At 62.8% G+C, this 55138-nt stretch carries 54 protein-coding genes and 1 riboswitch (1 of these 55 cut by a window edge); of the genes, 27 read left to right on the forward strand and 27 right to left on the reverse strand.

Annotated elements, in window-relative coordinates; translation table 11 throughout:
* Positions 1–412: the 3' portion of a heme biosynthesis HemY N-terminal domain-containing protein gene (locus tag ACB032_RS17760; RefSeq protein WP_371138448.1), read on the forward strand. The gene continues 752 nt to the left of window position 1, outside the view; the window shows 412 of its 1164 coding nt (coding positions 753–1164); its start codon lies beyond the left edge, outside the window; its stop codon occupies positions 410–412.
* Positions 413–577: 165 nt separating this feature from the next.
* Here the strand turns inward: ACB032_RS17760 and ACB032_RS17765 are convergent, their stop codons facing one another.
* A complete protein-coding gene (locus ACB032_RS17765) occupies positions 578–829 on the reverse strand; it encodes a YkgJ family cysteine cluster protein (protein WP_016349241.1) in 252 nt (83 codons plus the stop codon).
* 168 nt (positions 830–997) lie between these two features.
* On the reverse strand, positions 998–2008 hold the full coding sequence (gene glpX, locus ACB032_RS17770) for a class II fructose-bisphosphatase (protein WP_016349240.1): 1011 nt from the start codon (positions 2006–2008) through the stop codon (positions 998–1000).
* A gap of 220 nt (positions 2009–2228) precedes the next feature.
* Here glpX and ACB032_RS17775 point away from each other — a divergent pair, with 220 nt between their 5' ends.
* The 7 genes from ACB032_RS17775 to ACB032_RS17805 all read left to right on the forward strand — a co-directional run bounded on the left by ACB032_RS17775 (position 2229) and on the right by ACB032_RS17805 (position 9761).
* Positions 2229–3293, forward strand: coding sequence for a porin (locus tag ACB032_RS17775; protein ID WP_016349239.1), 1065 nt, complete (start codon positions 2229–2231; stop codon positions 3291–3293).
* A 117-nt stretch (positions 3294–3410) separates the two neighbouring features.
* Entirely contained in the window at positions 3411–4322 is a 912-nt protein-coding gene (locus ACB032_RS17780; protein ID WP_371138449.1) for an ABC transporter substrate-binding protein, read from the forward strand.
* 227 nt (positions 4323–4549) lie between these two features.
* Entirely contained in the window at positions 4550–6592 is a 2043-nt protein-coding gene (locus ACB032_RS17785) for a TonB-dependent receptor (RefSeq protein WP_371138450.1), read from the forward strand.
* A gap of 65 nt (positions 6593–6657) precedes the next feature.
* Positions 6658–7278, forward strand: a complete 621-nt coding sequence (locus ACB032_RS17790; RefSeq protein ID WP_371138451.1) for a PepSY-associated TM helix domain-containing protein — start codon at positions 6658–6660, stop codon at positions 7276–7278.
* Between the two features lie 176 nt (positions 7279–7454).
* Positions 7455–8492, forward strand: a complete 1038-nt coding sequence (locus tag ACB032_RS17795; RefSeq protein ID WP_371138452.1) for an acyltransferase family protein — start codon at positions 7455–7457, stop codon at positions 8490–8492.
* A gap of 129 nt (positions 8493–8621) precedes the next feature.
* On the forward strand, positions 8622–9194 hold the full coding sequence (locus ACB032_RS17800) for a hypothetical protein (RefSeq protein ID WP_171282012.1): 573 nt from the start codon (positions 8622–8624) through the stop codon (positions 9192–9194).
* Positions 9195–9326: 132 nt separating this feature from the next.
* Positions 9327–9761 (forward strand): N-acetyltransferase, encoded by a 435-nt coding sequence (locus ACB032_RS17805; RefSeq protein WP_041217688.1) that lies wholly within the window; start codon positions 9327–9329, stop codon positions 9759–9761.
* Here the strand turns inward: ACB032_RS17805 and ACB032_RS17810 are convergent.
* Entirely contained in the window at positions 9758–10123 is a 366-nt protein-coding gene (locus tag ACB032_RS17810; protein ID WP_371138453.1) for a winged helix-turn-helix transcriptional regulator, read from the reverse strand. The genes ACB032_RS17805 and ACB032_RS17810 overlap by 4 nt on opposite strands.
* A gap of 121 nt (positions 10124–10244) precedes the next feature.
* Between ACB032_RS17810 and ACB032_RS17815 the strand changes: the two genes are divergently transcribed.
* Positions 10245–10550 (forward strand): monooxygenase, encoded by a 306-nt coding sequence (locus ACB032_RS17815; protein WP_371138454.1) that lies wholly within the window; start codon positions 10245–10247, stop codon positions 10548–10550.
* On the opposite strand, the gene ACB032_RS17820 is transcribed toward ACB032_RS17815, so the two are convergent.
* Positions 10531–11073 (reverse strand): GNAT family N-acetyltransferase, encoded by a 543-nt coding sequence (locus ACB032_RS17820; protein ID WP_371138503.1) that lies wholly within the window; start codon positions 11071–11073, stop codon positions 10531–10533. The genes ACB032_RS17815 and ACB032_RS17820 overlap by 20 nt on opposite strands.
* Positions 11074–11078: 5 nt before the next feature.
* Positions 11079–11699: a porin family protein gene (locus tag ACB032_RS17825; RefSeq protein ID WP_257689690.1), complete on the reverse strand. Its 621-nt coding sequence runs from the start codon at positions 11697–11699 to the stop codon at positions 11079–11081.
* 251 nt (positions 11700–11950) lie between these two features.
* Between ACB032_RS17825 and ACB032_RS17830 the strand changes: the two genes are divergently transcribed.
* Positions 11951–12589, forward strand: coding sequence for an exopolysaccharide biosynthesis protein (locus ACB032_RS17830; protein WP_043167020.1), 639 nt, complete (start codon positions 11951–11953; stop codon positions 12587–12589).
* Positions 12590–12652: 63 nt separating this feature from the next.
* Here ACB032_RS17830 and ACB032_RS17835 read toward each other — a convergent pair whose 3' ends face one another.
* A complete protein-coding gene (locus tag ACB032_RS17835; protein ID WP_371138455.1) occupies positions 12653–13927 on the reverse strand; it encodes an amino acid permease in 1275 nt (424 codons plus the stop codon).
* 458 nt (positions 13928–14385) lie between these two features.
* Positions 14386–15291, reverse strand: coding sequence for a sensor domain-containing diguanylate cyclase (locus tag ACB032_RS17840; protein ID WP_043125689.1), 906 nt, complete (start codon positions 15289–15291; stop codon positions 14386–14388).
* Between the two features lie 334 nt (positions 15292–15625).
* Between ACB032_RS17840 and ACB032_RS17845 the strand changes: the two genes are divergently transcribed.
* The 3 genes from ACB032_RS17845 to ACB032_RS17855 all read left to right on the forward strand — a co-directional run bounded on the left by ACB032_RS17845 (position 15626) and on the right by ACB032_RS17855 (position 17328).
* Positions 15626–15943: a hypothetical protein gene (locus ACB032_RS17845; protein WP_113994656.1), complete on the forward strand. Its 318-nt coding sequence runs from the start codon at positions 15626–15628 to the stop codon at positions 15941–15943.
* Positions 15944–16055: 112 nt separating this feature from the next.
* A complete protein-coding gene (locus ACB032_RS17850) occupies positions 16056–16469 on the forward strand; it encodes a GNAT family N-acetyltransferase (protein WP_371138456.1) in 414 nt (137 codons plus the stop codon).
* Positions 16470–16725: 256 nt separating this feature from the next.
* The gene (locus tag ACB032_RS17855; protein ID WP_371138457.1) at positions 16726–17328 is read left to right on the forward strand and encodes a DUF642 domain-containing protein; all 603 of its coding nucleotides are present in this window, start codon (positions 16726–16728) and stop codon (positions 17326–17328) included.
* Between the two features lie 98 nt (positions 17329–17426).
* On the opposite strand, the gene ACB032_RS17860 is transcribed toward ACB032_RS17855, so the two are convergent.
* Positions 17427–18008 carry a hypothetical protein gene (locus ACB032_RS17860; RefSeq protein ID WP_010635332.1) on the reverse strand — a complete coding sequence of 194 codons (582 nt, stop codon included), beginning with the start codon at positions 18006–18008 and terminating at the stop codon, positions 17427–17429.
* A 337-nt stretch (positions 18009–18345) separates the two neighbouring features.
* Between ACB032_RS17860 and ACB032_RS17865 the strand changes: the two genes are divergently transcribed.
* Entirely contained in the window at positions 18346–18888 is a 543-nt protein-coding gene (locus ACB032_RS17865) for a GNAT family N-acetyltransferase (protein WP_371138458.1), read from the forward strand.
* 155 nt (positions 18889–19043) lie between these two features.
* Here the strand turns inward: ACB032_RS17865 and ACB032_RS17870 are convergent, their stop codons facing one another.
* From ACB032_RS17870 to ACB032_RS17920, 11 genes are all read right to left on the reverse strand, one after another.
* Positions 19044–19529 (reverse strand): PIN domain-containing protein, encoded by a 486-nt coding sequence (locus ACB032_RS17870; RefSeq protein ID WP_371138459.1) that lies wholly within the window; start codon positions 19527–19529, stop codon positions 19044–19046.
* Between the two features lie 5 nt (positions 19530–19534).
* A complete protein-coding gene (locus ACB032_RS17875) occupies positions 19535–19783 on the reverse strand; it encodes a hypothetical protein (RefSeq protein ID WP_371138460.1) in 249 nt (82 codons plus the stop codon).
* A gap of 624 nt (positions 19784–20407) precedes the next feature.
* Positions 20408–21544: a 2-iminoacetate synthase ThiH gene (gene thiH / locus ACB032_RS17880; protein WP_371138461.1), complete on the reverse strand. Its 1137-nt coding sequence runs from the start codon at positions 21542–21544 to the stop codon at positions 20408–20410.
* Positions 21545–21660: 116 nt separating this feature from the next.
* Positions 21661–22428 (reverse strand): thiazole synthase, encoded by a 768-nt coding sequence (locus ACB032_RS17885; RefSeq protein WP_371138462.1) that lies wholly within the window; start codon positions 22426–22428, stop codon positions 21661–21663.
* An 85-nt stretch (positions 22429–22513) separates the two neighbouring features.
* On the reverse strand, positions 22514–22720 hold the full coding sequence (thiS, locus tag ACB032_RS17890; protein ID WP_005308183.1) for a sulfur carrier protein ThiS: 207 nt from the start codon (positions 22718–22720) through the stop codon (positions 22514–22516).
* Complete coding sequence (locus ACB032_RS17895; RefSeq protein WP_371138463.1) at positions 22717–23493, reverse strand: ThiF family adenylyltransferase; 777 nt, start codon at positions 23491–23493, stop codon at positions 22717–22719. Before ACB032_RS17895 ends, thiS begins: the two co-directional genes overlap by 4 nt.
* Positions 23483–25090 carry a thiamine phosphate synthase gene (thiE, locus tag ACB032_RS17900; RefSeq protein WP_371138464.1) on the reverse strand — a complete coding sequence of 536 codons (1608 nt, stop codon included), beginning with the start codon at positions 25088–25090 and terminating at the stop codon, positions 23483–23485. Before thiE ends, ACB032_RS17895 begins: the two co-directional genes overlap by 11 nt.
* Positions 25087–27078 (reverse strand): phosphomethylpyrimidine synthase ThiC, encoded by a 1992-nt coding sequence (gene thiC, locus ACB032_RS17905; protein ID WP_371138465.1) that lies wholly within the window; start codon positions 27076–27078, stop codon positions 25087–25089. The genes thiE and thiC overlap by 4 nt, the downstream gene beginning before the upstream one ends.
* Positions 27079–27356: 278 nt before the next feature.
* Positions 27357–27470, reverse strand: a riboswitch (TPP riboswitch).
* Between the two features lie 105 nt (positions 27471–27575).
* Positions 27576–29057 carry a beta-barrel pore-forming toxin aerolysin gene (aerA, locus tag ACB032_RS17910; protein WP_024945663.1) on the reverse strand — a complete coding sequence of 494 codons (1482 nt, stop codon included), beginning with the start codon at positions 29055–29057 and terminating at the stop codon, positions 27576–27578.
* A 296-nt stretch (positions 29058–29353) separates the two neighbouring features.
* The gene (locus tag ACB032_RS17915) at positions 29354–29833 is read right to left on the reverse strand and encodes a hypothetical protein (protein WP_219255011.1); all 480 of its coding nucleotides are present in this window, start codon (positions 29831–29833) and stop codon (positions 29354–29356) included.
* Positions 29834–29918: 85 nt separating this feature from the next.
* Entirely contained in the window at positions 29919–30335 is a 417-nt protein-coding gene (locus tag ACB032_RS17920; RefSeq protein WP_010635345.1) for a hypothetical protein, read from the reverse strand.
* 90 nt (positions 30336–30425) lie between these two features.
* Here ACB032_RS17920 and ACB032_RS17925 point away from each other — a divergent pair, with 90 nt between their 5' ends.
* Positions 30426–31094, forward strand: coding sequence for a response regulator transcription factor (locus ACB032_RS17925; RefSeq protein ID WP_016349215.1), 669 nt, complete (start codon positions 30426–30428; stop codon positions 31092–31094).
* 43 nt (positions 31095–31137) lie between these two features.
* A complete protein-coding gene (locus ACB032_RS17930; protein ID WP_227290257.1) occupies positions 31138–32349 on the forward strand; it encodes a HAMP domain-containing sensor histidine kinase in 1212 nt (403 codons plus the stop codon).
* A gap of 74 nt (positions 32350–32423) precedes the next feature.
* On the opposite strand, the gene brnQ is transcribed toward ACB032_RS17930, so the two are convergent.
* The 3 genes from brnQ to metH all read right to left on the reverse strand — a co-directional run bounded on the left by brnQ (position 32424) and on the right by metH (position 38966).
* Complete coding sequence (gene brnQ, locus ACB032_RS17935) at positions 32424–33758, reverse strand: branched-chain amino acid transport system II carrier protein (RefSeq protein ID WP_011704408.1); 1335 nt, start codon at positions 33756–33758, stop codon at positions 32424–32426.
* Positions 33759–34146: 388 nt separating this feature from the next.
* Complete coding sequence (gene rimK / locus ACB032_RS17940) at positions 34147–35043, reverse strand: 30S ribosomal protein S6--L-glutamate ligase (RefSeq protein WP_016349212.1); 897 nt, start codon at positions 35041–35043, stop codon at positions 34147–34149.
* Positions 35044–35282: 239 nt separating this feature from the next.
* Positions 35283–38966 carry a methionine synthase gene (gene metH / locus ACB032_RS17945; RefSeq protein ID WP_371138466.1) on the reverse strand — a complete coding sequence of 1228 codons (3684 nt, stop codon included), beginning with the start codon at positions 38964–38966 and terminating at the stop codon, positions 35283–35285.
* Positions 38967–39169: 203 nt separating this feature from the next.
* Here metH and ACB032_RS17950 point away from each other — a divergent pair, with 203 nt between their 5' ends.
* Both ACB032_RS17950 and ACB032_RS17955 read left to right on the forward strand, forming a co-directional pair.
* Positions 39170–40447, forward strand: coding sequence for a sodium:proton antiporter (locus ACB032_RS17950; protein WP_024945658.1), 1278 nt, complete (start codon positions 39170–39172; stop codon positions 40445–40447).
* A gap of 472 nt (positions 40448–40919) precedes the next feature.
* Positions 40920–41096, forward strand: a complete 177-nt coding sequence (locus ACB032_RS17955; RefSeq protein ID WP_371138467.1) for a hypothetical protein — start codon at positions 40920–40922, stop codon at positions 41094–41096.
* A 127-nt stretch (positions 41097–41223) separates the two neighbouring features.
* Here ACB032_RS17955 and ACB032_RS17960 read toward each other — a convergent pair whose 3' ends face one another.
* Both ACB032_RS17960 and ACB032_RS17965 read right to left on the reverse strand, forming a co-directional pair.
* On the reverse strand, positions 41224–41745 hold the full coding sequence (locus ACB032_RS17960) for a GNAT family N-acetyltransferase (RefSeq protein ID WP_323965677.1): 522 nt from the start codon (positions 41743–41745) through the stop codon (positions 41224–41226).
* Between the two features lie 117 nt (positions 41746–41862).
* Positions 41863–42684 (reverse strand): HDOD domain-containing protein, encoded by an 822-nt coding sequence (locus tag ACB032_RS17965; RefSeq protein ID WP_016349190.1) that lies wholly within the window; start codon positions 42682–42684, stop codon positions 41863–41865.
* 173 nt (positions 42685–42857) lie between these two features.
* Between ACB032_RS17965 and ACB032_RS17970 the strand changes: the two genes are divergently transcribed.
* Positions 42858–43121 (forward strand): hypothetical protein, encoded by a 264-nt coding sequence (locus tag ACB032_RS17970; protein ID WP_005308154.1) that lies wholly within the window; start codon positions 42858–42860, stop codon positions 43119–43121.
* 107 nt (positions 43122–43228) lie between these two features.
* Positions 43229–44074 carry a neutral zinc metallopeptidase gene (locus tag ACB032_RS17975; protein ID WP_371138468.1) on the forward strand — a complete coding sequence of 282 codons (846 nt, stop codon included), beginning with the start codon at positions 43229–43231 and terminating at the stop codon, positions 44072–44074.
* 62 nt (positions 44075–44136) lie between these two features.
* On the opposite strand, the gene aphA is transcribed toward ACB032_RS17975, so the two are convergent.
* The gene (aphA, locus tag ACB032_RS17980) at positions 44137–44847 is read right to left on the reverse strand and encodes an acid phosphatase AphA (protein WP_371138469.1); all 711 of its coding nucleotides are present in this window, start codon (positions 44845–44847) and stop codon (positions 44137–44139) included.
* A 215-nt stretch (positions 44848–45062) separates the two neighbouring features.
* Here aphA and ACB032_RS17985 point away from each other — a divergent pair, with 215 nt between their 5' ends.
* A complete protein-coding gene (locus tag ACB032_RS17985) occupies positions 45063–45482 on the forward strand; it encodes a hypothetical protein (RefSeq protein ID WP_045790815.1) in 420 nt (139 codons plus the stop codon).
* Here ACB032_RS17985 and ACB032_RS17990 read toward each other — a convergent pair.
* On the reverse strand, positions 45448–46140 hold the full coding sequence (locus ACB032_RS17990; protein ID WP_371138470.1) for a helix-turn-helix domain-containing protein: 693 nt from the start codon (positions 46138–46140) through the stop codon (positions 45448–45450). The genes ACB032_RS17985 and ACB032_RS17990 overlap by 35 nt on opposite strands.
* 148 nt (positions 46141–46288) lie before the next feature.
* On the opposite strand from ACB032_RS17990, the gene ACB032_RS17995 reads away from it, so the two are divergent.
* Genes ACB032_RS17995 through ACB032_RS18015 form a run of 5 tightly spaced genes read left to right on the forward strand, consistent with a single transcriptional unit; the run spans position 46289 to position 52778 of the window.
* Complete coding sequence (locus tag ACB032_RS17995) at positions 46289–47509, forward strand: PAS domain S-box protein (protein WP_371138471.1); 1221 nt, start codon at positions 46289–46291, stop codon at positions 47507–47509.
* Positions 47510–47518: 9 nt separating this feature from the next.
* Positions 47519–47893, forward strand: coding sequence for a sigma-B regulator RsbS (locus tag ACB032_RS18000; protein ID WP_011704395.1), 375 nt, complete (start codon positions 47519–47521; stop codon positions 47891–47893).
* Positions 47894–47899: 6 nt separating this feature from the next.
* Entirely contained in the window at positions 47900–48970 is a 1071-nt protein-coding gene (locus ACB032_RS18005; protein ID WP_371138472.1) for a SpoIIE family protein phosphatase, read from the forward strand.
* Positions 48971–51637 (forward strand): response regulator, encoded by a 2667-nt coding sequence (locus ACB032_RS18010; protein WP_371138473.1) that lies wholly within the window; start codon positions 48971–48973, stop codon positions 51635–51637.
* The gene (locus ACB032_RS18015; RefSeq protein ID WP_080938285.1) at positions 51576–52778 is read left to right on the forward strand and encodes an HD-GYP domain-containing protein; all 1203 of its coding nucleotides are present in this window, start codon (positions 51576–51578) and stop codon (positions 52776–52778) included. Before ACB032_RS18010 ends, ACB032_RS18015 begins: the two co-directional genes overlap by 62 nt.
* Here the strand turns inward: ACB032_RS18015 and ACB032_RS18020 are convergent.
* The gene (locus tag ACB032_RS18020; protein WP_185423395.1) at positions 52775–53449 is read right to left on the reverse strand and encodes an adenine nucleotide alpha hydrolase; all 675 of its coding nucleotides are present in this window, start codon (positions 53447–53449) and stop codon (positions 52775–52777) included. The two genes, ACB032_RS18015 and ACB032_RS18020, sit on opposite strands and share 4 nt — an antisense overlap.
* 245 nt (positions 53450–53694) lie before the next feature.
* Between ACB032_RS18020 and ACB032_RS18025 the strand changes: the two genes are divergently transcribed.
* On the forward strand, positions 53695–55011 hold the full coding sequence (locus ACB032_RS18025; RefSeq protein ID WP_371138474.1) for an MFS transporter: 1317 nt from the start codon (positions 53695–53697) through the stop codon (positions 55009–55011).
* Positions 55012–55138 lie beyond the last annotated feature (127 nt).

Consider the following 55138-nt stretch of genomic DNA (forward strand, 5'->3'; position numbering starts at 1 on the left):
GGAGCTGCCGCGCAAGCTGCGCCAGGATCCAGATCTGCTGGCCGCCTATGGCGATCGCCTGCGCCAGCTGGGGGCCGACAATGAAGCCGCCGAGCTGTGGCTGGATGCACTGCGCAAGCAGGTCTCGCCCCAGCTGCTGGCCCGTCTGCCCAAGCTCAAGCTCGACAGCTACCAGCCGATGCTGACCCTGCTGCAGAAGATCCAGGATCAGCCTGGCGTCGACGCGGCGCTGGCCCAGGTCTACCTGCTGGCCGGTCAGCTGGACGACGCCCAGCACCTGCTGGAGCAGGAGGTCGCGAAAGCGCCGAACGCCGCCGTCTACCACGCCCTCGGTCAGGTAATGGACAAGCGCCGCCTCACCAACAAGGCAAACGAGTACTACCGCCAGGCATTGCAGCTGGCCGACGTCTAATACCAGTTCGTCGCGAAATAAAAAGAGGCCGCAGTTGCGGCCTCTTTTTATTGGGATTGTTCCGAATGGCTGCTCTCCCTGCTCCCCTCGCGGGAGAAGGGTCGGGGATGAGGGGGAACCAGCAACCCCCCTCACCCACCTTCATCCCGAGGGAGAGGGTCAGCCTCAGGCCGTCATTCGCTCCAGTTCACCGATGAGCCAGATAGCCTCCTCCCGGTGATAGCCGCACACGTCCTGCATGGGACGAAAGCCGCCGCACACCGCCGGCCGCTCGGGCTGGCCGAAAATCTTGCAGCCCAGCCGCGCATCGAGCTGCACGCAGGGCACGCCGGCCGGTTTGCCGTCGGGCATGCCGGGAATGGCACTGCTGATACTGGGGGCGATGCAGCAGGCACCGCAACCTTGACGACATTCCATGTAATGCTTTCCTCGGCAGGGCGAACCAGTTTAGCAAAGGGCGGGGATTTTCTTCACTGTTATCCCGGCCCCGCCATGAAATAGTGTCCTTGCAAGCAGACAACAAAAAGCCCGACAGCGTCGGGCTTTTCAGGCGGTACCATGGGGGTTGCCCCGCGTGCATCCTGATTAGAGGATGATGTCTCGTACCACGCTGTCTTTGCGATCCAGGAAGTGGATCGACTTGATGCGGCGGATGGTCCGCGATTTGCCACGGATCAGCAGGGTCTCGGTGGTCGCCATGACGCCGTCACTGGTGATGCCGTCCAGCAGATCACCCTTGGTGATGCCGGTGGCCGAGAAGATGACGTTGTCATTCTTGGCCAGGTCTTCCAGCTTGAGCACCTTGCTCACGTCGATGCCGAGCGCCTCGCAGCGGGCAATTTCCTGCTCGCCCAGCGCACGCACTTCCGGGCTGTCACCCTTGACCTGGTGACGGGGCACCAGGCGGGCCTGCATGTCACCGTCCAGCGCACGGATCACTGCCGCCGAGATCACCCCTTCCGGCGCGCCGCCGATGCCATACAGCATGTCCACTTCGCTGTCCGGCAGACAGGTGAGGATGGAGGCAGCCACGTCGCCGTCGGGAATGGCGAACACCCGCACACCCAGCCCCTGCATCTCCTTGATCGCCTTGTCGTGACGCGGCTTGGCCAGGGTGATCACGGTCAGGCGGGAGAGCGGCTTGCCGAGCGCCTTGGCTACGGCCTTGAGGTTCAGCTCCAGCGCCTGATCGAGGTCGATGGCACCCTTGGCCTTGGGACCCACGATCAGCTTCTCCATGTACATGTCGGGGGCCTTGAGGAAGGAACCCTTGTCGCCGACGGCCAGCACGGCCAGGGCATTAGCCTGACCCATGGCGGTCATGCGGGTACCCTCGATGGGATCGACCGCGATGTCCACCGCGTCGCCCAGACCCGTGCCCACCTTCTCGCCGATGTAGAGCATAGGGGCTTCGTCAATTTCACCCTCGCCGATCACAATCTCACCATCGATCTGGATCTGATTGAGGATATGGCGCATGGCCGCAACGGCCGCCCCATCGGCGATATTCTTGTCACCACGTCCGAGCCACTTGTAGCCAGCCAGTGCAGCCGCTTCCGTCACTCGGGAAAACTCGATTGCCAGTTCACGTCTCATCGCATATCCAACCTTTGGAGCTCGAAAACGGGCGGCATTCTACCACAAGGGCAAACCTTTGCGCGCAAAAGTGGCGGTTCGTCACACAAAACACGGCCCTTTCACCAATTTGACATCAAACCGCCACCGACACTTCACGAGAGTGTCACCCCGCTGTCATCCCCCCTGCCTAGCATGGCCCCCGTCTTTTACAACAAAGCTTGCAACACAAGGGATTAAGATGAAAAAGCTGACTGTAGTGGCACTGGCTCTCACCGCGGCCTTCCAGGCTCACGCCGTTGAAGTTTACAAGAATGACACCACCACCCTGGATCTGTACGGCCGCATCTACGCCGGCCAGTTCTTCGGTGACAAGAAGGAAGGGGTCGACAGCACCCATCCGAACGGGACTCAGGAGTACAGCGACAAGCAGGGCGCCAACCAGTTCGTCCGCTTCGGCGCCAAGGTCGACAGCCAGATCAACAGCCAACTGAAGGCGCTGGCCCAGTACGAAGTGCAGATGTACATCAACGACAGCGAGAAGACCATCAGCGAGAACTCCGACAACCTGCGTACCCGTCTGGCGTTCGCCGGTGTTGGCGCCGACTGGGGCAACATCACCTTCGGTCGCCAGAAAGGGGCTCCGGGTTTCCTGGCTGACTGGACCGACGTTTCTCTCTCCGACGGTTACGGCAACGACGCGCTGGGTGCCAAGACCGACACCTTCGCCACCAACCGTGCCGGTTCCGTGCTGAAGTACTCCGGTCTGTTCAACGGCTTCCAGGTAGACACCAGCTACAAGTTCGACGGCGGTGACACCGAAGAGACCACCAGCAAGGACAGCGATGCAGCCTACGGCGCCGCCGTGGCCTACACCTTCCCGTTCAACCTGGCGCTGGGCACCGCCTACAACGTGGGGATCCGCGACAAGAACGGGGAAGAAGATGCCAAGCTGTGGCTGCTCTCCGCCAAGTACGACAACAAGGCCGTCTACGCCGCCCTGAGCTATGCGGACGGCACCGACTTCCTGGCCACCGGCAAGGATCACACCGGCTGGGAAGGGGCGCTGGGCTACAACTTCGAGAACGGCTTCGGCCTGATGGCGCTGTGGAACAAGCAGAAGGTAGAGCAGGACGGCAAGGCCGACTATGACTCCATCGACTACTACACCCTGGGCGCCCAGTACAAGTTCAACAAGAACCTGCGCGTCATCGGCGAGTACCGCATCAACAACCTCGACAGCAAAGAGAGCGGCAAGCTCAACGTCAAGGATGACTTCCAGCTGGCGGCCCGCTACGACTTCTAAGTCGGGCCCCTCTGCACTGCGCGCGCCGGCTGATGCCGGCGCGCTCTTTTGCATCCGCGTCGGCGTGCCCTGCTCCCCATGATCTAGGCTCAACAGAACCACGACGAGGAGATCATCATGCCGCTACGCCTGCTCATCTGCTGCTGTCTGCTCTGCGCCCTGCCCGTCCAGGCGCTGACCATCGCCATGGTGCTGTGGCGCGGCGAAACGGACGCCGAACGCGGCTTTCGCGACGAGCTGAACCGGCTCGATCATCACCCCACCTTCGTCACCTTCAACGCCAATCAGGACAGAACCGCGCTGGCCACCCTGCTGCGCCAGCAACTGCTGCCCTCCCTCGCCGACTACGACTACATCTACTGCTTCGGCACCACCGCCACGGCCATGGTCAAGAGCCTGGTGGGCAACCGCAAACCGCTGATTTTCAGCATAGTGTCCGACCCCGTCGGGGCCGGATTCCTGTCCGACGACAAGACGGAAAACCAGATGGTGGCCGGCACCAGCAACATGGTGCCGATGGCGCTGCAGCTCGCCAACGCCCGCCGCTATCTGCCCGCTGGCAAGGGGCTGCTGCTGCCATTCAACCCGCGCGAGCAGAACACCCTGTTGACCGGCGAGCTGCTGCTGCGCGAAGCCCGTCGCTACCAGTGGGAGCTCACCACCTGGCGCATCGCGCCGGACAAGCGGCGGCTGGCCAGCGAACTCAAGCGACTGCAGCACGACGCCAAAGAGAGCATCGTGTTTCTCGCCGCCGACAGCTACCTGCTCTCCATCGCCCCCGAGCTGCTGGCCGCCCTCAACGAGGCAGGCATTCCCACCATCTGCAGCGCCGAGCTCTATGTCGAGCACGGCTGCACCGTCGGCACCATCAGCAGCTATCGGGCCCTCGGCCAGATGGCGGCCAACATCATCCACCGCAACCTGCAGGGCACCTCGCTGCAGGATATCCCGCTGCAGACCGACCCGGCTCCGCGGCTGGTACTGGGCAAGCAGCTGGCCAAGGTCGCCCCCTCTGCCGCCGACCACTGAGCCCTCATCCCCCTTCTTCCCTCCTCCCGTCACCTTGCCGACAGGGCGCCCTGTCGGCGGTGGCGAGCCATCCGATACCCAGTCCCATCGCCAAAACATGTTTCTATTGCACAGCTAATGAAAATCAATATCATTAGCATCCTCCAAAATGGGAGAAAACAAAATAATTACAAATAAATCAATAAGTTCAGACCATCAGGTCGCTTCTTCAAGAGTCAACACGCAACATGCACACACCTCACCACCCGCGCACTCTGCTGAGTGTCGCCCTGCTGGCCCTGAGCGCCGGCGCACACGCCGAAGACGAGACCATGACAGTGGTCGGCAAGCGCAGCCAACATGAAGAGGTCGCCACCGCGACCCGCACCAACACCCCGGCCAAGCTGGTGCCGCAGGCCATCGACAGCGTCAAGGCCAGCGAGCTGACCGCCTTTGGCCAGCCCACCCTGAGCGAGGCGCTGACCGGCATCCCCGGCGTCAACGCCAGCGGTGACACCCGCTTCGATGGCGTAAACATCCGCGGCTTCAGCGCCAGCAACGACTTCTATCTGGACGGCTTTCGCGACGACATGCAGTACACCCGCGACCTTGGCAACACCGAGCGGGTCGAAGTGCTCAAGGGACCGGCGGCGGTGCTCTATGGCCGTGGCAGCACCGGCGGCATCGTCAACCGGGTCAGCAAGAAGCCGCAGAAGGGGCTGGAGTCCAGCGTCAGCGCCCAGGTTGGCAGCTTCGACAGTCGCCGGCTGGCCGCCGACCTCAACGGCGAAGCGGGTGAACAGGTGCAGGTGCGCCTCAACCTGGCTCAGGAAGACAAAGAGAGCTTTCGCAACGGCGTGACCAGCAAGCGCACCTTGCTGGCCCCCTCCGTCAACTGGGAGATCAGCGACAAGCTGAACTGGCTGCTGCAGTACGAGCGCAACGAGCACGACCGCACCCCGGATCGCGGCATCCCCGGCGTCAACGGCCGGCCGGCCGACGTGCCGAAGGAGTATGTCTACAGCGACACCCGCCGCGACTTCATCGACGATGTGGCCCAGTCCACCCGCTCACGCTTTACCTGGGACATCAACGATCAGTGGCAACTGCGCCAGCAGCTGGGCTACACCAGCCTCGACAGCCAGTTCGACAACACCTATGTCACCAGCGTGAAGGGGGATCAGGTGACCCGCTCCCGCTGGCAACAGGATCTCAAGGCCAACAGCCTGATCAGCAACACCGAGGCCGAAGGCCAGCTGCAGACCGGCCCTGTCGAGCACCGTCTGCTGGTGGGCTTCGAGCAAAACTGGCAGGAGCGCACCCCCAAGCTCTACCAGAACGCCACCGCGATCCCGGCCGGCAACCTCTATGATCCGGGCTCCTTGCCCACCTACGACGGCGCCATGAAGCTCTCCAGCGACGCCAACCACAAGGTGCGTGGCTACGGCCTCTATGTGCAGGATCAGCTCAGCCTGGGCGACTGGCACCTGCTGGCGGGTCTGCGCCGCGATGACTTCACCGTCACCAGCCGCCGCAACGACCTCAACAAGGAGGAGACCGTCTCGGTCACCAGCCTGAGCCCGCGTCTGGGTCTGGTGTGGAACCCGATCGAGGAGCACGCCTTCTACGCCTCCTACAGCAAGACCTTCACCCCGGTGGGCGGCGAGCTGATCGGCATCACCCCAGGCGACAAGAACAACAATCTGGATCCCCAGCACACCCGGCTGTACGAAGGCGGCGTGAAGAGCGACTGGCTGGATGGCCGCCTGGCGACCACCCTCTCCCTCTACCGGCTGGAGATGTACAACAAGCGCAGCAAGGATCCGCTGGATCCCACCAAGGTGATCCTCACCGGTCTGCAGCGCACCGAGGGGATCGAGCTGAGCGCCCGCGCCCAGCTGACCGACGAGCTCTACCTGCGCGGCGGCATCGCCATCCAGGATGCCGAGCAGGTCAAGGCGGACGCCGATCTGCAAGGCAAGCGGCCGATGAACGTCTCCCGCCAGAACGGCGAGCTGTTCGCCGGCTATCAGAGTGGCAAGCAGGGCTGGTTCGGCGAGACCGGGGTGACCGCGGTGGGCGATCGCTTCGCCGACAACGCCAACACCACCACCCTGCCCGGTTACGCCCGCTTCGACGCCCGTGCCGGCTACCGCTGGCAGCAGTGGGAAACCCAGCTGAGCGTGGAGAACCTGACCGATCACGACTACTTCGTCAGCGCCACCAGCGCCTCCCAGATCATGCCGGGCACACCCCGTCAGCTGCATCTGAGCGCCGCCTACCGCTTCTGATCCCCGCCTTGTCCCGATCCCTCTGGCCAGCTTCCGCTGGCCAGATTTTTATGAAGCACCGAGCGATGAAACGCAGAAAACTCCCCCTGCACAACAACAAATGGGTGCGCCGCATCCACGCCTGGGCCGGCTTTGCCACCCTCACCCTGATGCTGCTCTACGGCCTCACCGGCCTTTGGCTGCAACACAGGGCCGTGCTGCCGCTGCCCGGCCCCCACACCGAAAAGTCCAGCGAAGAGATAGTGCTGAGCGCGCCGCTGACCAGCCCGGACGAGCTGAAAAGCCTGCTGCAACAACGCTATCCAGCAGGATTCGAGGAGGGGCGCGTCCAGCTCACCCCGCCCCAGACCCTGCCCACCCCCGACGGCCCGCTCACCCTGCCGGCCCGCTGGGAGATGCGCGGCGTCACCCTGAGCGAAAGCGTGGCCGCCAGCTATGTGGCGGGCACATTGCTGGTGCGCACCGAACTGCAGCAGGCCAACTTTGCCGCCAGCCTCAACCGGCTGCACCGTGGCATGGGCACCGGCCTGCCGTGGCAGCTGGTGGGGGATCTGGCGGCGCTGGCCATGCTGCTGCTGGCCCTCACCAGCCTGCTGATGTGGAACAAGCTGCACGGCCCGGCCGCGCGCGGCATCGCCCTGCTGCTGCTGGGCGCCCTGGTTACCGTGCTGGTGGCCCTGCTCTAGCGCCTTTACCGACGGCAAAACGGGATCTGTCTCTCGGCGGCGGTAACCTTGCCCGTACCTCGGGTAACAAAGGGTAACCGGCCGCCGATGGGGGTCACAGTTGCCGGCCTGGCGGCTGGATGAGGATCGCCTGCGGCTGCTAGGGTGCGCCCTCAACCCAAGCGGCAAGAGGCAGCATGCGCATCTCCAGCATCGAATGCGGACGGGTGGTGGCCATCATGGCGGTGATGGCCATTCACCTCTCCCCCTTCAGCAACCCCTTCGACCCCACCCTGTGGGACGGCACCCTCTACTTCTGGCTCGGGGGCGTCATCAACCAGCTCTGCCGCTTCGCGGTGCCGCTGTTCTTCCTCTGCGCCGGCTACTTTCTGCAGCCCGCTCTCGCCGCAGGCCACTCCCTGACGGTGGCGCTGCGCTACTGCCGTCCGCTGCTGGGGCTCTGGCTGGCGTGGAGCCTGCTCTACGTGCTGCTCCCCTTCAACCCGCTCGCGGCGGTGAGCGAGGGCTATCTGCCGGCCATGGCAAGCCAGTGGCAGATGCAGCTGGGGGATCCGCTCAACGTCTGGTGGGTGGGCGGCATGATCCACCTCTGGTTCCTGCCCGCCCTGATACTGGCGGTGCTGATCCTGGCGCTCTGCCAGCAGGCCCGTCTGCCCCGGCTGGCCCTGCTGCTGGGCGCTCTGCTCTACGGGCTGGCCCTGCTCGGCGGCTCCTATGGCCCGCCGCTGCTGGGGGGCGAGTGGGCCCTGCTGACCCGCAATGGCCCCTTCTTCTCACTGCTGTTCGTGGCCCTCGGCGCCGAGCTGCGCCTGCGCGCCTGGCAGCCGGATGCCAGGCGCTGCGCCCTGCTGATGATGGCGGGGATGGGGCTCTACGCTCTGGAGGCCGCAGGGCTGCTGCGCTTTGCCGCCGTGCCCCTCAACCGCCACGACTTTCTGCTCGGCTCCCTGCCCTGGGCGCTGGGGCTGTTCGGCCTGCTGCTGGCCAACCCGGGCTGGGGCCGGGGCAGCTGGCTCGAACGCCAGGCCCCCAAGGTGCTGGGCCTCTACTGCCTGCACATGATGCTGGTGGTGTGGCTGATGATCTTCGGCCCGCAGGGCAAGCAGGTGTGGTGGGAGCTGCTGAAGGTGCCGGCGCTGCTGGCGCTCTCCCTGCTCGGCTACCGGTTGCTGGCGCTGGGGGCGGCCAGCCGCTGGCTGCTGCGGGCCCGCTGAGGGGAACAGGGGATGGGAGGGAGGCCGATCCCTCCCCACTCAAGCCTGAATGGAGGGTTCAATTTTTATTCATCGCAGATAGATAAACTCCGGGTCTCCTTAAACGCAACACCCAGGAGTCACGACCGTATGAAGTTGCTCACCAAGATGCTGTTCACCAAGCAATCCGGCCTTGTCCTCGTTCTGCTCGCCGCCAGCGGCTCCCTCAGCGCCGCCCAGATCGCCAACAACAACATCACCGAAGCCGAGATCAAGGCCGCGCAGGATGCCTGGGGCAAGGCCCTGATCCAGATCAGCGACGACTACCGCAGCGGCGGCATCGACAAGGCCAGCGCCACCGCCACCGCCGTGCTCGACGGCGCCTACGGCTACCACCATGGCCCCGTGCTGTTCAAGCCGACCCTGGCCGGCGGCGAACAGACCTTCCGCATCAATCAGGAAGGGGCGCTGGCCTACTTCGTCGGCAACAATCAGGCCTATCCCGCCGACACCGGCTTCGCCCTCAAGAACTGGCAGAGCTACAACTACGACAACGCCGCCGTCTACATCAACGGCGACATGGCCCTCACCATGGGCAAGGTGCACCTGACCGACCGAGACAACAAGCAGACCACGGTCGACAAGACCTGGGGCTTCAAGAAGGGCGACGACGGCAAGGTACGCATCGTGCTGCACCACTCCTCCCTCCCCTACGCCGGCTAAAGGCAACAGGCAACAGGCGACCTGCGGGTCGCCTGTTTTGTTATGGGGGTAGCACTTTGGCCACTCGCCGGGTGACGACCGGGCCTATGCTGCTACCATGCCTCCCTTGTGATGATTCCAGACGAGACACCCATGCAGATCCGCCCCTTCACCCCGGCCGACACCGAGGCCGTCCTCGCCATCTGGCTGGAGGCCTCCCTGCAGGCCCACCACTTCATCGAGCCTGCCTACTGGCACGCCAACCTGGCGCCGATGCGGGAGATCTATCTGCCCGCCGCCGACAGCCAGCTGATCTGCCTGGGTGAGCAGGTGCTGGGCTTCTACTCCCTGCACGAGGGCTCCCTGGCCGCCCTCTTCGTGGCCCCCGCACGGCAAGGGCAAGGGCTGGGCAAGGCCCTGCTCGAGCACGCCAAACAGCAGTTGCCGACTCTGCGGCTGCAGGTCTATCAGCAGAACCGGACCGCATGCGACTTCTATCGCGCGCAAGGGTTTCAGGTGGCGGCCGAGGGCGTAGATCCTCACACCGGCTGCGCCGAGTGGGTGATGATCTGGCCGGCGCGGGATTAACCGGGCTCGCCGAGATGGGATTCGTCGCGGGCCGCCCCCGTTTCGCTCTGCGCCAGCAGGTCGCCGTGGCTCAGCGCGAAGTCGTGCATCTGCTGAAGCAGGGGGAGCAGGGCGATGCCAAGCGGGCTCAGGCTGTACTCCACCCGGGGCGGCACGTCGGGGTAGAGAGTGCGGATGACAACGCCGTCGCTCTCCAGCTCCTTGAGCTGGGCGGTGAGCACCTTCTGGCTCACCTCGGGCAGGCTGCGGCGCAGGTCGCCAAAGCGCAGGGTCTGCGCACGCAGATGAAACAGGATGGCCGGTTTCCATTTGCCGGCCAGCAGGCGCAGCACCCGGTAGGCGGGACAGGGCAGTGAGGACAAGGGATGGCTCGCAAGTGGTTACTTTGCGGTAACTATGCCACGAAAATGTGCCTTCTTGCAGCCAAGATGCCGGCTTCCTATGATGCGGGCTCCGTCATTCAACGCCCACGAGAGGTTCACCATGCCCAGCCTGCTGCAGATCCATTTCAACTTCCCCACCGAGCTGATGGGGCTGGCCCTCACCGCTGCGGCCATGCCGCTGGCCGAGTCCATCACCCAGGAGGCGGGCTTCATCTCCAAGATCTGGACCGAAAACCCGCGCACCGGCGAGGCGGGCGGCATCTATATGTTCGAGGATGAGGCCAGCGCCCTCGCCTACGCCACCATGCACGAGCAGCGGGTGCTCGCCATGGGCGCCAGCGCGGTGCAGTTCAAGCTGTTCGACGTCAACGAACCGCTCAGCCGCCTCACCCGCGGTCTGGTGTGATCCCCTCAAGCAACAAGCGGTAGCAACTATCCTGCTGCCAGACAAAGCCCAGCCGCCGAAACAGCCGCTGGCTGGGCAGATTGTCCGGCTCGATATCCGCCACTAGGGTGGCGATGCCGAGCTGGCGGGCATAGGCGATCAGGGCCGTCAACGCCTCTGCCATCCATCCCTCTCCCCAGTGGCTGCGAGCCAGCATGCAGCCCACCTCTGCCTGGCGCAAACCAGCCTCCCCCGCAAAGCTGTGCAGACCGCAGGTGCCGATCAGGCGCTCGCTGTCGCGCGCCACCAGCCCCCACTCCAGCGACTCGCCGGCGGCCAGCAACCGCTCGACGCTTGCCAGCATCTGCGCCACGGTGGCGAGGGAGGGAAACGGCGGCTCGCCGACGAAACGCATGACCTCGGAGTCCCCATAGATGGCGAACAGATCGGCACTGTCTTCAGCATCAAACGCCCGCAGCAGCAGCCGCGGGGTCGACAGCGAGGGCAGTGTACGAGGCAGGGGCAGCAAGTCGCTGCGGTGCAAGGAGCTCAAAACCGCAGGGTCAGGCCGATATTGGCCTGCCACTGGGTCACCAGCTCGCCGCGCACCTTGAACACGCACTGGTCCGGGTTGCAGAGAAACTGGCTGTTGTCGTTGACCAGCGAGCCGTAGCCGCGCACCTCGGCCCGCAGCGCCAGATGTTCGGTCAGGCGCGGCTGCACCCCGAGCGCCAGCGACATGGAGGGGGCCACCTCGCTGTCGTAGGCGGCAAAGCGGGTCGCGCCGATCCCGGCGCCGATGTAGGGGGCCATCAGGTTGTCCGACAGGGTGAGTGCCCCGGCGAAGTGGAGGGTGTCCACCGTCAACCGATCCGGCTGATCGGGGGAGAGGCGGGTGGACTGGTGGCTGTAGAGCAGCTCTATCATGCCGGGGTCATCCACCTCCTTGCTGATGAACAGGCCCCAGCTGCCGGAGCGCTCCCCCTGCAAGGACTCCAGCCGGGTGGCGACAGGCGTCGGTTTGGGGTCGTCATTGGCCTCGAAGTCGATAGCCGAGCTGTAGCCGAAGAACGGCGTCACCTGCCAGCCGAGGGCGGCCTCCCCCTCGGTGCTCCAGGCCTGCCCCAGCGGCAACAACAGCCCCATCATCATGATCCCTGCTCGTTTCATCACGGCTCCTCCGTGCGCTGCATCAGTGCCCGTCAAGCATATCAGAGCCCACTGGCCCCCATCCTAAACCCGGCCTGTATCAAGCGATTTTCAGCGGGGAGATCACACTCTGTCGCCATCACCGGCAGCCTGCCGGTCAGACGGCACATCCGCGCCTGCGGTTATTCATCCCGGATTAACCTGTGCCACGTATGCTGGCGCGCAATCGGCTCATGGTGAGCCGGTTCAACTCACCAGAAGGACATCAGGGAATGGTTGCCGCGCAACTCAACGACCCCCAGAACAAGCTTTCCGATACCCTGCGGGCTACCGCCCACGCCATCGAGGATAGCCATATCAGCCTGCGCCAGATGCTGGCCCTGGTCGGCGAACAGGGCATGCTGCTGTTTTGCGTGCTGCTCACCGTGCCCTTCCTGCTGCCGGTCTCCATCCCCGGCGTCAGCACTCCGTTTGGCCTGTTGATCCTGTTCATCGGCATCGGCATCACCCTCAACCGGGTGCCCTGGCTGCCCGCCATCCTGATGGAGCGCCGCTTCGCCGCCGAGCAGCTCAAGCCGACCCTGCACAAGGGGGCGGATCTGCTGGCCCGCATCGATCGCTTCATCCGCCCGCGCCTGCTGCTGTTGACCGGCAGCAGTACCATCAACCGCTGCAACGGCCTGCTGATCATGCTGGCGGCCCTGCTGCTGATGCTGCCGCTCGGGGCCATCCCCTTCACCAACGCCATGCCGGCCTGGGCCATCCTGCTGCTGGCCATCGGCATGCTGCAGCGCGACGGCCTGTTCGTCGCCAGCGGCTACCTGCTGGTGAGCGCCACCCTGGTCTGGTTCAGCGCCCTGGCCATCGGCCTGCTGATGGCCGGCCAGAGCGTCTCCACCCTGCTCGGTTAACGGCAACACCAAGAAAAAGGGCGACCCATGGGTCGCCCTTTTTGACTTGTGCGGGATCCGCCGTCACAGCAGATCGTAGATAAGGGCCGAGATGGCCAGCAGCCCGATCACCAGCACGAAGAGGGTACTCGCCCCGCGATAACGCTTGAGGGCGGGCAGACGATAGATGGAGCAGGCCGGCAGCAGGAACAGGATCACCGCGATGAGCGGCCCGCTCACCTTCTCGATGATCTCCAGCACGTTCGGGTTGAGGTAGGTAATCACCCCGGTCACCACGAACAGGATGACCGACGAGACCCGTGCTATGGTCGCTTCACGCAGCGACAGCCCCAGCCCCTGACAAGCACCATTTACCATGCTCACCGTCCCCTCGCTCACCCCCATGGAGGTACCGAGGAAGGATTTGGACATGGCCAGAATGGCGATGAGCGGCCCCACGTAGGCGATCAGCGGATTGGAGAACTTGTTCGCCAGCGCCGACAGCACCGAAATATTGTCGATGCGGGCCTGCGCCATCTCGACCTGACTCAGGCTCATCACGCAGCTCACCACGAAGAACAGCACGCTGCCGCAAATCAGCAGGCTGCTGCACTTGATGATCCGCTTGGCGCGCTGGTCGGCGCTCGCCTGACAGCGCTTCTTCTGCGCCGCACTGAAGGAGGAGATGATGGGCGCGTGGCTGAACGAGAACACCATCACCGGCACGATCAGCCAGAGGGATTTCCAGAACGCCGGGTCGCGCCAGTCCACCCCCTGACTCTCGCTGAAGTAGGAGAGGCTCCACTGGGGCAGCAGATAGATGGAGAGGCCGATGAGGAAGGCAACCATCGGCAGGGCCAGCACGCTGATGGCCGACACCACGATCTGCTTGCCCGCCAGCAGCACCAGGTGCAGACCCAGCATCACCCCCAGCACCAGCAGGCCGCGCGGGATCTCGGCATTGCCCAGCTGGTGCACCACAAAGCTCTGGATCGCGTTGGTGATGGAGATGCTGTAGACCAGAATGATGGGGTAGAAGGCCATCAGATAGACCAGCATCAGCAGCTTGCCTGCCCGCGCACCGAAGTGCTCTTCCACCACGTGGGTAATATCCCCTTCCCGGTGGGAGCTGGATAATACAAAACGACTCAATGCCCGATGGGAATAATAAGAAAGCGGAAATGCCATCAATAATATAAATAGCAAAATAACCGGCGAATTACTGCCAACGGTAATTGGGAGAAACAATGTACCGGCACCGACCGCAGTGGCATATAAGCCCATGGTCCATACCGAATCACTTTTCTCCCATTTCAACTTTGATGCGGGATTACTCTTTTCAGCAATAGCAACACTCATTGCGATATACACCTTATTAATCTGTCATCTTTTATTTTATTGGCCCGTGTAATTAGGCTGGTGATATGCAGCGGCATATCGACCGGATCGTAGAAAAAACAAGCCCGCCTGCGATCAACATGATCACCAAGAGAAAACGGGGATGCCACGCTACCATCGTTGAAATCGCCATAAAGGTCAAGGTTAATAATTCATGACTGTTTGAATCGGATTGTTTCAAAAGGAAATAAGATGTGTCATTTCGGCCTCAAGATAATCAATTCAGCTCCGTCTGGTAACATAACGACAAAACCTCGATGAGTTGTTCAACAGCTTGAATAAGGCCAGAGAGTGGCCCGTTAATATTAACAGCATCAGCCTATAAATATCAGTTAATTATGCAGCGAACTGTGCCCGCAGCGCCTGATATATCCATGCCGGGCTGGCCGCCATATATAAGAGGGTCGCCGGCCCCGGTTTTACCCCTGATCGCCGGTTGCCACCGGGCAGTGGGCGACCCGGTTGCGCCCCGCCCGCTTGGCCCGATAGAGCCACTCGTCGGCGCGGGCCAGCGCTTGATTGATCTCCTCCCCCGGCCGCACCAGGGTGGTGCCCAGGCTGACGGTAAAGGCCGCCGGATCTGCCGGCAACGCCGCCACGGCCGCCCGGATCCGCTCCGCCAGCGCCAGCAGATCCGGCTCGCTCATGCCGGGCAGCAGGATCAGGAACTCCTCGCCGCCGCTGCGCACGAACAGATCGTCCGCCCGCAGCTGGGCGGCCACGCAAGCGCAGAAGCGCTGCAGCGCCCGATCACCCTGCTGATGGCCGAAGCGATCGTTGATCTGCTTGAAGTGGTCGATATCCAGCATCACCAGCGCGCAGGGAGCTTCCCCCGCCCGCCGCTGCCGGCAGTGCTCGAAGAAATAGCGGCGGTTGTAGAGGCCGGTCAGCTGGTCGGTTTCGCTCTGCAGCTTGAGCCGCTGCTGCAACTCGTACTGGCGGGTGATGTTGCGGGTCACCCAAGCCACCGCCCGCTTGCCGTCGTAGCGGGAGGGCAGCGGCGCAATCTTGCCCTCGAAGTGCTGCATCCCCTGCGGCCCGACCGAGGCGTCGATCCCCTCCACCTCCACCGCCGCCAGTTCGTACTCCACCACCTGCACCTGGCCCGAATCCAGCGCCAGGGTCACCTGCTCCATCACCCAGCGGGTCATGGCGGCGGGCAGTACATCGGCCAGCCGCTTGCCCGTCAGCGGGTTGCCATCCTGGTAGGATTGCTGCTCCACCCCGCCGATGTATTCGATGTAGTAGCCATCCTCGCTCAGGATGAAAACGGGGTCGGGCAGCTGGGCCATCACTTCATATAGTTGCTTGACCGAAAGAGCCATGCGGTTTCCTTGGATCCGGAGGACGAGAGGCGCACACCGGGCTGGCGCCTGCCCCAATTATCGTGCCGGGAATGGCGCCGAGCCAGCGAGGGATCCCGCCATTCATGGATGCGCATCAAGCAATGCGGGAAAATAGCGCTTGCCCCGCCCCTCTTCGCTCAAAAGAGCAGCGGCGCCCGGATATTCACCCTGCCTCACAGACCGTCGCTGCGCCCGTTGTCTGCGGCGCCCGCATCCATTAGGCTGACCTTCCTGAGTCTGCCACTGATGGCCGACTCACCGACCATCAGCCCCCGGCCAGACAGGCGCCGGCCCCCGGAAAAGGATCGTCCAGATGAAGAGAGTCATAGTGAAAGCCCGCTTCGATGCCATCAGCATCGAGGGAGAACAGCTGACCGTGAAGATAGCCATCCGCGCCCCCGAGCCGGACCCCAAGTCCGCCGGCGGTGACTGGCGCTGCAAGGTGAAGCTGGACGGCCTTGGCAACAAAACCTTCATCTATGGCGTCGATGCCCTGCAGGCCCTCAGCCTCGCCCTCAAGTTCGTGGAGAGCGAGCTGCGCGCCTTCACCGATGCGGGCTGGCACTTCTACCTGCCCGGCTGCCCCGATCACCCGATCGACATGGCCGCCTGCTACTTCCCGCAGTTGTGATGCCGGGTTGCCCGCCCGGCAGGCTGATCGCCATTGAGGTCGGGCAACCACTTGACCGCATTGAGTCTTAACGGTTATGGATAGAGGCCCTTTACCCGGCTCTGGAGAGACCATGCACCTGACCCCACCCCAACCCCCTGCCGAGCAGGATGTCGACGCACTGCGCATCGGCCTGTCTGGCTACAACACCGGCAAGGCCGGCACCCACCTGCGCGAGCACATCGCCAGTTTTATCAAGGATGACGCGGGCAAGGTGCACGGCGGCATCACCGCCGACCTCAAGTGGGGTTGGCTGCACGTGGACTGGCTCTGGATTGACGAGCGCATCCGCCAGGATGGCTGGGGCGGCCGCCTACTCGCCACCATAGAGCAGTACGCCCGCAGCAAGGGCATCAGCAACTTTCATCTGGAAACCACCAGCTTCCAGGCGCTGCCCTTCTACCAGAAGCAGGGTTACCAGGTCTTTGGCGAGCTGCCGGACATGCCGCCCGGGCATACCACCTATTTTCTGAGGAAGATGGAATAAGCCAGAGCACCTCGGCATAGATCTGCGCACAATATATTTTAAAATCACTGAATACGTCGCATGAAAATTGCGGCGTTACTATATGCCAAATTATTAATGACAGTCGTGATTAAAACGAATGTTGACACAACACCCTACAATGAATTTCATTGTATGCAGCCACTTAATGGCCTCCCCTTATCAAGCCCCATATGGGCACATGACATATGTATTGCCCGTTTTAAAATGACCTTTTTAAAACAAAGAGGATTTATCTATGAAAAATTACCTGTTAATATTTGCCATAACTTTTAGCAATATTATTTATGCCAACGAATGTGACCAATTGCTAGTCAACGGCAGTTTTGAAAACTCACCAGCCAGACCTTCCATTTGGGAAACCTTGCCTGGGAATGACGAGACCAGCCTCCCTGGGTGGAAAACCTTGGGTGAGGGCGTTGAGTGGTCTTCTCACGTATCCGCGTCGGGTGGCAGCAAGATCTACACCCCAGATGGCGATTATGTGATTGATCTAAATAACTATTATTCAAAAAACGGGGGCGGCATCGAACAATCATTTCCAACCAAGATTGGAGCCAAGTATCTAGTTAAATTTTATGCTGGCACCCAGAAAAACTATAACCGGAATGGGACGGCCAAACTGAACGTCATGATCGGTGATGAGCACTATATTTATAACTTGAAGACAGAGCGCAGCGATGCCATTGACTGGACTTATTTCTCATTCTCTTTTATCGCAAGCCAAGCAAGTACAACCATAAAATTCACCACAGATACCAACTCATTGGAACACTTTACCGTCCTTGATGATGTCAATGTTGTTCCACTCAACAAACCTCGCGCCATTCTCGTCAACTAATATGCCTTGGCATTCACATAGCCGAGTAATCAAGTTTCCTTAAGACAGGGAAGGCAGGAGCAATCATGCAAGTTTGCTCCTGCAACCCTTTCTAGCTATCAGTGGCTGGCAGAGCGACTGCCGCTCCAGAGCAGCTCGCCGCTGCGCAGCTCCATCAGGGTCATCGACAGCCGATAACGGCTACCCTCGGCCACCAGATCCCCGTACAGCATGTAGCCGGCGCCGGTCTGACGACCGAGCCGCACCAGGGAGGCCGGGTTCATCCTGCCCTGCTGATACTCCAGCTGGCCGGTGATAGCCGCCACCTGACCCGGGTCGACAAAGCGAAAACCGCTCTTGCTCTGGATGCGCTTGCTCATGGCCGCCGCCATGGCGCGGGTATCCACCGGCTCGCCGGTGCCGTTCTGGGGCGGAGTGAGCAGCAGCACCGGCTGACCGGTTTGCGCCAGCTCCCGCACCTCGGGGGCCTGCACAAAGGCATCGGCCATGGCCAGCGCCAGCCCGGTCGGCGCCACCGGTTTGGGCAGCGGCGCCCCGGCATCCGGCTTGGTCACCGGCTTGTCCGGCTGGCTCACTGGCTGGTCCGGTTCACTGACAGGAGCCTGAGTGCCACCGTAGGGATTGACCGCACAACCGCCCAGCAGCAGGGCACCCACCATCAACAAGGAACGCAGCTTCATCTTTTCTCTCCGCCAAAAGTCCGTAAACGGGCATCAACCACCGCCCGCATGGCGGAGCCCCTGCCCCGCATCCTCCTTATGCTAGAGACAAACCCCGGCGGGGTCGATGCACCCACCACCACCGGGCGACAGAGACTGGCGAAGCAGAGGGCACAAAAGGGTGGCACGGCTCCACCCGATTCCGTTAGGGTAGGTTTGCTCAAGGTTCAACAGGATCGTGTTGCCCACCAGCTCCCAAGGTGGCCTGCCGCTTTTCTCAAGACGGCACCCGGTTTGGCCAGTCGCCAAACAGCCCCTCGGGAGGGCGCCGTTACTCTCTGACAACGCAGGACAGCCAATGACATTCCAGCCCCTTGCCAACGCCACACTCGTTATTCGCCCCTTCGAACCGGGCGATGCCGACGAGTTTGTCCGCGCGGCCCACGAATCGATCGAGACGGTCGGCAAATGGATGAGCTGGTGCTCCCGTTCATTTACTCGGGAGAGCGCGCTGGAGTGGTTTGCCAGCTGCGATCAGGATCGCGCGGTGGAACGCGCCTTTGACATGGGCATTTTCTGCGCCACCACCGGCCAGCTCTTGGGTGGCGCCGGTATCAACCAGCTGTCGCCCCATCATCGCTACGGCAATATCGGCTATTGGGTGCGCCAGTCCCGCCAAGGCTGCGGCATCGCCCGGCAGGCGGTCGCCCTACTACGTGAATTTGGCTTTGAACGGTTGGGGCTATTTCGGCTGGAAATCGTGATGGGGGTTGGCAACAACGCCAGCGAAACCGTCGCTATTGCCACAGGGGCAACCTTTGAGTGCCGGGCAAGGAACCGCATCTTTCTCCATGACCAGCCTCTTGATGCGCATATCTATGTCCTTATTCCCGCAGAATGACTCATTTAGTAGGGTATATACTACCGGTTTTCATTATTTGAAAATATCTCCCCCCCCCCCCCGAACTAGGCAATCTGCTGCCGTTCTATCTAAACGCCAGAGGGAATAAAAAACATGGATGAAACTTTTATTTCAAAGGGTTGCTAACATTATAATTAAACCATTCTAAGATGATTAATGTTAATCGTTTCTACTCCATGTTCGAAGAACTGCACGTAAGCTCTCAAATCGTCAGTAATTACGAGGCATGATTTTGACTTGGCCGCCTTAATTACAGCCATATCAGTAACACCTATATAACTAAACCCATTCGACGAGATTATTGAACCCTTATCAACATATTCCTCTTCAAATATTTCTAAACAAGGGATAGCTTTAGCTAAAAACGCCTCGTACTCATGTTTTGGTATTTTTTCTACAAAATTCCATGTTTCCGCCAAAACATGGGGAGTAACTATTAGTTTATCAAAGCTCCCTACATAAAACTCAAGAAACTCAAAGTCATCAACAGTATATTTTTCAGTTCTCTTAAATTGAGGGACTAATTCTTTTTTATAGATACCTATGAGATACATAACCAATAGATTAGTGTCCAGCATAACTCCTGCCGTTCGATATCTACGATGCAGTTCATCTAACATAGACATTATTTAAGGGTACGAATCTTCATCGATAATACTTCACCTGAATTCAAATCAACTTTAAACTGTTTGTATTCTTTTGCTGCCGGATTTGTTATAGAAAATGATTTAGGTGCAAAACTTAATGTAATTAGCCAGTAATCAGTTTCTCTTTCAACTTCCTCTACAGAGATGTTAAAATTAAAATAATCTTGAGTGAATGCACGAAAATAATCTGCTGCGTTGCGTGCTGCGTCTTGTGCTGAAATAGCCATTATATCTCCTAGGAAAAACTATATGCTTTACGGATTATAAACTGTATGTTGTATTTTATTCCAGCTGAAATTGCTTTGAATAAAACAGCCGGTTTTTTTATAGAATGTAAGGACTTACTATACCTCCCACTTTTCGGATAGCCACACTGATGCGTGGGGGCATATGTCTGATACGGAAATGCTTGGTGAATACGGTCTTGGCTCCCTCTCCAATCCACCGAGGCAGAGTCAGGAGCGCAGACGCAGCTGGCACAGGGATGTGCCGTCTGCGGCGGTCCGTCCGACCTTGCACCTGATACGAGGGAAACCGCGTAGCGGTCGGATTGGCGGGGGTGGCCGCTCGATTGGTGACTTTTCTTTGGCCACGCAAAGAAAAGTTACTCGCCCCAGCCCGAAGGGCGGGCGAAACCCCTTCGAGGCCAGCGGCCTCGCGTCCTGCACGGCGAAGCCGTGCCACCACACAAAGGCCCCTGCCGCCAACGCCATACCTCGGAACGGACGATTACGCCTGACGGCTAATCGACCCTACGATTGCACGGCGCAGCCGTGCCTGCTTGCCACAGGCACGGAGTCTAGTCTGACTGGACGACGGGATGCTAGCGGCAAAGAGGGGCGTGGCCGCCCCTATCGGCCCAAGAAGGGTTCCCAGTCCTTGAACACCGGCTGCAACCCGGCCTGCCGCACGGCGGCCGCCACTTCGCCCACCGGACGGTCGTCGTGGATGGCGAACTGCTCCAGCTCCTCTGCATCCCCCTCGGCATAGCCACCCGGCTGGGTGCGCGACTCGGCCGACATCTGGGTAATGCCAAGGCGCACCGCACCGTTGCGAAAGGTGGCGGACTCGCGGGTGGAGAGCGACAAATCCAGCGTGGGCGAGAAGAGGCGCCAGGCGCAGATCAGCTGGGCCAGCTGACGATCCGACATGACCACGGCAGGCTCCAGCCCGCCGGTGCAGGGGCGCAGGCGCGGGAACGAGAGCGAGTAGCGGCTCTGCCAGTGGTGGCGCTCAAGCCAGCTCAGGTGCTCGGCGACAAAGTAGCTGTCGGCGCGCCAGTCCGCAGAGAGACCGATGAGCGCCCCCAGCCCTATCTTGTCGATACCGGCGCGGCCGAGCCGATCCGGCGTGGCGAGGCGCCATGCGATCTCCCGCTTGTTGCCGCGCAGGTGGTGGCGGGCATAGGTGGGGGCGTGGTAGGTCTCCTGATAGACCATGACCGAATCGAGGCCGAGGCTCTTCAGCTCGGCGTATTCGTCTTGCGAGAGGGGCTGCACCTCCATCCCCACCGTGCTGAAGTGGCGGCGGATGATGGGCATCACCTCGCGAAAATAGGCGAGCCCCACCTTGTGCTCGTGCTCGCCGGTCACCAGCAGCACGCTGTCGAAACCGCGCGCCTTGATGGCGAGACACTCGCGCTCTATCTCCTCTGCATTCAAGGTCTTGCGCTTGAGGCGGTTGCTCATGGAGAAGCCGCAGTAGGTGCAGTCGTTGGCGCACAGATTCGACAGATAGAGCGGCACATAGAAGCCGATGGTGTTGCCAAAGCGCTGGCGGGTGAGCCGCTCGGCCTCGGCCGCCATCTGTGGCAGGTACGCCTCGGCGGCTGGGGAGATCAGCGCCATAAAATCGGTCAGAGTGCGGCGGGGTGAACCCAGCGCCCGCGCTACATCGGCGGCGGTCTTGGCGCGGATCTGCATGCCGATATCGTCCCACTCCAGCTCCTGCCAACGGTCGAGAAAGGAGGGGGCTGTGTCTGATTCCATTTCCCCCGACGCCCTCACCCCCGGCCCCTCTCCCAAAGGGAGAGGGGGGCTATTACTCGGGCGCACTTGGGGGTGTGCAAAAGGCTCGAAGTCACTCATCGCACCAGCATCATGACTCATAACGCCCCCAGAAAATCGGTCAGCGGGCTGGAGGCTTGCGCCTGCAGGGCGCGGGCGCCAAGGCCCGCCTCATAGGCGCTGCGCCCGGCAGTACAAGCCAGCGCAAAGGCGCGCCCCATGGCGACCGGGTCGCCGCTGACGGCGATGGCGGTGTTGACCAGCACGGCATCGGCCCCCAGCTCAAAGGCGGCGGCCGCATGGCTTGGCGCACCGATGCCTGCATCCACCACCACCGGCACATTGGCCTGCTCGACGATGATGGCGAGAAACTCCCGGGTCACCAGCCCCTGATTGGAACCGATGGGCGCGCCGAGTGGCATCACGGCGGCGCAGCCCACCTCTTCCAGCCGTTTGCAGAGCACGGGGTCGGCGCCGCAGTAGGGCAGCACCACAAACCCCTCTTTCACCAGCTGCTCGGCGGCTTTCAGCGTCTCGACGGGATCGGGCAGCAGATAGCGGGGATCGGGGTGGATCTCCAGCTTCAGCCAGTTCGTCCCCAGCGCCTCGCGGGCGAGATGGGCGGCAAACACCGCCTCGGCGGCGGTCTTGGCGCCGGAGGTGTTGGGCAGCAGCTTGACCCCGAGTTGCAGCAAGGGGCTCAGGATATCGTCGTGGGCCTTGCCCGGTTCGAGCCGCTTGATGGCCATGGTGACCAGCTGGGAGCCGCTCGCCGCTATGGCGGCGGCCATCAGATCCGGGCGGGCAAACTTGCCGGTGCCGGTAAAGAGGCGCGAAGAGAAGGTGTGATCGGCAATTTTGAGCATGTCAGCCTCCGGCCACTGCGATAAGAAGAGATGAGGCTCCGCCGCAAGGCAGAGCACGCGAAAATGGGACTGCGAGCATCATGGGTCAGCCTCCCGCTATGGCGGTGAAGAGATGGAGTTCGTCTCCGTCATTGAGACGGGTCTCGGCCCAGCGGCCACGGGGCAGCACGGCGCCGTTAAGGGCCACCGCCACCCCCTGTGGATTAACGTCTTGCGCCGCCAGCAGGTCGGCCACGCTCTGCCCTGCCGCCAGCGACTGGGCTTTATCGTTGAGTCGAATGGTGAGGGTCATGGGGTGATCTCCTTATCGTGTGTCGGGCATCGGCGCTGCCCGCAAACCGGGCAATCGGGATCGGGGGCCAGAGTGAGGGTCTGCCACTGATGAGTCAACGCATCGAAGCGACGCAATGTGCCGGCGACCGGGCTCGGCATCCCGAGCAGCAGTTTCAGCGCCTCCAGCGCCTGCAAAGAGCCCATCACGCCGACCAGCGGGCCGGTGACGCCGCTGGTCTCGCAGCTCTCCTTGATCTTGGTATCCAGCGGATAGAGGCAGGCGTAGCAGGCGTGATCCGTGCTGGTGCGCGCCATCAGCTGCCCCTGCCAACCCACTGCGGCAGCGGAGATCCAGGGCTTGCCCTGAGCCACGCAGGCGGCGTTGATGGCCTGACGGGTGGCGAGGTTGTCGCAGCAGTCGATCACCAGATCTACCTCGGCCACAAACTCCGGCAGGCTGGCAGCATCGAGCCGCTGGTTGATGGCGATCAGCTCCACCAGCGGGTTGTGGGCAACCAAGCGCTCGCGGGCCAGCTCCGCCTTGGAGTGGTTGACTGCCTCGGAGTCGAACAGGATCTGGCGCGGCAAGTTGCTGGAATCGACCGTATCGCCATCGGCCAGCCACAAGGTGCCCACCCCGGCCCCGGCCAGATAGAGGGCGAGCGGCGAGCCGAGCCCGCCCAAGCCCACGATCAACACGGATTTATCCTTGAGCCGTGCCTGACCGGCCTCACCCACTTCCGCCAGCATCAGCTGGCGGCCGTATCTGAGGTATTCCGCATCAGAGAGCATGTTCAGCCTCCCGTATAATGGTGGCCGAACGCGGCTCATCCCCCGTCCCCACGGCCGCGAGCAACCGCTCGGTCGCCCCCTGCCAGTCGTCGCTGGCAGTGATGGCCGAGACCAGCGCGATACTGCCGACCCCGCTTGCCTTGACCGCCGCCACCCGCTCCTCGCTGATGCCGCCGATGGCCACTGTCGGCCAATCGCACATCAGGGCGCGGTAGCGATGCAGCCGCTCCAGCCCCTGCGGGCGCGAAGGCATCGCCTTGGTGTTGGTCGGGAAGATATGGCCCAGCGCGATATAGGAGGGGGCCAGCTCGCGGGCCCGCATCAACTCGAAGTAGCCGTGGGTGGAGATGCCAAGGCGCAGCCCGGCCGCCTGAATGGCGGCGAGATCGGCGGTCTCCATATCCTCCTGCCCCAGATGCACGCCCCAGGCGCCCGCCTCGATGGCCTGCTGCCAGTAGTCGTTGATAAAGAGCCGCGCCCCATGGCGGCGACCGAGCGCTACCGCATCGCGAATGGCCGGTGCCACCTCTGCGGCAGGCAGATTCTTGATCCGCAGCTGGATGGTCTTGACCCCTGACCCCAGCAGGCGGCGCAGCCACTTGACCGAGTCCACCACCGGATAGAGGCCGAGGTTGGGTTCGGTCGGCGCAAAGGGGCCATCCGGCAGGCGGGCGCTGCTTGTCTCATAAAGTCCGAAACGACGGTCGAGGGCAGACCCTGCCAGCACGGCACGGGGGAAGTGAGCAAGATCGGCTGGCCAGCCAAGATGGGCTATGGGGCCCGGGCCTGCCCCCACCCCTTGCGCCGCCGCCAAGCCCTGTTGCAGGTAGGCACGCGCCAGGGTGATGGCGTCCTCCAGCGGACAATCCTGCGCCACCACGGCGGCGATGGCGCTGGCGTAGCAGCAGCCGGTGCCGTGGCCGTGGCGGGTATTCAGGCGCGGCGCCGCCAGCCAGAATTCGCGGGTCTCGTCCTGGTAGTAGTCGAGGCAGAGATCGCCACTCCACTCCAGATGGCCACCCTTGACCAGCACGGCGCGGGCGCCGAGTTCGCGCAGGCGGCGGGCGGCGAGGCGCACCAACTCGGGGCTGCTGACCGGCAGCCCGGTCAGGGCCTCCAGCTCGGGGCCGTTGGGGGTGATCAAGGAGAGGCGCGGCAACAGCTGCTCGCGCACCGCCGCCAGCATATTGGGCTCCGCCATCGGGGTGCCGGTGCTGGCGATGGCCACCGGATCGTAGACCACGAAAGGGGGCTCGATGGCTGCCAGCCGGCGGGCCAGCACCTCCACATGGAGCCGGGTCGGCAATAGGCCAATCTTGATGGCGGCGGGCGGCAGATCGACGCTAAGAGCATCGATCTGGGCGGTGAAGGTCTGCATCAGCACAGGGTCGACCATCTTCACCGCCACCGAGTTCTGGGCGGTGATGGCGGAGATGACCGAACAGCCGTGCACACCGAGATCGTGCAATGTGTGCAAGTCGGCCTGAATGCCGGCGCCGCCGCCGGAATCTGAACCCGCTATGGTCCAGACCACAGGACGCGAGTCCATCACGGGCGACTGGTCGGCGGGGCTGACAGCCCCGCTTGCGCTGCTCACGCCTCCTCCCCTGCGGCCTGTTTCAGCGCCGCCGCCTGATGGTAGATCTCGCCGCCGGTCTCCTTGAAGGTCTCTGCCATGCGGGCCATGCCGCTCTCCACCTGAGCCACTACCTGCTCCTGCTGGCCATCCATACCGACCAGCTTGATCTCCACGGCCTCCAGCTTGGCGGCGTAGTCGCGCACGTCCTGGGTGATCTTCATGGAGCAGAACTTGGGCCCGCACATGGAGCAGAAGTGGGCCACCTTGCCGGACTCCTGCGGCAGGGTTTCATCGTGGTAGGCGCGGGCGGTGTTGGGATCCAGCGCCAGATTGAACTGATCCTCCCAACGAAACTCGAAGCGCGCCTTGGACATGGCGTTGTCGCGGATCTGGGCGCCCGGGTGGCCCTTGGCAAGGTCAGCGGCGTGGGCGGCGATCTTGTAAGTGATCAGCCCCTGCTTCACGTCCTCCTTGTTGGGCAGGCCCAGGTGCTCCTTGGGGGTCACGTAGCAGAGCATGGCGCAGCCGTACCAGCCGATAAGCGCCGCGCCGATACCGGAGGTGAAGTGATCGTAACCCGGGGCGATGTCGGTGGTGAGCGGACCCAGGGTGTAAAAGGGCGCCTCATGGCAGTGCTCCAACTGCTCGGTCATGTTGCGCTCGATCATATGCATCGGCACGTGGCCCGGCCCCTCGATCATCACCTGTACGTCGAACTCCCAGGCAATTTTGGTGAGCTCGCCCAGGGTGCGCAGCTCGGCGAACTGGGCCTCGTCGTTGGCGTCATAGACGGAGCCCGGGCGCAGACCGTCGCCCAGCGACAGGGCCACGTCATAGGCGGCGCAGATCTCGCAGATTTCGCGAAAGTGCTGGTAGAGGAAGTTCTCCTTGTGGTGGGAGAGGCACCACTTGGCCATGATGCTGCCGCCACGGGAGACGATGCCGGTGAGGCGCTTGGCGGTCATCGGCACGAAGCGCAGCAGGACGCCGGCGTGGATGGTGAAGTAGTCCACCCCCTGCTCGGCCTGCTCCAGCAGGGTGTCGCGGAACAGCTCCCAGGTGAGGTCTTCGGCGATGCCGTTGGTCTTCTCCAGCGCCTGATAGATGGGCACGGTACCGATGGGCACCGGGCTGTTGCGCAGGATCCACTCGCGGGTCTCGTGGATGTAGCGACCGGTGGAGAGATCCATCACGGTGTCGGCGCCCCAACGGGTCGACCAGACCAGCTTCTCCACTTCCTCTTCGATGCTGGAGGTGACCGCCGAGTTGCCGATGTTGGCGTTGATCTTCACCAGGAAATTGCGGCCGATGATCATCGGCTCCGCTTCCGGGTGGTTGATGTTGCTGGGGATGATGGCGCGGCCGGCCGCCACCTCATCGCGCACAAATTCGGGGGTGATGTTCTGGGGCAAACGGGCACCGAAATCGCGGCCCGGATGCTGGGTGCGCAACAGCTCGGAGCGCACCCGCTCGCGGCCCATGTTCTCGCGAATGGCGATAAATTCCATCTCGGGGGTGACGATGCCGGCGCGGGCGTAGTGGAGCTGGGTGACCCGGCGACCCGGCTTGGCGCGGCGCGGTTTCGGCAGGTGCTCGAAGCGCAGGTGATCCAGCCCCTCGTCGGCCAGACGCTCCTGAGTGAAGGTGGAGCTGAGCCCCCGCAGGGCGTCGGTGTCATCGCGCTCCAGCACCCAGTTTTCCCGCAGGCGCGGCAGGCCCCGGCGCACGTCGATGGCGACCCCCTCCTCCCCGTAACGGCCCGAGGTGTCGTAGACCGGCACCGGCTCGTTGGGCTCGAACCGGGGGTCTTCTTTGGTGCCGCCGACCAAGGTATCGGCCAGCTGGATCTCCCGCAGCGGGACACGAATATCGGCGCGGGAGCCTTCGATAAAGATGCGGCGGGAGTTGGGATGAGCCATCCCCTTGAGGCTGTCGATAAAGGCCTGGGCGCTGGAGCGCTGCTCGCGGCGGCTGGATTTGGTGGTATCAGAAACATTGGTAGACATAGCAAAACTCACATTAACTGGTTGAAGTTATGGGTGTTTGCTTGTCTGGAGTTCGAGGAGAAGATGAACTTGCGGCGGGGTGTGCTCGGGGGAGTGAGTCGGGCATGGAGTCTTCCCGGCTCTGCCATCCCGGTGTTTCCCTCGTCTGGAAACCCGGCGCCCTATGGACAACCGGACGGGACAGCCTCCCCCTCTGTGCGCCTGAGCCATCGCAGGCGGTGCCCTTGATGGGTGGGGCCCTGCTCCTGCTGAGCGAGGGTTTGCCCCGGCGCGGTAACCCGCAAGTTACCCTTGTTTCCCTTCGCAGGTCTTAACCTGATCAGGTTCCACGGATCCCGAATTAACGGTCTCAGCTTAGCATCGTTCGACGGTCAGCACTCCGACAAGATGGCGCCAGTATAAGTGGGGAAATGGAAAGTACAAGCCTTTAACAAGCCTGACCAGTACAAACAACAACCGGGCCAGAGGCCCGGTTCTATTACCACAACACGCAGTCGTTATTGATTGGCAGCTGGCGTCACACTCAGGCTGACGTTGCTGAAGCCAAGCCCGGAGAGCTCTTGCGCATCGAGCGGAATCTCCAGCCTCAGACCCTGCCCAGCGCCATCCACGCTGCGGGTACGACGCACCTTGCTGTCTGCCGCGAGCGGCACCGGAGCACCGATTTCGATGTTGCCGGCAAACTGGCTCTCGGCACTGAAATCGCCGGTGATCCCCGCCCGCACCGGGCGCAGCACTCTGGCCAGGTTGTTCTGCATGGTAGACAGGCCGTTCTGCTGGATGGTCCAGTTCCAGTCCCACCACTTCACTTCACCCGGGATGTAACGCTTGTCCCACTGGTAGCGAATGCTGCTCGCCTTGTCCTTGTACGGCCCGATGACAAAGGTGTGATTCCAGTTCGGGCGGTTGTCCGGATGGGTATACCAGGCATTACCGCCCCAGCGCAGGAAGCCGCTCAGGGTCAGGTCATAGCTGACATCAGCTTTGAATTCATAGGGATAGGAGATGTCAGCCTTGTAGAGCTCGATCTTCACCGGGATCTTGGAACGGGCCGGCACCGTCGGCCGCACGGATTGCGACAGGGAGGTGGTGGTAGAGCCCCCGTTCTGGGATGCCCAAGACTGGTTGGCCGCAATCTCGATGGAGAGTTCGGTTTCCCCTACCAGTGGCCACTTGAACTTGTTCTTGGTGGTCACCTTCTCGCTCAGGCCATAGGTATTGGTCTTGGACCAGTTGGTGGCGGTATCGTAACGCAGGGTGACATCATACCCGGATTGCGGGGTGTCGCTGTCGTTGATCGCCCAGCCCACCACCGTCTTGACCAGCTGACGATCAGACTGGGTCACGTCACCATGTTTGAAACTGTCAGGGTCCAGGTTGTATGCAAAGTTGCTGACCTTGATGGCCGTCTTCTCGCCACAACGATACCCCTCGCAACCGCCGTCATTGTTGCCACGGATCACCCAGCCATCGCCATCACGGGTCACGTCCATGTCTTCACCGACATATTGGCTGTGATTGCCACCCACCCAAGCATAACCGAGATAATGCGCCAGATAGCTGGTTGGCTTGATGAAATTCGCACTGTCGTGTACCAGTCGCCACTGCACGTCCACCTCGTCACCGTCTGGAATATCCAGGGCTGACAAGGTTGGTATTTCTCCGGTGACAGGATTGACCGGGTAACACCAGGTATTGGACGCCGAGCCCGGTTTAATTTCACCATTATAACCCGGCCCCATTATTACCCAGCCGTTGGCCAGACCGCTTATTTGCCACTGCCCCATCATATTGACAATATTGCTTTTAACACTCTGGGCTTCTTCTCTAGTAATAGGGCGATACTTGTCGCCACATACCTCCTGGCCCAGTGAAAACAGGCGCAGCTGGTCTGGATAGACGGGCTCTGCCGCGTGAGCCTGTGCCATCAGCAGGCCGGATATGATCAATGACAAGCCAGTTATTTTTAGTTTTTGCATAGCAACCCCAATATATTGAACATTGACATACATTCACCAGCACTTATATATCAGCAGGTGACATGTGAGTACGACAATATCAGTCACATTGGCTGCAATATGCGATCCAGACCACATTTCAATGCATGTATAATATTAATAAAATAATAAATTGAGGGCTTTCAATATTAACGATAATAACATCAGAGCGTTTACTTTATTATTTTATTCATCACTTAATCATTTTTTGAATATAGATGAAAAGATATTTCTAATTTAGCAAAATATATATATCAAGTCATGGGATGACACGGTTCTTATTCTGGTTCATCTTCCGGATTGGCAATCAGGATCTCGGTCAGGCGGCCCTGTTCGTTACGAGTGAGCACCAGCTTGCGGCCCGGTTGCAGATCGGCCGGGCTGCCGTTCAGCCAGCGGGTGTCGTCATCGAAGGCCAGCACGCCGAGCCCCTGCAGCCGCAGGGCGCGGCCCGTAACCGCCAGCAGCGAGGCTTCGGCCCGGCGCCACTGGCTGGTCGGCAAGAATCCGGCGATGGCGTCGGCCATGCCGATCCGCTCGGCCACTCCGTCACGGCTAAGGATGGCCAGACGCATGCCGGGTCTGAGCTCATCGTTGCCTGCCACCCCGCTCAGTGCGGCGTTGCCGAGTTCGAGTTCGGCGCCCTGAAACTGCAGGCGCAGGCCATCGTTGTGTTCCAGCTCCACCAGCCAGAGCTCGCCATCGGCGGCCAGAGCGCAGAGCGGCAGTGTCAGCAGCAGCAGGGAAGTACGTGTCATAGCAAAAGGCCCATGGTCAAACCGTGCGAGGTTTAACTATGGACCCAGCTGTACCATTTTTCCGCCAGCGCCACGCCGGCCTGGCTCAGTCATCCTCACGGCAGCGACTCAGGCGCATGCCGTCAAACTTGCACTCCAACTCCAGCCAGCGTCCTTCGAACGGGGCCAGGCTGTCGTCCGAGGTGACATAGCCCCAGATCCGCCCCTGCTCCACCGGCCCTTCCAGATCCATCTCGTCATCTTCCTCCAGCTTCTCGACCTCCCGAATAAGCCGTAGCTCACCCTCGACCACCCCTTCCAGATCGACCCAGGTACCGCCGAGATCGTCCTCTCTCAGCCCGTCCTTGAAGCGGGTCTGCTCGTCGAGCACAAAGGGGATGCCGTTAACCATCAGCTGGCCCAGCTGCCAGGTGGTGCGGCCGGTCAATTTGAACTCCGCCGACTGCGCAGCGCCGAAGGGCAGCAAGATCAGCAGCAGGAGAGTGCAGAGAGACTTCTTCATCGGGGATCCTCGGGGTTACACTGCCACACAGGATGCCTCATCCGGTGTGAGATGACCGTGAAATGCCGGTCAAGACCAGGAGATCAAAGCATGAAAATACTGGTGGTGGAAGACAATCCCCAGGTCGCGGAAACCATCATGGATTATCTGGAGCTGGCGGGCCACCGGCTGGACTGCGCCTATCACGGCCAGGCAGCCCTGCAGTTGCTGGCCGAGCAGCGCTTCGACGTCATCATCATGGACGTCATGATGCCGCGCCTCGACGGTCTCAGCACGGTGGCCCGCCTGCGGGAACAGGGGATCCCGACCCCAGTGCTGTTTCTCACCGCCCGCGACAGCCTGGACGACAAGCTGGCGGGCTTCAAGGCGGGCGGTGACGACTATCTGGTCAAACCGTTCGCCATGGAGGAGCTGGAAGTGCGGCTGCAGGCGCTGGCCCTGCGCGGTCCCCGCAGCGACATGGGAGCGCTGTGCGTGGGCGAGCTGACCCTGGATCCCGCCAGCGGCCGCGCCACCCGGGCCGGGGTCGAGCTAAAACTCGGCAAGATCCCGTTCCAGATCCTCACCCTGCTGGCCCGCCGGGCCCCCGCCCTGGTTACCCGCCAGGAGGTGCTCGACACCGTCTGGGGCGACGAGGAGCCTGACTCCGACGCCCTGCGCAGCCACATCTATGCCCTGCGCAACGCCCTCGACAAGCCCTTCCCTACCCCCATGCTGGAAACCCTGCACGGCCAGGGCTATCGGTTGGTGACCCCATGATGAACCGCCAGCGCTGCCTGACTCAGCCCGCAGGGAGGCCATCATGAGCCTGCCCAGCCTGCGCCATCGCCTGATCCTCACCCTGAGCGGCGCCGGCCTGCTGCTGCTGGTCATCATCAGCCTGCTGATGGTGGTAGCCGAGGACAAGATGGAGGAGCTCAGCCTGCGCCACTGGCTGGAGGCCGAGGTGACCCGCTACAGCGACGACTGGCTGCGGCTCGGCATGGCGGCCCCCGCCCCCAGCCCGCGCCAGTTCTCCAGCTACTGGACCGAGGCCGGCCGCCTGCCGGTCTGGCTCAAGCCCTACCAGAGCCCGGGCTTCTACGAACACGTGCTGGGGGACGAGGACAAGCACTTCCTGGTGCGGCCCCATCCGTCCGGCGAGGGGCTGCTCTATCTGGTGTTCAACGACGATGCCGATGACTACCTGGATCCTTACGAGGATCAGCTGCACCTGGCGACCCGGCTGATCGGGCTGGCCCTGCTGCTCGGTTGCATCGGCTTCGGCATCTGGCTGGTGCGCCACATCACCCGGCCGCTGCAGCGGCTGCAGCAGCGGGTCGCCCACCTCACCCCGGATCAGGCCGACTTCGTGCCCGACGCCCCCTGGCAGGAGCTCAGAGACATCGAGCTGGCGCTGCTGGCCGGCAAGCAGGAGGTGGCCGCCGTGTTTGCCCGCGAGCAGGAGTTCAGCCGCTTCGCCAGTCACGAGCTGCGCACCCCCAACATGGTGATCCAGGGCTCGGCCGCCCTGCTCGGCAAGGTGAGCGATCTGCCCGCGCCAGCCGCTCGCGCCACCACCCGCATTCGCGCCGCCGCCGACGAGATGGCGCTGCTCACCGAAACCTTTCTGCTGCTGGGCCGCAAGGAGCCGGTGGAGCGCCCGCCCCAGCAGGTGGCGCCGCTCATTCGCCAGGAGCTGGCCCGCCTCGCCCCGCTGCTGCAGCGAGAGGAGCTGGATATCCGGTTGCAGCTGGACGATGAGAGCGAGGCGCTGGCCCCCCTCTCCCTGCTCGCCATTGCGCTCGGCAACCTGCTGAAGAATGCCCTGAGCTACGCCGAGGGGCACATCGACATCGAGCTGGCCGGCCCCGTGCTCACCATCAGCAACCCCACCGCGGCCGCGCCGGATCAGATCCTCGGCTACGGCTGCGGGCTCACCATCATCCAGCGCATCTGCGAGAAGCTGGGCTGGCAGATAGAGACTCGGCTGGAGGGCGGCATCTTCAGCGCCAGACTGGCGATGCGGGAGTAAAAACGACAAGGCGCCCGAGGGCGCCTTGTTCATTGTTTCCGCCACCAAAACCGGCCAGAAGGCCGGTTTTGCATTCAGGCCGCGCTCTTGCTGACAGACGCCACCTGTGGACGACCCTGCAGGCGATCCCAGAGGGCCGCCAGCAGCAGGGCACACAGCGAGGGCGGCAGCCAGGCCAGCCCCTGTTCGTTCAGGGGCAGGGCGAGGCTCCAGGCCGGCAGCAGGCCGGCCAGGGCCGAGGCCTTGAGCCCGTCGATCAGGCCGAACAGCAGGCTGATCAGCATGACAGGCCCCACCACCCGGGTGCCGTTGCCCCACCAGCGCAGGGTGAAGCTCAGCACCACCAGCACGATGCAGGGGGGATAGATGGCGGTCAGCACCGGCACCGAGAGCTGGATCAGGTGGCTCAGCCCCAGGTTCGAAACCAGCATGGAGAAGCCGCCCAGCAGCAGCACCAGGGTGCGATAGGAGAGCGGCAGGTACTGGGCGAAGAACTCGGCACAGGCACAGGTCAGGCCGACGGCCGTCACCAGACAGGCGATGAAGATGAGCAGTGCCAGGAAGCCGCTGCCCATGTTGCCGAAGGTGTGCTGGACGTAGGCGTGCAGGATCTCGGCGCCATTCTGGGCGTGAGGCACCAGTTCACCGCTCACCGAGCCCAAGCGGAACAGGCTGAGGTAGACCAGCGTCAAGCCCATCCCGGCGATGAGGCCGGCCAGTACGGTGTAACGGGTCAGCAATTTGGCGCTGCTCACCCCGCGCGAGCGGGCGGCATTGACGATGACGATGCCAAACACCATGGCACCCAGCGTGTCCATGGTGAGGTAGCCATTGACGAAACCGTTGGAGAAAGGCTGATGCTGGTAACTTTCGACGGCAGGGATGGCAGAACCGGCGGGCCACAGCAGAACGGCAAGACCCAGTGCCGCCAGCGCCAGGATCTTGATCGGCGCCAGCACGTGGCCCACGGTGTCGAGCAGTCGGCCCGGATAGAGGGAGATGCCGATCACCAGGCTGAAGTAGACCAGGCTGTAGATCAGCAGGGCCGAGCCATCGTCACCAAACAGCGGCGCCAGCCCCACCTCATAGGAGACGGTCGCCGTACGCGGGGTGGCAAACAGCGGTCCCACGGCCAGATAGCAGACGGTGGCCAGCAGCAGCCCGGCCTTGCGGCCGATGGGTGCACTCAGGGCATCCACACCGCCCCCGACCTTGGCCAGCGCCACCACGGTGAGCACCGGCAGGCCGACTGCCGTCAGCAGGAAGCCGGCGGCGGCGCCCCACACCTGCTCGCCGGCCTGCAACCCCACCATGGGCGGGAAGATGATGTTGCCGGCACCGACGAAGAGCGCGAAGGTCATGAAGCCCAACGCGACTATGTCTCTGGATGTTAATTTTTGGTTATTCATGCTGCGTAATCTGCCTATGACAATGTCAAATCATGACGGAAGTCGACACGAATGGTTTATTCGTGCAAAAAATCCGCAGATAGTTTTATTAAATTTTTATGTTTCGCGACCTGCGAAGGGCGACAAGTAGAGCGTTTGTGCCAACTGGAGGCAAGTGCGGCACGGCAATCCAGTCACTTCATCCAGAAAATAATTAAGCAATGGTGTTTGATATTGGTGTGGTGCAATTTTGCAACAGATGATAATGCCGCAGCCGGCGTCATTTGTTACCTGTCTTGCCGTTCGCGGCACCCGCAGGTTCAAGCCACCCGTCCAGCCGAGCGATTAGCACAAAAGCAACAGGGCGCCCGAAGGCGCCCTATGTGATGGAGTGACGGCAAGCCCGGCGTCACTCCGCCGGCTTGTGCTTGCGACTCGCCTTGAGCTCGAGAAACTCGATGATCTTGCCGGCCACGTCCTTGCCGGAGGCTGCTTCCACCCCTTGCAGGCCGGGGGAGGAGTTCACCTCCAGCACCAGCGGGCCGCGGGCACTGCGCAGGATATCCACCCCGGCCACGTCCAGCCCCATGATCTTGGCGGCCTGCACCGCGGTGGCCCGCTCCTCCGGGCTTATCTTGATCGCCTCGGCGGTGCCGCCCCGATGCAGGTTGGAGCGAAACTCCCCCGGCTGGGCCTGGCGGCGCATGGCAGCCACCACCTTGCCGTTAACCACCAGGCAGCGGATGTCGGCGCCGTTGGCCTCGCGGATGTACTCCTGCACCAGGATGTTGTTGTTGGTCTGGATGAAGGCCTCGATCACGCTCTCGGCGGCCTTCTGGGTCTCGCACAACACCACGCCGATCCCCTGGGTTCCCTCCAGCAGCTTCACCACCAGCGGCGCACCGCCCACCATGGTGATGAGGTCGGGCACGTCGTGGGTGCTGTGGGCATAGCCGGTCACCGGCAGGCCGATGCCGTGGCGGGAGAGCAGCTGCATGGCCCGCAGCTTGTCGCGGGAGCGGGAGATGGCCACCGAGCTGTTGAGCGCCATGGTATTCATCATCTCGAACTGGCGCAGCACGGCGGTGCCGTAGAAGGTGATGCTGGCCCCGATGCGCGGGATCACCGCATCATAGCTCTCCAGTTCCCGTCCTTCGTAGTGGATGGAGGGGTTGTGGGAGGCGATGTTCATGTAACAGCGCAGGGTGTCGAGCACCTCGACCTGATGACCGCGCGCCTGCGCCACCTCGACCAGACGGCGGGTGGAGTAGTTGTTGGGCTCACGGGATAAAATGGCGATCTTCATGACAATTCCGCTAGAAGGCAGTGCCTGGGCAGGATGGGGCGGGAGAGTATAAGGTGCCACAGCGCCAAGACAACGCCAATTGTTTCTCCTGACAACAAGACAAACCACACAGAAACCTGCGCTGCCATCCCGCCGTCACCAGATTGTCAAACGGCGGCACCAGACTGGTCTGTCCCCCAGTACAGGATGCCGCCGTTGTTCATCCAGGATCAATCGGGATTGACCCGGTTGCCACCCCTTTAATGCAGGTTCGGCCCCAGCCAGCGCTCGGCTTCGGCCTGCGTCATCCCCTTGCGCTGGGCATAATCTTCCACCTGATCCGGCTGGATCTGCGCCACCGCGAAATACTTGCTGTCGGGGTGGGAGAAGTACCAGCCAGACACCGCCGCCCCCGGCCACATGGCGTAAGACTCGGTGAGCTTCATGCCGATGGCCTGTTCCACCTCCAGCAGTTCCCAGATGCTCCCCTTCTCCGTGTGCTCGGGGCAGGCCGGATAACCGGGCGCCGGGCGTATCCCCTGGTAATTTTCGCGGATCAGCTCCTCGTTGCTGAGCGCTTCGTTGGGGGCATACCCCCAGTGCACTTTGCGCACCTGTTCGTGCAGGTACTCGGCGAAAGCTTCGGCGAGGCGATCGCACACCGCCTGAATGAGGATGGCGTTGTAGTCGTCGTGCTCTGCCTTGTAGGCCTTGGCGATGGCCTCCTCGCCGATGCCGCCGGTCACCGCGAAGGCGCCGATCCAGTCGGGCTTGCCACTCTCCTTCGGCGCCACATAGTCTGCCAGACAGTAGTTGGGGAAGCCCTGCTTCTCGCTCTGCTGACGCAGATGGTGCAATACCTTGCGCACCTCGCTGCGCGACTCGTCGGTATAGACCTCGATGCTGTCGCCCACCGCGTTGGCGGGGAACAGGCCTATGATGCCGGCGCAGCGCACGCTCCGATCTTGCTCCAGCTGATCCAGCATGGCGTTGGCATCGGCGTAGAGGCGTGTTGCCTCCTCCCCCACCACCTCATCTTCCAGGATGCGGGGGAACTTGCCCGCCAGCTCCCAGCTCAGGAAGAACGGCGTCCAGTCGATGTAGGGGCGCAGCACCGAGACCGGCACATCCTCGAAGGTCTGCACACCGGGCTCGCGGGGCTTGGGTGGCTGATAGCCGACCCAGTCCAGCTGATGGCGGTTGGCACGGGCGTGGGCCAGACTGACCGGCTTGGAACGCGGCTGCTTGCGGGCGTGCTGCTCGCGGGCAATCTCGTACTCCTTGTCGATGCGGGCCACGAAGGCGGGCTTGAGCTCCGGGCTCAGCAGACTCTGGGCCACCCCCACCGCGCGGGAGGCGTTGGAGACATAGACCACAGGCTCCGAATAGTTCTGCTCTATCTTCACCGCGGTGTGGGCCTTGGAGGTGGTGGCGCCGCCGATGAGCAGCGGCAGCTTGAAGCCCTGGCGCTCCATCTCTTTGGCCACGTGTACCATCTCGTCCAGCGACGGGGTGATCAGGCCCGACAGGCCGATGATGTCGGCATTGACCTCCCGCGCCGTCTTGAGGATCGTCTCGCAAGAGACCATGACCCCGAGATCGACGATCTCGTAGTTGTTGCACTGCAGCACCACCCCGACGATGTTCTTGCCGATGTCGTGCACGTCCCCCTTCACGGTAGCCATCACGATTTTGCCGTTGCTGGAACCGCCGGACTTCTCCGCCTCGATATAGGGCTGCAGGTAGGCAACCGCCCGCTTCATCACCCGCGCCGACTTCACCACCTGGGGCAGGAACATCTTGCCGGCGCCGAACAGATCGCCCACCACGTTCATGCCGTCCATCAGGGGCCCCTCGATCACGTGCAGCGGCTTCTCGGCCTGGCTGCGCGCCTCCTCGGTATCCTCCTCAATGAAATCGGTGATCCCCTTGACCAGCGCGTGCTCCAGCCGCTTGCCCACCGGCCAGCTGCGCCACGCCTGATCCCGCGGATCCTCGGCCTGGGCACCGCCACCGCGATAGCGCTCGGCGATGGCCAGCAACGCCTCGGTGGCGTCTGGATTGAGGTTCAGCACCACCGCCTCGACCTTCTCCTTCAGCTCGGCGGGGATGTCTTCATAGATGGCCAGCTGACCGGCGTTGACGATCCCCATATCCATGCCGTTCTGGATGGCGTGATAGAGGAAGACGGCGTGGATGGCTTCGCGCACCGGCTCGTTGCCACGGAACGAAAACGAGACGTTGGAGACGCCGCCGGAGATCATGGCGTGAGGCAGGTTCTGCTTGATGTCCTTCACCGCGTCGATGAAGTCCACCGCGTAGTTGTTGTGCTCATCGATGCCGGTCGCCACCGCGAAGATGTTGGGATCGAAGATGATGTCTTCCGGCGGGAAGCCCACCCGGTCCACCAGAATGCGGTAGGCGCGCTGGCAGATCTCGAACTTGCGAGCGCGGGTATCGGCCTGGCCCACCTCGTCGAACGCCATCACGATGACGGCGGCGCCGTAGCGGCGCAGCAATCTGGCCTGCTGGATGAACTTCTCCTCCCCCTCCTTCATGGAAATGGAGTTGACCACCGGCTTGCCCTGCACGCACTTGAGGCCAGCCTCCAGCACCTCCCACTTGGAGGAGTCGATCATCACCGGCACCCGGGCGATGTCCGGCTCGCCGGCAATCAGGTTCAAGAAGCGCACCATGGCCGCCTCGGCGTCCAGCATCCCCTCGTCCATGTTGATGTCGATGATCTGGGCGCCGCTCTCCACCTGCTGCTTGGCAACGTCGAGGGCCTCATCGTAGAGCCCCTCCTTGATCAGCCGCTTGAACTTGGCCGAGCCGGTGACGTTGGTACGCTCCCCCACGTTCACGAACATGGATTCGGGGGTGATGATGAGGGGCTCCAGGCCCGACAGGCGGCAGGCGACCGGCAGCTCGGGCAGGGCGCGCGGCTTGATGCCCGCCACGGCGTCCGCCATGGCGCGAATATGGGTCGGGGTGGTGCCGCAGCAGCCACCCACCAGGTTGAGAAAGCCGCTCGCAGCCCACTCGCGGATATGCTCGGCCATCTCGACGGCATCGAGGTCGTACTCGCCAAACGCATTGGGCAACCCGGCGTTGGGGTGGGCGCTGACATGGGTCTCGCTGATGCGCGACAGCTCCTCCACGTACTGGCGCAGCTCATCCGGGCCCAGCGCACAGTTGAGACCGAACGAGACCGGTTTGACGTGGCGAAGGGAATGGTAGAAGGCTTCGGTGGTCTGGCCGGAGAGGGTACGGCCGGAGGCATCCGTGATGGTGCCGGAGATCATCACCGGCAGGCTGTAGCCCAGCGCCTCGAACACCCCTTCCACCGCGAAGGCGGCGGCCTTGGCGTTGAGGGTATCGAAGATGGTCTCGATCAGAATGATGTCGGCGCCACCCTCGATCAGGGCGTGGGTCGATTCGGTGTAGGCGGCCACCAGCTGGTCATAGGTGACATTGCGCTTGCCGGGATCATTCACGTCCGGCGAGATGGAGGCGGTGCGGTTGGTCGGGCCCAAGACCCCTGCCACGAAGCGCGGCTTGGCGGGATCTTTTGCCGTCCACTCGTCAGCCACCGCGCGTGCCAGCCGGGCCGCCTCCCGGTTGATCTCGGCCGAGAACTCTTCCATCTCGTAGTCGGCCATGGCGATGCGGGTGGCGTTGAAGGTGTTGGTCTCGAGGATGTCGGCGCCGGCAGCGCAGTACTGCTCGTGAATCTCGCGAATCACGGCGGGACGGGTCAGCACCAGCAGGTCATTGTTGCCCTTGATGTCGGTGTGCCAGTCGGCGAAGCGCGCGCCGCGATAATCGGCCTCACCGAGCTTGTAGCCCTGGATCATGGTGCCCATGGCGCCATCGATGATCAGGATCCGCTCCTTGAGACAGGCTTCCAGTTTGTTTGTCACATCCGACTTTTTGTTCGACACCGCTCGTTCCTCTTACATCCATGCAACTGCGTAAACAGCATCCTAACAGCAAACAAATCAAATGGAAATCTAGCCGTCTATCTGTCTATATCAGTGCCCCATATACTCATAAATAGGTAATGAGTAACATGTGACCCAAGAGTACCCTATGCCCGTCCTCAATCCGGACACGTGCTTGCTGTTTACTAAAGAGAAAAATAACTATGAGCGTCTACTACACACTCTGCTTCCTGGCAGCGTTGGCGATCTTTATCGCCTTTGCCAATCAGTATGTTGTGAAGATCCAGACCACCATCGCCATCACCGCGGGCTCCATGCTGATCTCCGCGCTGCTGGTGCTGTTCGGTAAGCTGGGCTGGTTCAATCTGGAACCCCTGGCCGTCAAGACCATGGAGAGCATCGACTTCCAGAATTTCCTGCTGAAGGGGATCCTGGGCTTCCTGCTGTTCGCCGGCGGTCTCGGGATCAATCTGAAAGCCCTGCGCAGCCAGAAGTGGGAGATCACCATTCTCTCCATCGTGGCGACCCTGCTCTCCACCTTCATGGTCGGCTACGGCTTCTGGTTCATCGCCAAGCTGCTGGGCTGGGAGCTGCCGCTGGTCTATTGCATGCTGTTCGGTGCCCTGATCTCCCCCACCGACCCCATCGCCGTACTGGCCATCGTCAAGAAGATGAAGGCGCCGCCCCAGATCGCCATCCAGATCGAAGGGGAGTCGCTGTTCAACGACGGTGTCGGTCTGGTGATCTTCGCCACCGTGTTCGCCGTGGCGTTCGGCGGCGTCGAGCCCACCTTCGGCAGCGTGGCCGGCCTGTTCCTGCATGAGGCCCTCGGCGGCATCCTGTTCGGCGCCGTGCTGGGCCTCATCGCCCACGTGATGATCAGCGCCACCGACGATGGTTCGCTGGAGCTGCTGTTGACTCTCTGCATCCCCACCGCCGGCTTCGCCTTCGCCAACATGATCGGCGTCTCCGGCGCCCTGGCCATGGTGGTGACCGGCATCATGATCGGCAACTGGACCCGTCATTCCGGCTTCTCCGAGCAGAGCAGCCATCACCTGGATCACTTCTGGGAGTTGATGGACCAGTTCCTCAACGCCCTGCTGTTCCTGCTGATCGGTCTGGCGCTGGTGCTGCTGGATCTGGCCTGGCGTGACTGGATCCTGCTGGTCATCGCGGTGCCGCTCTGCCTCGCCTCCCGCTTCATCAGCGTGTCGCTGCCCTACATGGCTTTCCGCCGCTATCGCAGCTACAACAAGTTCTCGGTGCGGATCCTCACCTGGGGCGGCCTGCGCGGCGGTCTGGCCATGGCCATGGCGCTGGCGCTCCCCTCCGGCGTCATGATGCTGCCGGAACACGGCGTCGACCTGCGGGAAGTGATCCTGGTGATGACCTACTCGGTGGTGATGTTCTCCATCGTGGTACAAGGCATGACCATCACTCCGATGATCACCGCCGCCAAGAAGGCCAGCGGCCACTATTGAGTCACCGGCTGACGTCACCTGGCGATGAAAAAAGGGCTCCCTCGGGAGCCCTTTTTGTGGCCGACAGACGACCCTCAAGGAAAAACTGCAAATAATTGTTTGCTTTTTACGCATGTCGAGGAGAGAATGCGCGCCGGCTAGTTAATCAGCCCTGATTATGTTTACCCTGAAATGCTTCACCTCACGATGAATCCTGCCAGTACCCGCATAACCTTCTTCTGATTTACTCGCCTTGAGAACCGTTCAGGCTGTCTGCCTGCGTTGCCCGGCTCTCACGGTGCAGACCCGATCTGCCCACTCCCAAGTAGCATCATGCATCCGCGTGGTCCTTGGCACATTCCTTGAAAGTGCAGACGCCCCTGAACCGGGCTGGGTATTCCTGCGCGCTCGTCCGCAATCGTGCTGACCGCGCCCATTGACCTGACATTTGCCAATACAAGGAGCAAACACCTAATTGATATAGAGAAATACCATGATGAAAGCAGTACAAACACACAAACCCCTGCGTCGCTGCAAACCCATCAACCTGCCCGTGCAAGAGCACGATGACGATGGGTTCCTGATCCAGTTCAGCACCCGCTTCAGCGGCGGTTTTGCCATCTCCTGTGACGGCATCGCTGGCGAGTTCTCCATCGAAGACCTCAACTGATCCTGCCTGCCCAACGGCAGCGCCCGATGCAGACAGGCCGCAACTCACGGCGGCCTCTTTGTCTCACTCCCGCAAATTGTTCAGGCATCGCCTAGTCCGCACTCTTGGCCGGCAAGCCCCCATACTCTCAGACCCGGCAGGCCTGCGCACCTTCCGCCTCCAGCAGCAGACACTCATCCGCATCCTCGGCCAGTTTGACCAGCCTGCTCTGCACCAGCCCCAGCTTGGCCAGCAGCGCCACCGAGCGCTCGTTGCCCGGGGTGACGATGGCGACCACCCGCTGGATGCCGAGCCGCTCCCGACCATCCTGCAGCGCCGCCTGCGCCGCTTCGATGCCATAACCCTGACCGCGATAGGCGGGCAGGAAGGCGTAGCCGATGTCTTCACAAGGCAGGGTATCGCGCTTGATCAGCCCGCAGATGCCGAGCTTGGCGCCGTCGCTGCGCCGGGCCACCAGATAGAGGCCGTGACCGTGGCGGGCATAGCTGACCGCCGGCCCCTGCTGGATGTAGTTTTCGGCATCCTGCAGAGTGCGGATGCCCCGATCGCCGATGTAGCGGTGAAAGTCGGGGTCGTTGAGCAGTTCGACAATGAAGGGGGCATCGGCAACGGTCAGTTCGCGCAGTTCCAGGCGCTCGGAGAGGATCATGACAAGGGCTCGCATAGAAGAGACAGGCCCCAAGACTGCCCCCGCCACCGGCTATTGGCAAGGCCGTCACCATGAAAAAGGGCCGCAGCGCGGCCCCGGTCAATGAAATCAGCCGTGTCAGGCCGCCAGCAGCCCGGCATAGCCATTGCCCTGCTCGCGCAGCGCCACGAACACCGCCGCGCAGTCGGACCAGGAGAGACCGAGCCGCTCGGCCACCTGGGCGGGCCACTCGGGCGGCGCCTCGTCCCCCACGTCGGACTGCGCCGCCAGGGCGATGGCCAGATGGATGAGGGCGGCCTCGGCAGAGAACTCCTTGGCCAGCAAGGGGTTGTAGTGATACTCCACCGCATGGCAGATGCTCAGGGGGAATTGCCAGCGCCTGGCCATCTCGGCCCCGGTCTGGGCATAGTTGAAGCCGACCACCAGCTCCTCGGCCTTGGCGCGCCCCTTGCTGGGCTCCAGATCCTTGATGTGGTTCACCATGTTCTCCGGCAGCCCCACGTGCATGATGAGCCGTCCCATGTCGTAGAGCAGGGCGCAGGTGAACACCTCCTCCCCCTTCATGCCCTTGAGCTTGGCCAGCCGTCTGGCCAGTTCGGCCACGTCGAATACCTTGCCCCAGAAATGTTTGAGATCGATGCCTGGCACCGCATTGATGGAACCTGTCAGGCCGCAGGCGAGCACCATGTTGCGCACCACGTCGACCCCGAGCCGTACCACGGCCTCGTTGACGGTGGCGACCTGGCGACTGCCGCCAAACTTGGCGGAGTTGGCCAGCCGCAGCAGCTTGGCAGAGATCACCGGATCCTTGTTGATCTTCTTGGCAATCAGCAGGATATCCGGCTCTTTCTCGTTGAAGGTCTGCACCAGTTCGCGCATGACTTCCGGCACGTTGGGCAGGTTCTGGGGCTTGGATAACAGCGAGTCTATGGTGGGCATATTGATATCCGTCCATGCGATTTTATGATGGTTGTTGTTTGCCGACAGCAAACCCACATTAATTATGGGTAACAAAAACCGCCCCTACCGAAATGTTTTTATCGAAATATTTCAATGTGTTAATAGCTATCTCGCTATACTGGCATCCTTTATGACATGACGAGGCACAGCACATGAGCGAACCCACCGAGTTCTTCGACGAACAAACCCTGCTGGAGATGGTCGACAACCAGCTGAGCGACGGCCACCCGCTGCAGGTCAAGGCGACCCTGATGCGGCTGGTGATGAAGGGCACCCCCCGTGAAGAGGCGCTGCAATATATCGCCTGTGCCCTAGGGGCCGAACTGATGGCGATGGAAGCGGATCAGGGCCCCTTCAACCTCGAGCGCTACGGCCAGTTTCTGGACTCCCTGCCCGAGATGCCCTGGGCCGAATAAACGCCCACTCCCGCCGCCGGCGACCCGGTCGCCGGCCTGCCCCCGTTAGGCAAGCCACCCCGCCAGCCATTATCATTACTGCCACCGGACAGCAGGGGAGCAAGCATATGCGCTGGCAAGATCGCCGTGAGAGCAACAATGTGGAAGACAGGCGCCAGCAGGGCGGCGGGGGCGGTATCCCCATCGGCGGCAAGGGGCGTCTGATCCTGCTGGTGGTGGTCATGGTGGCCGGCTACTACGGGGTGGACCTCTCCCCCCTGCTCAGCGAGCCGACTACCCAGAGCCAGCCCCAGCGTCAGGAGATGTCTCAGCCGGCCAAGGATCCCCTCGCCAGGTTCACCTCGGTGATGCTCGCCTCCACCGAGGATGCCTGGGGCGAAATCTTCCAGCAGAGTGGCAGCAGCTATCAGGCCCCCAAACTGGTGCTCTATCGCGGCGCAACCCGTACCGGCTGCGGCCAGGGCCAGTCGGTGATGGGCCCCTTCTACTGCCCGGCGGATCGCACCGTCTATATCGATCTCTCCTTCTATCAGGAGATGCGCGACAAGCTGGGGGCCGACGGCGACTTCGCCCAGGGCTACGTGGTGGCACACGAGGTGGGCCACCACGTGCAGAACCTGCTCGGCATCGAGCGCAAGATGCGTGAACAGCAGCAGGGATTGAGCCGGGCCGAGCAGAACAAGCTGTCGGTCAAACTCGAGTTGCAGGCTGACTGCTTTGCCGGCGTCTGGGGTCACTACATGCAGCGAGAGCAGGTGCTGGAGCATGGCGATCTGGAAGAGGCGCTCAACGCCGCCCAGGCCATCGGCGACGACCGTCTGCAGCAGCAGAGCCAGGGCCGGGTGATCCCGGACAGCTTCACCCACGGGACTTCGGCCCAGCGCTACGCCTGGTTCAAGCGCGGCTTCGACAGCGGCAAGCCCGCAAGCTGCAACACCTTCGCCGCCCGCTAGACGCCTAAAAGAAGGGCCGGATCCTGACAGTATCCGGCCCTTTTTCCATTCATGGGTTAACGTCAGTACTGGGAGTTGACGATCACCTCCTCCCCCAACGCCCCTGCCAGCGGCAGCGGCCGGTAGGTGGAGTTGGCCGAGCGCAGCAACCGGATGCCGCGAATGCCGATCTCCTGCGCCGCCTTGATGTCGCCATCGGCATCGCCGTAGAAGATCTTCATCTGCTTCTCCTTGAGCCACTGCACCTTGGTGTTCTGGCCCGGCTGATCGCCGGCAAAGATCACCGGGTTGAGCTGGTCGGCCGGAATATTCATGGTCTGCTGCAGGGTCTTGCTGACGGTTTCGGTCTTGGTGGCCGAACGGCCGGTGACGAAATAGATGTGATCGCCGCGCTGGAGGTGCATGGCGATGAGCGCCTTGCCCACCTCTTTCGGCACGCTGAACGCGTCCCAGCCATTGTTCATCTTCTCCCAGAAGGCCGGGTTCTTCAGGTAGCTCTCATCGTTGGGCGAGAACTCCTGCTTGCCGCGATAGAACCCCGGGCTGGAGAAGAGCAGGGTGTCGTCGATGTCGAAACCTACCGCCATCGGCGGCAACCCATCCAGGCTCCTGGCAATCTGCGTCACCGACACCCAGTGAATGGGGGCCTGCTGGGCCAGGGTCACCGCAGTGACACCGGCGGGGCTGGCCGGGGCTTCGACCGCCACGGCGGGCAGAGTCAGGCTGGCGGCGACCAGGGAGGCAAGCAGGGCAAAACGGGGGGATAAGGACATGATACGGCTCGTGACATGAAGGAAACAGGGGGCCGATCCTGCCCCATGCCGACACCGGAAACCGTGAAACCCGCCACAAAACAGGGCCAACTGACACGCATCGCCACGGCAAGCCCCCATCTTGGCGCAATCGCCAAACAGCATGGCGTGGGCGCCAAGGCCGGCGCCGACGATGCGCCCCATACTGGCCACTCCCATCCACTCAGGAGCCCATCATGGATTACAAGCAACGGCTGCAAGCCTGCCTCAACCGGGTCATCTGCGATCCCGATTTCACTCCGGCCGAACTCGATCACTGGTTCTGCCCGGACTATGTCCAGCTGGTGGATGACCAGCGGCTGGATCGCGCCGCCTTCGAGCAACACCTGCTGGCCCTGCGCCAGAGCCTGGCCCGCTGCGAGATCCGCTTTGTCTCGCTGCTGGCCGAGGGAAACCGGGTGCACTCCCTGCATCGGGTGCGGGCCTGGCGTCACGACGGCGCCCAGACCGAGTGCAAGGTAAGCGCCCTGTTCACCTTTCAGGGCGAACGCCTGAGTCACACCGATGAGCTGACCTGTCTGCTGGCGGGGGCACCGGCCGACCGGGATCTCGGCTCCCGCCTCACGACCCCGCCGGCTCCCGCAAGAAGCGATTGAAGGCGTGAGAAAAAGCGCTGAAATCCCCGTAACCCAGTTCGAGGGCTATCCGCGACAGCGGCTGGCCCTGTTGCTGCAACTGGCGGGCTCGCCCCATCACCACCTGTTGCCGCCATTGCCGAAAACTGCAACCCAGCTGCTGGCTGAACAGCCGGTTGAGGGTGCGCACCGAGGCACCTGAATCGGCCGCCAGCTCCGCCAACCCGTATTCGATGGAAGGGTGCCGGCAGACCCGCTCCAGCACCCGCAGCAACCGCACGTCCAGCGCGGCGCTCAGCATGAATCCGGCCGCCACCGGCGCCTGTCGCAGCTCAGCCCCCAATACCGTCAGATAGGCATCCCTGAGCCCCGGCTCTGCCATGTCCGCCAGCCGCTCGAACAGGCCGGCCAGCAGCGGGCTCACCTGGCGGGTCGTCAGCTCGCTGCCCCCATCCAGGTCATCCAGATAGATCATACTGAGCCGGGAGTGACGCAGCACCCTGAACTCATGGGCCAGCCCGGCCGGGATAAGGCAGAGCTGGCCCGCCACCAGCAGCACGCCTGCCGCCTCACTGCTGATCACGCCACCACCCCGATGCAGGTAGCAAAACTGTGAGCCGCCGTGACAGTGGAGGGCGGTGAGCGCGCCTTGCGGGTAGTCGCGATATAAGAGCTTCATGACGAACTCCCCAGGCCCAAGGCCCAAGGCCCACACACCAGCAGGCTCTTTCGGCACTTCTTGTCCCCCGCTCTCGCCCCGGTGGGCTATAACTGCTGTACGCCTTCTAATGACATTCAAATCAATTGCACCATTTATTGGAGATGCCATGGACGTGCACACCGCAGCTGCCCATTCGAACACCGCCACTCCCGCCTCACCCCAGGCCAGACTGGAGGCCGTCGACCAGCTAATGGCACGGCTCGAGCTCGCGCCAGACGGCTTGATCCTGGATGCCAACCCCCGTTTTCTCGCCATCATGGGATATCAGCTGGCCGAGCTCAAGGGTCAGCACTACAGCATGCTGCTCCCCGCTGAGGCGGAAGAATCCGCCGACGAGGTCGCCCGTTGGCAGGCGCTGCGGACGGGGCAGGCACAGGAGGGAGAGTTTCATCGGCTCGATCGGCAGGGCCGGGACATATGGCTGCGAGGCAGTTGCAGCCCCCAGCTGGATGAACAGGGCACGCTGATCCAGGTCATCGAATACAGCATGGATCTGACCGAACAGAAGCAGCTGAACGCCAACTTCGAGGGACAGCTCAACGCCCTCAGCCGGGTCATGGGCAAGGTGGAGTTTTCACTGGATGGCATCATCCTCGATGCCAATGCCCGCTTTCTGGAGACGGTGGGCTATCAGCTGGAGGAGCTGAAGGGTCAGCACCACCGGCTGCTGGTCGATCCTGACTACGCCCAGTCGGCCGACTATCGCAGCTTCTGGGAAACCCTGCGCCGGGGTGAATTCCTGGCGGGAGAGTTCTGCCGACTCGGCAAACAGGGTGAAGAGATCTGGATCCAGGGCTCCTACAACCCGGTGCTGGATCTCACCGGCAAGCCCAGCAAGATCGTCAAGTTTGCCACCGACATCACGGCCCAGGTGGCGCAGCATCGCCAGCTCAAGCGCGCCATGGAGGAGGCCGAAGAGGCCGCCAGGGTGCGTGAGGAGCTGCACAAGTCGCTGCAGGAGATGTCGACCCCGGTCACCCCCATCTGGGACGGGATCCTGCTGCTGCCGCTGGTGGGGATCATCGATTCCATGCGCACCGCCGACGTGATGAACAAGTCGCTCACCAAGATTGCTGAGACCCGGGCCAGGGTCTTCGTGCTGGACATCGCCGGGGTCGCCACCGTGGATACCGGCGTCGCCAACCAGCTGATCAAGATCACCAAGGCGACCCAGTTCATGGGGTGCGAGGCCATCATCTCCGGCGTCTCGCCGGCCATCGCCCGCACCATGGTGGAGCTGGGGGTCTCTGTCGGCGACATCCGTACCACGGCGACCCTGCGGGATGCCTTCGAGATCGCCCTCAAGCGGGTCGGATCCACCCTCTAGGAGAGATGCATGCTGCTCAACAATGATCTGGGCATCGCCGACGTGGCCGACTGCATCGTGGTCAGCATGCGCCCCGACCTCGGTGACGAGGGCATGCAGCAACTGATGCAGGCCCTCTCCCAGCGGCTGATGCTGGGCCGCCAGCACGCGGTACTGCTCGACTTCTCCGGGGTCATGCTGCTCGATCACCACGAATTCAGGCAGGTACGCAAACTGGCCGAGGTGTGCCGCCTGCTCGGTGCCGTCTGCCTGCTGGTGGGGCTCAATGCGGGGATCGCCGCCTTCCTGGCGCTGGCCGATGCCGAGCCCGGGCCGCTGCGCTGCTTTCTCGACATGGACGATGCCTTCGCCCATGTTCGCACGACGCTCAAGGATGAGGAGTAGCGCAGCATGCAGTTGGAACAGAGCATGCAAGAGGCCAGCTACCCGCTGCGCCACGACATCGACCTGCACCTGACGGTGATGGCGGTACGCCGCCTTCCCTTCATCGCCAACCTGTCCGAGGTGGACCGTGCCATGCTCTCCACCGTGGTCTCCGAGCTTGGCAGCAACATCCTGAAATACGCCGAGCGGGGGGAGATCACCCTCACCCTCCACCATCCCAGAGGACGCCCCTGCATCGACATCGTCGCCCGCGATCAGGGCCCCGGCATTGGGGACGTGCATCAGGCCATGCAGGATCACTACAGCACCTCGGGCACCCTGGGCCTGGGCCTGCCCGGCGTGCGCCGCATGATGTCGGAACTCACCATCAGCACCCCGCCAGAAGGGGGGACTCTGGTGCAGGCCCGCAAGTGGCTGGGCGCGGCGCCCCTGGTATCCAGACCAATCGCCCCCCTCGCCAGTGCCGGCCAGCTGCACGCCGGCCTGCAGCTGGCATGGGCCAGCGAAAACCGCCCCTGCTATCCGGAACGGGTCTCCGGCGATCTGGCCTTCATTCGGCCGGGGCCGGAGGGGGTGTCGCTGATCCTGATCGACGTAAGCGGCCACGGCACCTCGGCCAACAAGCTGGTACAGGTGCTGGAGGCGGCACTGCAGCAGACCCGCGAGCAGGAGCCGGCCCGCCTGTTGCAACTGCTGCACCAGCACTGTGTCGGTACCCGGGGCGCCGCCGCCGGCGTGGCCCTGGTCAACGGCGAACGGGGTGAGCTGAGCTATGCCGGCATCGGCAATACCCGCATCTGCCTGCGTGGCCGCGAGCCTTGGCGCGGCATCTCCCGCGATGGGGTACTGGGAGAGCGCTTCCCCACCCCCTTGCTGCAACGCCAGCCACTCGTCGCGGGGGACGTGGTGATGCTCTATTCGGACGGTATCAGCGAATCCCTCAACCTGCGCGACGGTGCGCTGGATCTGGCCGCCGAGCCCACCCAGCTGGCACGCCAGGTGATCGCCCACAGTGGCCGCAGCACCGACGATGCCAGCTGCATCGTGCTGCGGGTGCTGGCAGGAGAGGAGAATTAGATGCGGCAACTGATCGGCGACACCCTGCTGTCTGGCCCGGCGGCGGCACTCACCGCCCGGCGCAAGGTGATCCAGGTACTCACCTGCCTCGACAGAAGTCCCACCTTCGTGGCACCGCTGGCAGGCGCCACCTCCGAGCTGGTACGCCAGCTGGTGGCGAACGCTGAGCCGCTGCAACTGCAGGTGTGGCTGGAGCCGCACGCGCAGGAGTTGTGGCTCTCGCTCTCGGCTGATGCCCCCATCTCCCCCGAGCCGGATGGCCGCCATTCACGTAGCATCCGGCTGGTAGCGCACGCGGACAACGCCATCGCCCTGGTCTACCGCCTGCCCCGCTGGCCCGATGAACCGCTGCTGCAACAGATGCAGCGGCAGTTCGCCGAACCGACCCGGGACGAGCTGTTTGCGGTGATGCAGGCCAAGAACCAGGAGCTGGAAGTGGCCTATGAACTGGCGGAGAGCGCAACCCGGGCCAAGAGTGATTTTCTCGCCAACATGAGCCACGAGATCCGCACCCCCATGAACGCCATCCTTGGCATGTCCCATCTCGCCCTGCAGACCCGGCTCGATCCGCAGCAGTTCGACTACGTCAGCAAGATCCAGCGTTCGGCCCAGCATCTGCTCGGCATCATCAACGACATCCTCGACTTCTCCAAGATCGAGGCTGGCAAACTGGATCTGGAGCGGATCGAGTTCGATCTCGACCATGTGCTGGAGAATCTGGCCACCCTGGTGGGCGAAAAGGCAGAGGCCAAGGGCATAGAACTGCTGTTTGAGGTCGACCACCAGCTCGACACCCTGCTCTATGGCGACCCCCTTCGCCTCGGCCAGATCCTGATCAATTACGCCAACAACGCGGTCAAGTTCACCGAGCAGGGGGAGATCCTGGTCAAGGTCAGCTGCCTGGAGAAACAACCCCAGGAGGTGTTGCTGCACTGCTCGGTACAGGACACCGGGATCGGCATGAGCCAGGAGCAGCAGCAGCGGCTGTTCCAGTCATTCCAGCAGGCGGACAGCTCCACCACCCGCAAGTACGGCGGCACCGGCCTCGGCCTCGCCATCTCCCGCAAGCTGGCGGAGCTGATGGGCGGCGAGGTGGGGGTAGAGAGCGAACCGGGCCGGGGCAGCACCTTCTGGTTTACCGCCCGACTCGGTAGGGGCAGGCGCAGATCCCGCTATCTGCCGAGCCTGGATCTGCGTGGGCGCCGCATGCTGGTGGCCGACGACAGTGCCAGCGCCCGTACCATCATGGCCGCCCTGCTACGCAGCATGAGCTTTGTGGTGGACACCGCCGAATCGGGTCAGCAGGCACTGCAGATGATCGCCGGCGCCGAGCAGGAGGGGCAGCCCTACGAAGTGGTATTGCTGGACTGGCACATGCCGGGGCTGGATGGCATCGAGACCGGTCGCCGCCTCATCGCCCGCGGCATGGGCCAGCGTCCCTACCGGGTCATGGTGACCGGCTACGGGCGGGAGGAGGTCTTTCGCCAGGCCGATACCGCCGGCTTTGATCGGGTGCTGGTCAAGCCGGTATGCGCCTCCGTGCTGTTCGACACCGTCATCGGCCTGTTCGGCCAGCAGGCAAGCCCCCTCACCTTCAAACCACCCCAGGCGACCCATCACTACCGCTTCGACGGGCTCAGGATCCTGCTGGCGGAAGACAACGAGCTCAATCAGCAGGTGGCGCTGGAGTTGCTGCGGGCGGTCGGTGCCGATGTCAGCATCGCCGGCAATGGCGCCATCGCGCTGGAGATGGTGGCCCAGACCCACTACGACCTGATCCTGATGGACATGCAGATGCCGGTGATGGATGGCCTGGCCGCCACCCGGCTGTTGCGCGAGCGGGAAGACGTCGGACAACACACCCCGATCCTGGCGATGACGGCCAACGTCATGGCCGGTGATCGCGAACGCTGCCTCGCCGCCGGGATGGACGATCACATCGCCAAGCCCATCGACCCCGACAGGCTGTATGCGGCCCTGCAGCGCTGGGCAACCTCCTTCAGCCGCGAAGTCAGCAGCAGACTCACTGCCTCCCGCGCATCCCCCGCCACCGCCTTGCTGCCACAGCTGCGGGCTCTCGGACTCAACGCCGAAACCGCCCTGCAACGCTTGATGCACAACTGGGAGTGGTATCGGGATCTGCTGCAACGTTTCGCCCGCCAGGGGAGTCAGCCGATGGAAAGCCTGCTGGCCGCCTTGCAGGCGAATGACCGGGAAGAAGCGCATCGACAGGCTCATACCCTCAAGGGCATAGCCGCAACCCTGGGGGCCGGGTCGCTGCAGGAGGTCTCGGCCCGGCTGGAGAGCGCCCTCGCCCGGGGAGACGACGCCGCCAGCCTGCTGCCGCTGGCCGAACTGGGGTTGCAACAGCAGCAGCAACTGGCCGCCGGCCTGCTGACGCTGCTACCGGCCCCTACCGCCCCCGGCTTGCCGGAGGCAACCCCCGCCGAGCTGGCCCCCCTGCTACACCAGCTGACCGGGCTGCTGCTGGAAGACGATGCGGAAGCCTTCATCCTGTTCCAGCGCAATCAGGCCAGGCTCGCCCCCCTGCTGGGCGAGGCGGCACCGGCCATGCACGATGCCATGACCCGTTTTCGCTTCGCCGATGCCCTGGCACATCTGCAACAAGTCCGGGCCCTCAGACCCGATCTGTTCAACCAAGAGTGAGGCCACCATCATGCTCAACTTGCTGGATCCCGATACCAAACCCACCCTGCTGGTGGTCGATGACACACCGGAGAACCTCTCCCTGCTCAGCGCCCTGCTCAGCCCCCACTACCGGGTCAAGGTCGCCATCAGCGGCCAGCGGGCGCTGGAGATCCTCTCGGCCGGCACCCGGGTGGACTTGATCCTGCTCGACGTGGTGATGCCCCAGATGGATGGCTATCAGGTGATGCAGGCGCTGCAGGAGATGCCGCAGGCGCGGGAGATCCCGGTGATCTTCCTGACCGCCAAGGTGGAGGAGAGTGCAGAGGCGCACGGCCTGGCGCTGGGGGCCGTCGACTACATCCACAAACCGATCACCCCCGCCATCGTGCTGGCCCGGGTCAGAAACCACCTGGAGCTGAAAGCCGCGCGGGATCTGCTGCACGACCAGAACGCCTTTCTGGAGCAGGAGGTGGAGCGGCGCACCCGGGAGAATGAACTGATCCAGAACATCACCATCCACTCCCTCGCCTCGCTTGCCGAAACCCGCGACAACGAGACCGGCAACCATATCCTGCGCACCCAGCACTATGTGCGGCTGCTGGCGGAAACCCTCTGCGAGCACCCCCGCTTTCGTGCCGAGCTGACCCCCAAGACCATCGATCTGCTGTTCAAATCGGCCCCGCTGCACGACATCGGCAAGGTCGGTGTGCCGGACCGGATCCTGCTCAAACCCGGCAAGCTGGATGCGGACGAATTTGCCCAGATGAAGCACCACTCCATCCTCGGCAAGGAGGCCATCGTCCATGCCGAGGAGGCGCTGGGGGTGGAGGTGGAGTTTCTGCGGCTGGCCAAGGAGATCGCCTGCTACCACCACGAGAAGTGGGACGGCACCGGCTACCCCTATGGCCTGATCGGTGACGAGATCCCCCTCTCGGCCCGCTTGATGGCGCTGGCCGACGTGTACGACGCCCTCATCAGCAAGCGCTGCTACAAGGCCGCCATGTCCCATCAGGAAGTGGTGCCCATCATACTGGCGGGGCGGGGCAATCACTTCGATCCCGACATCACCGACGCCTTTGCCCGCATCCACCAGCAGTTCAACGAGATAGCCCTGCGCTACAACGACGACAAGGGCGAGCGAGAGTCCAACCGCGACTAGGCGGTGGCGGGCAGCAAATCGGTGAAGACGAAGCCGTCCCGCTCCACCGTCTCCCCCACCCGGATGGCCAGCGGCCGCTGGAACATGGGGCCGTCCCAGGCCAGGGTATGAAACTCGCCGTTCTCGCCGCAGGGGTCCACTCCGGCGGGCAGGGCCGCCAGCAAGGCCGCGTCAAACTCATGCCCGCCGAGGGTAGCAGGCAGCTTGCGCGGATCCAGGGTGCTGATCCTGGCCCTGAGCCCTGCCGCCATCATCTCGCCAGCCAGCTCGTCGGTCTTGCTGCCCCACAGCGGAAACAGCGGCGTGATCCCGGTCCCCGCCAGCTGCCGCTCCCGATAGGCACGCACATCCTCGAGGAAGAGATCGCCAAACGCCATGTGGCGGATCCCCTGCGCCACCACGTCCGCGATGAAGTCGGTCATGATGCGGGCGTAATCTTCATTGCTGCAGGGCCAGGGCAGGTCAATGGTGGTCAGTGGCAAGCCCACGCACTCGGCCTGTGCCAGCAGCAACTGCTTGCGTACTCCGTGCATGGCCACCCGTTCGAACGCCTGGTTGAGGGTGGTGAACAGCCCCACCACCTCGATGGCCGGATCCTGCCGCAGTGCGTGCAGCGCCCAGGCGCTGTCCTTGCCGCTGCTCCAGGAGAGCAGCACCTTGGTCTTCATCATGATTTCTCCAGCTATCTTGAGGTCGGAGCCGGCAAGGCGCCGGCCATCGTCCTGATTATTCGTCCGGGCGAGGAGCCCGGCGCTTGAGCGTGTCGCTCCGTCTCGCTGCACCAAAAAGCTGCAAGACAGTGTTGCGAATTGTGCGATTTACATCACGGGATGCAAAAGCATACCCTCGGTAATGAGCGTGTCCCCTGTAAGGATGGGGGAACAATAACTAAAAAAACGATGGGAAACATAAGGATATGACGACAGTCACACCAGCTTACGACCACAGCCGTCCCCTCAACCGACAGGATTACAAAACCCTGAGCCTGGCCGCCCTCGGCGGCGCCCTCGAGTTTTACGACTTTATCATCTTCGTCTTCTTCGCCGTGGTGATCGGCGAGCTGTTCTTCCCGGCCGACATTCCCGAGTGGCTGCGCCAGTTCCAGACCTTCGGCATCTTCGCCGCCGGCTATCTGGCCCGCCCGCTGGGCGGCATCATCATGGCCCACTTCGGCGATCTCATCGGCCGCAAGCGGATGTTCACCCTCAGCATATTGCTGATGGCACTGCCGACCCTGCTGATCGGTCTGTTGCCCACCTACGCCACCCTCGGCATCGCCGCGCCCCTGCTGTTGCTGCTGTTGCGGATCCTGCAGGGAGCTGCCATCGGCGGTGAAGTGCCCGGTGCCTGGGTGTTCGTGGCAGAGCACGTGCCGGCCCGCCGGGTCGGTGTCGCCTGCGGCACCCTCACCGCCGGATTGACCGCCGGCATCCTGCTCGGCTCCCTGGTGGCCACCGCCATCAACCGCGGCATGAGCCCGGGCGAGGTGAGCGACTGGGGCTGGCGTCTGGCCTTCGTGCTCGGCGGGGCATTCGGCATCGTCGCCATGTACCTGCGCCGCTGGCTGCACGAAACCCCGGTCTTTGCCGAGATGCAGGCCAACAAGGCGCTGGCGGAAGAGCTGCCGCTCAAGACGGTGCTGCGCAGCCACAAGGGCAGCGTCGTGGTCTCCATGCTGCTCACCTGGCTGCTCTCCGCCGGCATAGTGGTAGTGATCCTGATGACCCCCACCTACCTGCAGAAGGTGCACGGCATCAGCCCGGCCGATGCACTGACCGCCAACTCGCTGGCCATTCTGGCGCTGACCTTCGGCTGCATCGTCTATGGCCGGCTGATCGACGCCCTCGGCAGCGGCCCCACCTTCATGCTGGGCTCATTGCTGCTGGCCGGCGCCAGCTACGCCTTCTATCACGGGCTGGCGACCGACACCAGCCAGCTGGTGCCGCTCTATGCGCTGGCCGGTTTCTCGGTAGGGATTGTCGGTGCCGTGCCCTATGTCATGGTCAACGCCTTCCCGGCGGTGGTGCGCTTCTCCGGGCTGTCGTTCTCCTACAACGTGGCCTACGCCATCTTCGGTGGCCTGACGCCCATGCTGGTCACGCTCTGGATGAAGGAGGACGTACTGGCCCCCTCCCACTACGTGGTCAGCCTGGCTGTGCTCGGCTTCGTGCTCGGCCTGCTGCTCTGGCTGCAACAGCGCAGCCAGCGCCAGAGCGCGCCGCAGGTCGCCTGAACCATTCCGAGCCCCGCCCAGTGCGGGGCTTTTTTCATATGGCTGGTGTTCAGCCAGGCCGACATAAGATAGCCTCCCTCTCGGGCCCATCGACGGCCCGGGACACTCCTCCACCCTAGTCATCCGA

It is taken from the genome of Aeromonas sp. S5(2024), assembly GCF_041403025.1.
Classification (GTDB): domain Bacteria; phylum Pseudomonadota; class Gammaproteobacteria; order Enterobacterales; family Aeromonadaceae; genus Aeromonas; species Aeromonas hydrophila.

What these genes read in the sequence shown, in the direction of transcription:
- ACB032_RS17855 (WP_371138457.1), top strand. Translation starts at nt 16,726, where the DNA reads ATGAAAAATTACCTGTTAATATTTGCCATAACTTTTAGCAATATTATT.
- thiH (WP_371138461.1), bottom strand. Translation starts at nt 21,544, where the DNA reads ATGGAATCAGACACAGCCCCCTCCTTTCTCGACCGTTGGCAGGAGCTG.
- ACB032_RS17765 (WP_016349241.1), bottom strand. Translation starts at nt 829, where the DNA reads ATGGAATGTCGTCAAGGTTGCGGTGCCTGCTGCATCGCCCCCAGTATC.
- ACB032_RS17955 (WP_371138467.1), top strand. Translation starts at nt 40,920, where the DNA reads ATGATGAAAGCAGTACAAACACACAAACCCCTGCGTCGCTGCAAACCC.
- ACB032_RS17985 (WP_045790815.1), top strand. Translation starts at nt 45,063, where the DNA reads ATGGATTACAAGCAACGGCTGCAAGCCTGCCTCAACCGGGTCATCTGC.
- ACB032_RS17895 (WP_371138463.1), bottom strand. Translation starts at nt 23,493, where the DNA reads ATGCTCTCTGATGCGGAATACCTCAGATACGGCCGCCAGCTGATGCTG.
- ACB032_RS17815 (WP_371138454.1), top strand. Translation starts at nt 10,245, where the DNA reads ATGCCCAGCCTGCTGCAGATCCATTTCAACTTCCCCACCGAGCTGATG.
- glpX (WP_016349240.1), bottom strand. Translation starts at nt 2,008, where the DNA reads ATGAGACGTGAACTGGCAATCGAGTTTTCCCGAGTGACGGAAGCGGCT.
- ACB032_RS18005 (WP_371138472.1), top strand. Translation starts at nt 47,900, where the DNA reads ATGCAGTTGGAACAGAGCATGCAAGAGGCCAGCTACCCGCTGCGCCAC.
- ACB032_RS17960 (WP_323965677.1), bottom strand. Translation starts at nt 41,745, where the DNA reads ATGATCCTCTCCGAGCGCCTGGAACTGCGCGAACTGACCGTTGCCGAT.
- ACB032_RS17930 (WP_227290257.1), top strand. Translation starts at nt 31,138, where the DNA reads ATGAGCCTGCCCAGCCTGCGCCATCGCCTGATCCTCACCCTGAGCGGC.
- ACB032_RS17950 (WP_024945658.1), top strand. Translation starts at nt 39,170, where the DNA reads ATGAGCGTCTACTACACACTCTGCTTCCTGGCAGCGTTGGCGATCTTT.
- ACB032_RS18015 (WP_080938285.1), top strand. Translation starts at nt 51,576, where the DNA reads ATGCCCTGGCACATCTGCAACAAGTCCGGGCCCTCAGACCCGATCTGT.
- ACB032_RS17970 (WP_005308154.1), top strand. Translation starts at nt 42,858, where the DNA reads ATGAGCGAACCCACCGAGTTCTTCGACGAACAAACCCTGCTGGAGATG.
- ACB032_RS17785 (WP_371138450.1), top strand. Translation starts at nt 4,550, where the DNA reads ATGCACACACCTCACCACCCGCGCACTCTGCTGAGTGTCGCCCTGCTG.
- ACB032_RS17915 (WP_219255011.1), bottom strand. Translation starts at nt 29,833, where the DNA reads ATGACACGTACTTCCCTGCTGCTGCTGACACTGCCGCTCTGCGCTCTG.
- ACB032_RS17780 (WP_371138449.1), top strand. Translation starts at nt 3,411, where the DNA reads ATGCCGCTACGCCTGCTCATCTGCTGCTGTCTGCTCTGCGCCCTGCCC.
- ACB032_RS17805 (WP_041217688.1), top strand. Translation starts at nt 9,327, where the DNA reads ATGCAGATCCGCCCCTTCACCCCGGCCGACACCGAGGCCGTCCTCGCC.
- ACB032_RS17775 (WP_016349239.1), top strand. Translation starts at nt 2,229, where the DNA reads ATGAAAAAGCTGACTGTAGTGGCACTGGCTCTCACCGCGGCCTTCCAG.
- aerA (WP_024945663.1), bottom strand. Translation starts at nt 29,057, where the DNA reads ATGCAAAAACTAAAAATAACTGGCTTGTCATTGATCATATCCGGCCTG.
- rimK (WP_016349212.1), bottom strand. Translation starts at nt 35,043, where the DNA reads ATGAAGATCGCCATTTTATCCCGTGAGCCCAACAACTACTCCACCCGC.
- ACB032_RS18025 (WP_371138474.1), top strand. Translation starts at nt 53,695, where the DNA reads ATGACGACAGTCACACCAGCTTACGACCACAGCCGTCCCCTCAACCGA.
- ACB032_RS17860 (WP_010635332.1), bottom strand. Translation starts at nt 18,008, where the DNA reads ATGAAGCTGCGTTCCTTGTTGATGGTGGGTGCCCTGCTGCTGGGCGGT.
- ACB032_RS17875 (WP_371138460.1), bottom strand. Translation starts at nt 19,783, where the DNA reads ATGGCTATTTCAGCACAAGACGCAGCACGCAACGCAGCAGATTATTTT.
- ACB032_RS17975 (WP_371138468.1), top strand. Translation starts at nt 43,229, where the DNA reads ATGCGCTGGCAAGATCGCCGTGAGAGCAACAATGTGGAAGACAGGCGC.
- ACB032_RS17990 (WP_371138470.1), bottom strand. Translation starts at nt 46,140, where the DNA reads ATGAAGCTCTTATATCGCGACTACCCGCAAGGCGCGCTCACCGCCCTC.
- ACB032_RS17800 (WP_171282012.1), top strand. Translation starts at nt 8,622, where the DNA reads ATGAAGTTGCTCACCAAGATGCTGTTCACCAAGCAATCCGGCCTTGTC.
- ACB032_RS18010 (WP_371138473.1), top strand. Translation starts at nt 48,971, where the DNA reads ATGCGGCAACTGATCGGCGACACCCTGCTGTCTGGCCCGGCGGCGGCA.
- ACB032_RS17845 (WP_113994656.1), top strand. Translation starts at nt 15,626, where the DNA reads ATGAAGAGAGTCATAGTGAAAGCCCGCTTCGATGCCATCAGCATCGAG.
- thiS (WP_005308183.1), bottom strand. Translation starts at nt 22,720, where the DNA reads ATGACCCTCACCATTCGACTCAACGATAAAGCCCAGTCGCTGGCGGCA.
- ACB032_RS17870 (WP_371138459.1), bottom strand. Translation starts at nt 19,529, where the DNA reads ATGTTAGATGAACTGCATCGTAGATATCGAACGGCAGGAGTTATGCTG.
- ACB032_RS17795 (WP_371138452.1), top strand. Translation starts at nt 7,455, where the DNA reads ATGCGCATCTCCAGCATCGAATGCGGACGGGTGGTGGCCATCATGGCG.
- ACB032_RS17825 (WP_257689690.1), bottom strand. Translation starts at nt 11,699, where the DNA reads ATGAAACGAGCAGGGATCATGATGATGGGGCTGTTGTTGCCGCTGGGG.
- ACB032_RS17850 (WP_371138456.1), top strand. Translation starts at nt 16,056, where the DNA reads ATGCACCTGACCCCACCCCAACCCCCTGCCGAGCAGGATGTCGACGCA.
- ACB032_RS17865 (WP_371138458.1), top strand. Translation starts at nt 18,346, where the DNA reads ATGACATTCCAGCCCCTTGCCAACGCCACACTCGTTATTCGCCCCTTC.
- brnQ (WP_011704408.1), bottom strand. Translation starts at nt 33,758, where the DNA reads ATGAATAACCAAAAATTAACATCCAGAGACATAGTCGCGTTGGGCTTC.
- ACB032_RS17965 (WP_016349190.1), bottom strand. Translation starts at nt 42,684, where the DNA reads ATGCCCACCATAGACTCGCTGTTATCCAAGCCCCAGAACCTGCCCAAC.
- ACB032_RS17995 (WP_371138471.1), top strand. Translation starts at nt 46,289, where the DNA reads ATGGACGTGCACACCGCAGCTGCCCATTCGAACACCGCCACTCCCGCC.
- ACB032_RS17840 (WP_043125689.1), bottom strand. Translation starts at nt 15,291, where the DNA reads ATGGCTCTTTCGGTCAAGCAACTATATGAAGTGATGGCCCAGCTGCCC.
- ACB032_RS17925 (WP_016349215.1), top strand. Translation starts at nt 30,426, where the DNA reads ATGAAAATACTGGTGGTGGAAGACAATCCCCAGGTCGCGGAAACCATC.
- ACB032_RS18000 (WP_011704395.1), top strand. Translation starts at nt 47,519, where the DNA reads ATGCTGCTCAACAATGATCTGGGCATCGCCGACGTGGCCGACTGCATC.
- ACB032_RS17790 (WP_371138451.1), top strand. Translation starts at nt 6,658, where the DNA reads ATGAAACGCAGAAAACTCCCCCTGCACAACAACAAATGGGTGCGCCGC.
- aphA (WP_371138469.1), bottom strand. Translation starts at nt 44,847, where the DNA reads ATGTCCTTATCCCCCCGTTTTGCCCTGCTTGCCTCCCTGGTCGCCGCC.
- ACB032_RS17920 (WP_010635345.1), bottom strand. Translation starts at nt 30,335, where the DNA reads ATGAAGAAGTCTCTCTGCACTCTCCTGCTGCTGATCTTGCTGCCCTTC.
- ACB032_RS18020 (WP_185423395.1), bottom strand. Translation starts at nt 53,449, where the DNA reads ATGATGAAGACCAAGGTGCTGCTCTCCTGGAGCAGCGGCAAGGACAGC.
- thiC (WP_371138465.1), bottom strand. Translation starts at nt 27,078, where the DNA reads ATGTCTACCAATGTTTCTGATACCACCAAATCCAGCCGCCGCGAGCAG.
- ACB032_RS17885 (WP_371138462.1), bottom strand. Translation starts at nt 22,428, where the DNA reads ATGCTCAAAATTGCCGATCACACCTTCTCTTCGCGCCTCTTTACCGGC.
- ACB032_RS17830 (WP_043167020.1), top strand. Translation starts at nt 11,951, where the DNA reads ATGGTTGCCGCGCAACTCAACGACCCCCAGAACAAGCTTTCCGATACC.
- ACB032_RS17835 (WP_371138455.1), bottom strand. Translation starts at nt 13,927, where the DNA reads ATGAGTGTTGCTATTGCTGAAAAGAGTAATCCCGCATCAAAGTTGAAA.